This is a genomic window from Polaromonas sp. P4_F9 (assembly GCF_056401235.1).
On sequence record NZ_JBFUJT010000020.1, the window covers coordinates 1 to 56,222 of the forward strand.

Annotated in this window: 53 protein-coding genes (1 of these 53 running past the window's edge); 29 read left to right on the forward strand and 24 right to left on the reverse strand. The window is 63.2% G+C overall.

The features are described 5' to 3' along the window. The 8 genes from AC1DUB_RS17625 to AC1DUB_RS17660 form a co-directional block, all read right to left on the reverse strand. On the reverse strand, nt 1–693 hold a 693-nt coding region (locus tag AC1DUB_RS17625), incomplete at its 3' end, for an ABC transporter ATP-binding protein (protein WP_477730620.1). Next, nucleotides 686–1,741, reverse strand: a complete 1,056-nt coding sequence (locus AC1DUB_RS17630) for a branched-chain amino acid ABC transporter permease (RefSeq protein ID WP_477730621.1) — start codon at nt 1,739–1,741, stop codon at nt 686–688. The genes AC1DUB_RS17630 and AC1DUB_RS17625, both read right to left, overlap by 8 nt. A gap of 148 nt (nt 1,742–1,889) precedes the next feature. Next, on the reverse strand, nt 1,890–2,753 hold the full coding sequence (locus tag AC1DUB_RS17635; protein WP_477730622.1) for a branched-chain amino acid ABC transporter permease: 864 nt from the start codon (nt 2,751–2,753) through the stop codon (nt 1,890–1,892). Nucleotides 2,754–2,772: 19 nt separating this feature from the next. Next, a complete protein-coding gene (locus AC1DUB_RS17640; RefSeq protein WP_477717812.1) occupies nt 2,773–3,942 on the reverse strand; it encodes an ABC transporter substrate-binding protein in 1,170 nt (389 codons plus the stop codon). Nucleotides 3,943–4,035: 93 nt separating this feature from the next. Then, nucleotides 4,036–4,863: an alpha/beta fold hydrolase gene (locus AC1DUB_RS17645; protein ID WP_477717811.1), complete on the reverse strand. Its 828-nt coding sequence runs from the start codon at nt 4,861–4,863 to the stop codon at nt 4,036–4,038. Then, on the reverse strand, nt 4,860–6,440 hold the full coding sequence (locus AC1DUB_RS17650) for a benzoate-CoA ligase family protein (protein ID WP_477730623.1): 1,581 nt from the start codon (nt 6,438–6,440) through the stop codon (nt 4,860–4,862). The genes AC1DUB_RS17645 and AC1DUB_RS17650 overlap by 4 nt, the downstream gene beginning before the upstream one ends. A 36-nt stretch (nt 6,441–6,476) precedes the next feature. Beyond that, nucleotides 6,477–8,033, reverse strand: coding sequence for a 3,4-dehydroadipyl-CoA semialdehyde dehydrogenase (locus AC1DUB_RS17655; protein WP_477730624.1), 1,557 nt, complete (start codon nt 8,031–8,033; stop codon nt 6,477–6,479). A gap of 270 nt (nt 8,034–8,303) precedes the next feature. Further along, complete coding sequence (locus AC1DUB_RS17660) at nt 8,304–8,768, reverse strand: DUF4863 family protein (RefSeq protein ID WP_477730625.1); 465 nt, start codon at nt 8,766–8,768, stop codon at nt 8,304–8,306. A gap of 93 nt (nt 8,769–8,861) precedes the next feature. Between AC1DUB_RS17660 and AC1DUB_RS17665 the strand changes: the two genes are divergently transcribed. The 9 genes from AC1DUB_RS17665 to AC1DUB_RS17705 all read left to right on the forward strand — a co-directional run bounded on the left by AC1DUB_RS17665 (nt 8,862) and on the right by AC1DUB_RS17705 (nt 19,488). Further along, entirely contained in the window at nt 8,862–9,860 is a 999-nt protein-coding gene (locus AC1DUB_RS17665; RefSeq protein ID WP_477730626.1) for a helix-turn-helix transcriptional regulator, read from the forward strand. Between the two features lie 88 nt (nt 9,861–9,948). Next, nucleotides 9,949–11,607: a 2,3-epoxybenzoyl-CoA dihydrolase gene (gene boxC, locus AC1DUB_RS17670; protein WP_477730627.1), complete on the forward strand. Its 1,659-nt coding sequence runs from the start codon at nt 9,949–9,951 to the stop codon at nt 11,605–11,607. 89 nt (nt 11,608–11,696) lie between these two features. Then, nucleotides 11,697–13,124, forward strand: coding sequence for a benzoyl-CoA 2,3-epoxidase subunit BoxB (boxB, locus tag AC1DUB_RS17675; protein WP_011482564.1), 1,428 nt, complete (start codon nt 11,697–11,699; stop codon nt 13,122–13,124). 78 nt (nt 13,125–13,202) lie between these two features. Next, nucleotides 13,203–14,483 carry a benzoyl-CoA 2,3-epoxidase subunit BoxA gene (boxA, locus tag AC1DUB_RS17680; protein WP_477730628.1) on the forward strand — a complete coding sequence of 427 codons (1,281 nt, stop codon included), beginning with the start codon at nt 13,203–13,205 and terminating at the stop codon, nt 14,481–14,483. 151 nt (nt 14,484–14,634) lie between these two features. After that, nucleotides 14,635–15,420, forward strand: coding sequence for an enoyl-CoA hydratase-related protein (locus tag AC1DUB_RS17685; protein ID WP_477730629.1), 786 nt, complete (start codon nt 14,635–14,637; stop codon nt 15,418–15,420). Then, nucleotides 15,417–16,949 carry a 3-hydroxyacyl-CoA dehydrogenase gene (locus AC1DUB_RS17690; protein ID WP_477730630.1) on the forward strand — a complete coding sequence of 511 codons (1,533 nt, stop codon included), beginning with the start codon at nt 15,417–15,419 and terminating at the stop codon, nt 16,947–16,949. Before AC1DUB_RS17685 ends, AC1DUB_RS17690 begins: the two co-directional genes overlap by 4 nt. Further along, on the forward strand, nt 16,946–17,755 hold the full coding sequence (locus AC1DUB_RS17695; RefSeq protein ID WP_477730631.1) for an enoyl-CoA hydratase/isomerase family protein: 810 nt from the start codon (nt 16,946–16,948) through the stop codon (nt 17,753–17,755). The genes AC1DUB_RS17690 and AC1DUB_RS17695 overlap by 4 nt, the downstream gene beginning before the upstream one ends. 192 nt (nt 17,756–17,947) lie before the next feature. Further along, complete coding sequence (locus AC1DUB_RS17700) at nt 17,948–18,685, forward strand: Mut7-C RNAse domain-containing protein (RefSeq protein WP_477730681.1); 738 nt, start codon at nt 17,948–17,950, stop codon at nt 18,683–18,685. Nucleotides 18,686–18,828: 143 nt separating this feature from the next. After that, entirely contained in the window at nt 18,829–19,488 is a 660-nt protein-coding gene (locus AC1DUB_RS17705; protein WP_477730632.1) for a DUF1345 domain-containing protein, read from the forward strand. Between the two features lie 37 nt (nt 19,489–19,525). On the opposite strand, the gene AC1DUB_RS17710 is transcribed toward AC1DUB_RS17705, so the two are convergent. The 4 genes from AC1DUB_RS17710 to AC1DUB_RS17725 form a co-directional block, all read right to left on the reverse strand. Beyond that, nucleotides 19,526–19,690: a hypothetical protein gene (locus tag AC1DUB_RS17710; RefSeq protein ID WP_477730633.1), complete on the reverse strand. Its 165-nt coding sequence runs from the start codon at nt 19,688–19,690 to the stop codon at nt 19,526–19,528. Next, nucleotides 19,687–20,649: a DMT family transporter gene (locus tag AC1DUB_RS17715; protein ID WP_477730634.1), complete on the reverse strand. Its 963-nt coding sequence runs from the start codon at nt 20,647–20,649 to the stop codon at nt 19,687–19,689. Before AC1DUB_RS17715 ends, AC1DUB_RS17710 begins: the two co-directional genes overlap by 4 nt. Continuing rightward, entirely contained in the window at nt 20,646–21,170 is a 525-nt protein-coding gene (locus AC1DUB_RS17720; RefSeq protein WP_477730635.1) for a methylated-DNA--[protein]-cysteine S-methyltransferase, read from the reverse strand. Before AC1DUB_RS17720 ends, AC1DUB_RS17715 begins: the two co-directional genes overlap by 4 nt. A 183-nt stretch (nt 21,171–21,353) precedes the next feature. Then, on the reverse strand, nt 21,354–22,868 hold the full coding sequence (locus AC1DUB_RS17725; protein WP_477730636.1) for a DNA-3-methyladenine glycosylase 2 family protein: 1,515 nt from the start codon (nt 22,866–22,868) through the stop codon (nt 21,354–21,356). 133 nt (nt 22,869–23,001) lie between these two features. Between AC1DUB_RS17725 and AC1DUB_RS17730 the strand changes: the two genes are divergently transcribed. From AC1DUB_RS17730 to AC1DUB_RS17770, 9 genes are all read left to right on the forward strand, one after another. Beyond that, nucleotides 23,002–24,387 carry a phosphomannomutase/phosphoglucomutase gene (locus AC1DUB_RS17730; RefSeq protein WP_477730637.1) on the forward strand — a complete coding sequence of 462 codons (1,386 nt, stop codon included), beginning with the start codon at nt 23,002–23,004 and terminating at the stop codon, nt 24,385–24,387. A 103-nt stretch (nt 24,388–24,490) separates the two neighbouring features. Then, nucleotides 24,491–25,585, forward strand: a complete 1,095-nt coding sequence (gene waaC / locus AC1DUB_RS17735; protein ID WP_477730638.1) for a lipopolysaccharide heptosyltransferase I — start codon at nt 24,491–24,493, stop codon at nt 25,583–25,585. Continuing rightward, nucleotides 25,582–26,907, forward strand: coding sequence for a 3-deoxy-D-manno-octulosonic acid transferase (locus AC1DUB_RS17740; protein ID WP_477730639.1), 1,326 nt, complete (start codon nt 25,582–25,584; stop codon nt 26,905–26,907). The genes waaC and AC1DUB_RS17740 overlap by 4 nt, the downstream gene beginning before the upstream one ends. Before the next feature lie 429 nt (nt 26,908–27,336). Then, a complete protein-coding gene (locus AC1DUB_RS17745; RefSeq protein WP_477730640.1) occupies nt 27,337–27,894 on the forward strand; it encodes a dihydrofolate reductase family protein in 558 nt (185 codons plus the stop codon). 105 nt (nt 27,895–27,999) lie between these two features. Beyond that, complete coding sequence (locus AC1DUB_RS17750; protein ID WP_477730641.1) at nt 28,000–28,443, forward strand: hypothetical protein; 444 nt, start codon at nt 28,000–28,002, stop codon at nt 28,441–28,443. A gap of 87 nt (nt 28,444–28,530) precedes the next feature. Next, nucleotides 28,531–29,007, forward strand: a complete 477-nt coding sequence (locus tag AC1DUB_RS17755) for a VOC family protein (RefSeq protein WP_477730642.1) — start codon at nt 28,531–28,533, stop codon at nt 29,005–29,007. Between the two features lie 151 nt (nt 29,008–29,158). Beyond that, nucleotides 29,159–29,638, forward strand: coding sequence for a hypothetical protein (locus tag AC1DUB_RS17760; RefSeq protein WP_477730643.1), 480 nt, complete (start codon nt 29,159–29,161; stop codon nt 29,636–29,638). A 35-nt stretch (nt 29,639–29,673) separates the two neighbouring features. Further along, the gene (locus tag AC1DUB_RS17765) at nt 29,674–30,579 is read left to right on the forward strand and encodes an alpha/beta fold hydrolase (RefSeq protein WP_477730644.1); all 906 of its coding nucleotides are present in this window, start codon (nt 29,674–29,676) and stop codon (nt 30,577–30,579) included. A 119-nt stretch (nt 30,580–30,698) separates the two neighbouring features. Further along, the gene (locus AC1DUB_RS17770; RefSeq protein WP_477730645.1) at nt 30,699–31,169 is read left to right on the forward strand and encodes an anthrone oxygenase family protein; all 471 of its coding nucleotides are present in this window, start codon (nt 30,699–30,701) and stop codon (nt 31,167–31,169) included. 302 nt (nt 31,170–31,471) lie between these two features. Here the strand turns inward: AC1DUB_RS17770 and AC1DUB_RS17775 are convergent, their stop codons facing one another. Next, the gene (locus tag AC1DUB_RS17775) at nt 31,472–32,578 is read right to left on the reverse strand and encodes a cyanophycinase (RefSeq protein ID WP_477730646.1); all 1,107 of its coding nucleotides are present in this window, start codon (nt 32,576–32,578) and stop codon (nt 31,472–31,474) included. 1,215 nt (nt 32,579–33,793) lie between these two features. On the opposite strand from AC1DUB_RS17775, the gene AC1DUB_RS17780 reads away from it, so the two are divergent. From AC1DUB_RS17780 to AC1DUB_RS17790, 3 genes are all read left to right on the forward strand, one after another. After that, entirely contained in the window at nt 33,794–34,420 is a 627-nt protein-coding gene (locus AC1DUB_RS17780; RefSeq protein ID WP_477730647.1) for a hypothetical protein, read from the forward strand. Between the two features lie 1,116 nt (nt 34,421–35,536). After that, complete coding sequence (locus AC1DUB_RS17785) at nt 35,537–36,124, forward strand: putative pterin-binding protein (protein ID WP_477730648.1); 588 nt, start codon at nt 35,537–35,539, stop codon at nt 36,122–36,124. Nucleotides 36,125–36,228: 104 nt separating this feature from the next. Then, the gene (locus tag AC1DUB_RS17790) at nt 36,229–36,798 is read left to right on the forward strand and encodes a cysteine dioxygenase family protein (RefSeq protein ID WP_477718634.1); all 570 of its coding nucleotides are present in this window, start codon (nt 36,229–36,231) and stop codon (nt 36,796–36,798) included. Nucleotides 36,799–36,925: 127 nt separating this feature from the next. Here AC1DUB_RS17790 and AC1DUB_RS17795 read toward each other — a convergent pair whose 3' ends face one another. Together AC1DUB_RS17795 and AC1DUB_RS17800 are read right to left on the reverse strand one after the other, a co-directional pair. Further along, a complete protein-coding gene (locus AC1DUB_RS17795; RefSeq protein ID WP_477730649.1) occupies nt 36,926–37,741 on the reverse strand; it encodes a DUF2182 domain-containing protein in 816 nt (271 codons plus the stop codon). A gap of 55 nt (nt 37,742–37,796) precedes the next feature. Continuing rightward, nucleotides 37,797–38,399 carry a DUF1326 domain-containing protein gene (locus AC1DUB_RS17800; protein ID WP_477730650.1) on the reverse strand — a complete coding sequence of 201 codons (603 nt, stop codon included), beginning with the start codon at nt 38,397–38,399 and terminating at the stop codon, nt 37,797–37,799. A gap of 332 nt (nt 38,400–38,731) precedes the next feature. On the opposite strand from AC1DUB_RS17800, the gene AC1DUB_RS17805 reads away from it, so the two are divergent. Both AC1DUB_RS17805 and AC1DUB_RS17810 read left to right on the forward strand, forming a co-directional pair. Continuing rightward, on the forward strand, nt 38,732–39,211 hold the full coding sequence (locus tag AC1DUB_RS17805; RefSeq protein ID WP_477730651.1) for a cupin domain-containing protein: 480 nt from the start codon (nt 38,732–38,734) through the stop codon (nt 39,209–39,211). A 231-nt stretch (nt 39,212–39,442) separates the two neighbouring features. Next, nucleotides 39,443–40,537, forward strand: coding sequence for an enolase C-terminal domain-like protein (locus AC1DUB_RS17810; RefSeq protein WP_477730652.1), 1,095 nt, complete (start codon nt 39,443–39,445; stop codon nt 40,535–40,537). A 78-nt stretch (nt 40,538–40,615) separates the two neighbouring features. Here the strand turns inward: AC1DUB_RS17810 and AC1DUB_RS17815 are convergent, their stop codons facing one another. From AC1DUB_RS17815 to AC1DUB_RS17850, 8 genes are all read right to left on the reverse strand, one after another. Beyond that, nucleotides 40,616–41,977, reverse strand: a complete 1,362-nt coding sequence (locus AC1DUB_RS17815; RefSeq protein WP_477730653.1) for a TolC family outer membrane protein — start codon at nt 41,975–41,977, stop codon at nt 40,616–40,618. Nucleotides 41,978–42,067: 90 nt separating this feature from the next. After that, complete coding sequence (locus AC1DUB_RS17820) at nt 42,068–42,430, reverse strand: rhodanese-like domain-containing protein (RefSeq protein WP_477730654.1); 363 nt, start codon at nt 42,428–42,430, stop codon at nt 42,068–42,070. A gap of 74 nt (nt 42,431–42,504) precedes the next feature. Continuing rightward, the gene (locus tag AC1DUB_RS17825) at nt 42,505–43,206 is read right to left on the reverse strand and encodes a protein-L-isoaspartate O-methyltransferase family protein (protein ID WP_477730655.1); all 702 of its coding nucleotides are present in this window, start codon (nt 43,204–43,206) and stop codon (nt 42,505–42,507) included. Between the two features lie 62 nt (nt 43,207–43,268). Next, nucleotides 43,269–46,580, reverse strand: a complete 3,312-nt coding sequence (locus tag AC1DUB_RS17830) for an efflux RND transporter permease subunit (protein ID WP_477730656.1) — start codon at nt 46,578–46,580, stop codon at nt 43,269–43,271. Between the two features lie 12 nt (nt 46,581–46,592). Continuing rightward, nucleotides 46,593–47,843, reverse strand: a complete 1,251-nt coding sequence (locus tag AC1DUB_RS17835) for an efflux RND transporter periplasmic adaptor subunit (RefSeq protein WP_477730657.1) — start codon at nt 47,841–47,843, stop codon at nt 46,593–46,595. After that, on the reverse strand, nt 47,843–48,538 hold the full coding sequence (locus AC1DUB_RS17840; RefSeq protein ID WP_477730658.1) for a TetR/AcrR family transcriptional regulator: 696 nt from the start codon (nt 48,536–48,538) through the stop codon (nt 47,843–47,845). The genes AC1DUB_RS17835 and AC1DUB_RS17840 overlap by 1 nt, the downstream gene beginning before the upstream one ends. A 169-nt stretch (nt 48,539–48,707) precedes the next feature. Beyond that, nucleotides 48,708–49,475: a YdcF family protein gene (locus AC1DUB_RS17845; RefSeq protein ID WP_477730659.1), complete on the reverse strand. Its 768-nt coding sequence runs from the start codon at nt 49,473–49,475 to the stop codon at nt 48,708–48,710. Nucleotides 49,476–49,548: 73 nt separating this feature from the next. After that, nucleotides 49,549–50,757 (reverse strand): acyl-CoA dehydrogenase, encoded by a 1,209-nt coding sequence (locus tag AC1DUB_RS17850; protein ID WP_477730660.1) that lies wholly within the window; start codon nt 50,755–50,757, stop codon nt 49,549–49,551. Between the two features lie 190 nt (nt 50,758–50,947). On the opposite strand from AC1DUB_RS17850, the gene AC1DUB_RS17855 reads away from it, so the two are divergent. The 3 genes from AC1DUB_RS17855 (at nt 50,948) to msrA (ending at nt 52,936) form a co-directional block, all read left to right on the forward strand. Continuing rightward, nucleotides 50,948–51,847 (forward strand): LysR family transcriptional regulator, encoded by a 900-nt coding sequence (locus AC1DUB_RS17855; RefSeq protein WP_477730661.1) that lies wholly within the window; start codon nt 50,948–50,950, stop codon nt 51,845–51,847. Nucleotides 51,848–51,901: 54 nt separating this feature from the next. Continuing rightward, a complete protein-coding gene (locus tag AC1DUB_RS17860) occupies nt 51,902–52,279 on the forward strand; it encodes a GlsB/YeaQ/YmgE family stress response membrane protein (RefSeq protein ID WP_477730662.1) in 378 nt (125 codons plus the stop codon). A gap of 114 nt (nt 52,280–52,393) precedes the next feature. Then, nucleotides 52,394–52,936, forward strand: a complete 543-nt coding sequence (gene msrA / locus AC1DUB_RS17865) for a peptide-methionine (S)-S-oxide reductase MsrA (RefSeq protein ID WP_477730663.1) — start codon at nt 52,394–52,396, stop codon at nt 52,934–52,936. A 213-nt stretch (nt 52,937–53,149) separates the two neighbouring features. On the opposite strand, the gene AC1DUB_RS17870 is transcribed toward msrA, so the two are convergent. Further along, complete coding sequence (locus AC1DUB_RS17870) at nt 53,150–54,154, reverse strand: succinylglutamate desuccinylase/aspartoacylase family protein (RefSeq protein ID WP_477730664.1); 1,005 nt, start codon at nt 54,152–54,154, stop codon at nt 53,150–53,152. Nucleotides 54,155–54,614: 460 nt separating this feature from the next. Between AC1DUB_RS17870 and AC1DUB_RS17875 the strand changes: the two genes are divergently transcribed. The 3 genes in view from AC1DUB_RS17875 to AC1DUB_RS17885 are tightly spaced (each overlapping or abutting the next) and all read left to right on the forward strand, a layout consistent with a single transcriptional unit that may run on beyond the window. Then, entirely contained in the window at nt 54,615–55,160 is a 546-nt protein-coding gene (locus AC1DUB_RS17875; protein WP_477730665.1) for a Fur family transcriptional regulator, read from the forward strand. Next, complete coding sequence (locus tag AC1DUB_RS17880) at nt 55,157–55,813, forward strand: ABC transporter ATP-binding protein (RefSeq protein WP_477730666.1); 657 nt, start codon at nt 55,157–55,159, stop codon at nt 55,811–55,813. The genes AC1DUB_RS17875 and AC1DUB_RS17880 overlap by 4 nt, the downstream gene beginning before the upstream one ends. Further along, nucleotides 55,810–56,222, forward strand: the 5' portion of a protein-coding gene (locus AC1DUB_RS17885) for an ABC transporter permease (RefSeq protein ID WP_477730667.1). 790 nt of this gene lie beyond the right edge of the window; only the first 413 of its 1,203 coding nucleotides appear in the window; its start codon is at nt 55,810–55,812; its stop codon lies beyond the right edge, outside the window. The genes AC1DUB_RS17880 and AC1DUB_RS17885 overlap by 4 nt, the downstream gene beginning before the upstream one ends.

Below are 56,222 nucleotides of genomic sequence, written 5' to 3' on the forward strand. Positions count from 1 at the left end.
CCACTGGCGACTGGCGATCACCTGGCCGTTGACCATCACCGTCAGCTGGTCGGCCAGCGCAAACACCGCATCCATGTCGTGCTCCACCAGCAGCATGCCGTGCTCCTGCTTGAGCGCCAGCAGCAGCGCCACCATGCGCTCGGCCTCCGCCACCCCCATGCCCGCCAGCGGCTCGTCCAGCAGCAGCACCTGCGGCTCGGTCGCCAGCGTCATGGCAATCTCCAGCTGGCGCTGCTCGCCGTGGCTGATGGTGCCGGCGATGCTGTGCCGGCGGCTTTGCAGCCCGGCCAGCTCCAGCGCCCGTTCGGCGCGCCCGTTGACCGAGGCCATCCGCCCGGCGCGCTGCAGCCAGCGCCCGGCATGCGGCTCGCGCGACTGCGCGGCCAGCCGCACGTTCTCCCAGACCGTGAAGGGCAGGAAAATGTTCGTCTTCTGGTAGCTGCGCCCCAGGCCCTTGTTTGAAATCTTCTCCGGGCTCCAGCCCGTCACGTCGTGCCCGCCCAGCATGACCGTGCCCGAGCTCGGCGGCAAATCGCCCGACAGCAGGTTGGTCAGCGTCGACTTGCCCGCCCCATTGGGGCCTATCACCGCATGGATGTGGTTGCGCCAGAGATCGACAGACACGTCGTTCACCGCCGCCAGGCCGCCAAAGCGTTTGGTCAGCTTCCTGGCCGACAGGAGTATTTCAGCCATGGTCGGCTCCCTGGTTCTGGTCCTGATTCTGGGCCTGGTCTTGCTTGCCTTTGGCAAAGCGCTCCACCAGCCCGAGCAGGCCGCGCGGCGCGAACACCACCACGGCGACGATGAACAGCCCCATCCAGAGCTGCCAGTGTTTGCCCAGATTGACGCTGCCCAATACCTCGAGGGTGGGCAGGTCCTTGAACAGGTGCAGCAGGTATTCAAAGGCAAAGGCGCCCACGATGGCACCCGCAAAGTTGCCCATGCCGCCCAGGATCACCATCATGATGGCGTGCGCGCTCATGTGAAAGCCCATCAGCTCCGGGTTGATGTAGCCCGTCTGCGTGCCCCACAGGTAGCCGGCCAGCCCGGCCAGCGCGCCGGCCAGGGTGAAGGCCGCCAGCTTGTAGCCGAAGGTGCCATAGCCCATGGCCCGCATGCGGTGCTCGTTGACGCGGATGCCGGCCAGCGCCCGGCCAAACGGGCTCCACAGCAGGCGCCGCAGGAAGGCATAGACCGCCAGCAAGGTGGCCAGCGTGAAGTAGTACAGCGTGCGCTTGCCGTCCAACTCAAAGGGCGTCCAGCCAAAGAGCTCGGCGCTGGGCTTGAAGTTGATGTAGAGACCGTCGGAGCCGCCCAGCACCTTGTTGTCAAAGAACAGGTARAACACCATCTGGGCAAAGGCCATGGTGACCATGATGAAGTAGATGCCGTGGGTGCGCACCACAAAAAAGCCGATGACCAGCGCCGCCAGGCCCGAGGCCAGCACGGCCACGGGCAGGGTCCACCACAGGCTGACGGCCTCGCCCKGCGGGGTGAGGAAGGCCAGGGCGTAGCCGGCCAGGCCAAAGTAGGCGGCGTGGCCSAGCGAGACCAGGCCGGTCACGCCCTGCAGCAGGTCCAGGCTCATGGCAAAGATCGCCATGATCATCATGCGCGTCACCATCTGGGTGTAAAAGTCGGTGCCGGCAAAGGGRAAGGCSAGSAGGGCSATCAGCCCSAGYACGAGCGCCACCTGCACGCCGCGCGGCAGGGTTTCRAGATTGGATTTGGCTGAACTCATACCGCTTTAGCCGATAACTGAATTGGAAGTGTGGAGGCTTCTCTCCTCCAGGCAGGGGCCGCGGAACCGGCTTTGCCGGGCCGCAGGCGCAGCGCCCCCTCGGGGGGCAGCGCAGTACACGAAGTGACAAGCGTGGGGGCCATGGAATTCATTGTTTGAACARSCCTTCRGGCTTCCAGAGGAGWACGCCGGCCATCAGCATGTAGACCAGCATGCCGGCSACCGAGGGCAGCAAGACCTTGCCAAAGGTGTCGACCAGCCCGACCAGCAGCGCAGAAATGAGCGCGCCGCGCACCGAGCCGATGCCGCCGATGACSACCACCACAAAACACATGATGAGCACCTGCGAGCCCATGTTGGGGTAGACGCTGGCRATCGGYGCGGCGATCATGCCGGCSACYGCCGCCAGGCCGACGCCCAGGGCAAACACCAGGGCGTGGATGCGCTTGATGTTGATGCCCARGGACTCGGCCATCTCGCGGTTGAAGGCGCCGGCGCGTATCTTCATGCCSAGCCGGGTCYKGGAGATCAGCMMRTACAGRCCCAGCGCCAGCGCGATGCAGACGCCGGACATGAAGAGGCGGTAGACCGGGTAGGACAAATTCTCGGTGAGGGGGATCGAGGCGCCGAGCAGGTCGGGAATGGTCACGCCGTGCACGTCGTCGCCCCASAGGATGGAGCGCAGCTCTTCAAAGATGTAGATCAGCCCGAAGGTCAGCAGCACCTGGTCGAGGTGGTCGCGCTKRTAGAAATGGCGAAACAGCAGCCATTCGAGCGCCAGGCCRAAAATGACCGCGAGCACGGCGCCCARGAGGATGGCCAGGCTCAGGCTGCCCAGCTGGGCGCTGAGCGACCAGGCGAGATAAGCGCCCAGCATGTAAAAGCTGCCGTGCGCCAGGTTGACCACGCCCATGATGCCGAAGATCAGGGTCAGGCCGGCGGCCAGCATGAACAGCAGCAGGCCGTACTGCACGCTGTTGAGCAGCTGGATGAGGAAGTTGGCTAACGTCATGTCAATTCGTCATGCCACATCACAGGCGGCAACCGCGCGCAGGATCGGCCAGCGCCTTGGCGGCGACACTGACCATTTTGTTTTCCTTGTTCTCCACTTTGCGTAGGTAGATGTCCTGCACCGGGTTGTGCGCTTTTGACAGGGTGAACGTGCCACGCGGGCTGTCGATCTTTGCCTGCTCCATGCCCTTGATGAGCACCTCACGTTTGCTGAAGTCACCGCCAGCGGCTTTCAGTCCGGCAGCAAGCATTTGCGCCGCGTCGTAACCCTGGACCGCATACACATCGGGCTGCAGCTTGTAGGTCTTGGCGTAGCTGAGACGGAAGGAGCGGTCTTTCGGCGTGTCGAGGCCATCGGCATAGTGCAGTGTGGTGAGCAGGCCTGTAGCCGCGTCGCCCTGCGCATCCAGCGTGCCGTCGGTCAGAAAGCCCGCACCGTACAGAGGGATCTTGCCCTTGAGGCCGGCGGCGGCATAGTCCTTGACAAACTTGACGGCACCCGCACCCGCAAAAAACGTGTAGACGGCATCGGGTTTTGCCGCGGCGATTTCGGCCAGCAAGGCCTGGAATTCCACCGTCGGGAAAGGCACGTTCAGTTCCTTGATGACCTTGCCGCCTTTGGCCTCAAAGCCTTCCTTGAATCCCTTGACCGACTCCTCGCCGGCTGCATACTTCCAGGTGATGGTGACGGCGCTCTTGTGTTTGCGCTCGGCGGCCACCAGTCCCATGGCGTAGGCCGGTTGCCAGTTGGTGAACGAGGTGCGAAAGATGTTTGGCGCGCACAAAGGCCCCGTGATCATGTCGGCTCCGGCGTTGGGAATGATGAGCAGGGTCTTGGTGTCTTTCGCCACCTTGGCCATGCCCATGGCGACGCCGGAGTGCACGGTGCCGACCAGCACATCCACCTTGTCGCGCTGAACCAGCTTGTTGGCGTTTTCGATGCCCTTGGACGGCTCGGACTCGTCGTCGACCTTGAAGAACTCGATCTTCTTGCCGGCGAGCGCGCCACCCTGTTCCTGCACAAACAGCTTGAAGCCGTTTTCGATGGCCACGCCCAGCTGGGCAAAGGTGCCGGTATAGGGCAGCATCAGGCCGACCTTGATGCTGTCATTGCCTTGCGCCTGGGCGGCTGAGGCAGCGAGCAAAGCACAGGAAATGGTCAAGAGGGAAGAAGCCGAAAATTTTTTCACAGGAATGTCTCCGTTGGGCAAAGGGATGGGTCAGGGGCGAGTGAGGCGCGAGTGAGGGGTTACGCTGCAGAATCGGCAGCGGGCGCGTGTTGGTCAGTGGTGTTGGTCAATGAATTCCTTGACGGCGTGGATCAAGGCCGCAGGCTGGTCGCGATGAGGCGAGTGCCCGCATTGCGCGAGTTCGAGCAGCTGCGTTTGCGGGGGTGGGAGGCGGCGGGCAATGCCGTGGATATGTTCCAGCGTGCCGTATTCGTCATCCAGCCCTTGCACGGCAAGAATCGGGCAAGTGATGGACGGCAGCTCGGCCTCGATCGTCCAACTGAGAAAGCTGGGGTCCAGCCAGATGTCGTTCCAGCCCTGGAAGGCTGAATCAACATCCTCGTGGTAGCGCGTCAGTTTCTCTTTGAGGTCGGTGCTCCGATAGGCTTCGCGGGCCGTGCGAATGCTTGCCAGGCCATACTCTTCAACCATCAGGTGTGGCGCGACAACGACCAGGCCCGCCACCGAGTCTGGAAAGCGCGAGGCATACAGCAGAGCGATGGAGCCGCCATCGCTGTGGCCCAATAGCCAGGGTTTCTCCTTGACGTTCAGCGCTTCAAGCAAGGCGGGCAGCACCTCGTGTGCCTGTGCGTGCATGAAGTTGGCGCTCCAGCGCTCAGCGGCTGCGCGCGGCGTTGAGCGTCCATAGCCGGGGCGCGAGTACACCAGGCCGCGAACATTGGCTGCATCACACAGCGCCTGCGGAAAGTCCTTCCACATGGCGACCGATCCCAGCCCTTCGTGCAGGAATACGACCAGAGGGCGATCCTGCTTGCCGGCATTGAGCCATTGATGCTCGATACGCACCCGCCGGCCTGCCCAGTCGATGTCGACGAATGACGTGTCGTTCGTGGTTGTTTGAAGTGGCTGTGGGGCACTCATGCCTTGCGCTCCTGTTCCCGCAAGCGAAAGCGCTGGATTTTCCCGGTTGCCGTCTTCGGCAATTCATTCATGAATTCGATGAAGCGCGGATATTTATAGGGCGCGAGCCGCTCCTTCACGAAGGCCTGCAGCGTGGCCTCGTCGACCTGATGGCCCGGCTTGACAACGACAAAGGCCTTTGTCTTGGTCAAGCCTTTTTCATCTTTCTTGCCGATCACGGCGCACTCGAGTACAGCGGGGTGCTGCACCAGCGTGGCCTCGACCTCGAACGGCGACACGTAAATGCCGCTGACCTTGAGCATGTCGTCGCTGCGGCCCGAGTAGGTGTAGGTGCCGTCGGCGTTGCGGACGTATTTGTCGCCGCTTTTGGTCCACGCACCCTGAAAGGTATCGCGCGATTTTTCGCGGTTGCCCCAGTACATGAGTGCCGAGCTTGGGCCGTGGATGTAGAGGTCGCCGGTTTCGCCATCCGGCACCGGGCGGCCGTCGTCGTCGCGCAGTTCGACTTCATATCCCGGAACGGGCCAGCCCGTGGTGCCATAGCGCACCTGTCCCGGGCGGTTGGACAGGAAGATATGCAGCATTTCGGTTGAACCCAGGCCGTCGATGATCTCGACCCCGAAGTGGGCCGTGAACCGCTCGCCCAGTTCGCTGGGCAAGGCTTCGCCGGCCGAGGAGACCAGGCGCAGCGCAATGTCTTCTTTAGCCGGCAGGGCAGGCGAGGCCAGCATGCCGGCAAAACCGGTGGGCGCACCGAAGAATACGGTTGGACGCAGGCCGCCCACCTCGCCGCGCCAGCGTTTGAACGTGGCCTCCGGCGTCGGCCGCTCGGCCATCAGGATTGTGGTGGCGCCCACGCTCAAGGGAAAACTCAGTGCATTGCCCAGGCCATAGGCAAAGAAAAGTTTGGCCGCCGAGAAGCAGACATCCTGCTCGGTGAGGCCCAGCACCGGCGTGCCATAGAGCTCGGCGGTCCAATAGGGGTTGCCGTGGCTGTGCAGCGTGCCTTTGGGCCTGCCGGTGGAGCCGGAGGAATAAAGCCAGAAGCCGGGATCGTCCGGGCTGGTGCCCGCCGGCTCGGCCAGTGGCGCGTGTTGTGCCATCAGGGTGTCGAGTGCCACGGCGCCTTCGGGCAAGGCCGCGTCAGGACGCGAGACGATCACGGTCCTGACCTCATGGCCACCCTGGGTCATGGCCGCCTGCAGCGTGGGCAGCAAGGCCCCGGACACGATGGCAGCCTGTGCCCGGCTGTGTTGCAGCATGTAGGCATAGTCGTCGGCCGTGAGCAGGGTGTTGACGGCCACCGGCACGATGCCGGCGTACATGGCGCCCAGAAAGCTCACCGGCCAGTCGTTGCAGTCGTGCATCAGCAGCAGCACGCGCTCTTCGCGGCGCACGCCCGAGGCCAGCAGCGCCGCAGCGAGACGGCGAATGTGCTCGGCCAGATCGCCATAGCTCAGGCTGCCCAGGTCGTCAATGTAGGCTGGTTTGGTCAGGCGGGCCAGGTTGCGCCCGATCAGGTGCTGGGCAAAGTTAAAGCGCGCGCCGGGCGGCGCGACGGGGAGGGTGGGGGTCAAGTCTGTCTCCTTGATTTGCAGGGCAGTCAGCGGTGCTTAGAGGGTTTTGAGCACGGCGGTGCTGGCTTGCACCGCGCTGCGGCGGTGGTAGAAGTTCAGCGCACGCACGCCACCGAGTTCCTCTCCGCCGCCCGCGCGCCCGGGCCCACCATGCAGCGACTGCGGCATCACATTGCCATGGCCGGTGTGCAGCTGCGCCACATCGGGCGAGATCACATGCACGCGGCCGTGGCTGTCGGCCAGCTCCAGCGCAGTGGCGGCGAGCGCGGCCGGGTCGCTGCCGTAGAGCGAGGCCACCAGTGAGCCCTGGCCCCGGCGCACCAGGGCCAGCGCGTGGGCCATGTCGCTGGAGGTAGCGCGGTAGGGCATCAGGGTGGCCACCGGGCCAAACACTTCGGTGTCGTGGATGCGGTCGGCTCCGTCGGCATCACGAGCGCCCAGCAGCGTGGGTCCGACGCAGCAGGCCACGGCGGGGTCGGCATCCACCAGTGCGTGCGTGCTGCCGTCATGCAACAGCTCCGCCTGCGTTTGCAGGTGGGCCAGGCCCTCGCGGACGCTGGCCAGCTGCGCGCGGTTGACCAGTGCGCCCATGCGAACCGTTTCATTGCGCGGGTTTCCCACAATGGTTTTGGACAGGCGCGCGGCGATCGCCTCGGCCACCGGGCCATACAAGTCCTCGGGGACGAAGACGCGGCGAATCGCGGTGCATTTCTGGCCTGATTTGACCGTCATCTCGCGCACGACTTCCTTGACCAGCAAATCGAAGGCGGCGCTGCCGGCGGCTTCACCGGGCAGCAGCAGGGCCGAGTTGAGGCTGTCCGCTTCGATGTTGACGCGCACCGAGCGCTGCGTCACGGCGGGATGCGAGCGGATCACGGCCGCTGTTTCAGCCGATCCGGTGAACGACACGACGTCAAAGGGCTGCAGCGCGTCCATCAGGCCTGCGGAGCTGCCGCACACCACCGACAGTGCGCCGGGCGGGAAGACGCCGGCTTCGACCACGTCCTGCACCATGCGCTGGGTGAGCCAGGCCGTGGTGGTGGCGGGCTTGACGATCACCGGCACGCCGGACAGCAGTGCCGGCGCCGCCTTTTCCCACAGGCCCCAGCTCGGAAAGTTGAAGGCGTTGATGAACAGGGCGATGCCCCGCGTGGGGGTCAGCACATGTTGCGACTGGAACAGGTCTTCCTTGCCCAGCCGTGTCATTTCGCCGTCGAGCAAAAAGCGGCGGTCGCCCAGTGAGTCGCCGAGTTTGGCGTAGCTGCCGAGCGTGAAGATGCCACCGTCGATGTCCACCGCCGAGTCGTTCTTGACGGTGCCGCTGTTGGCCGTGGCGATGTCATAGTAGGCATCGCGGTTCGCCTGCAGCACCTTGACGGCAGCGGCCAGCATCGCGGCGCGCTCGCGGTAGGTCAGGCGCTGCAGCGCTGCGCGGCCTTGCTCGCGCGCAAACGCAAAGCCTGCCGCGAGATCAAGCCCGGTGGCGTCCACGCGGACCAGCTCGGTGCCGAGGGTGGGGTCGAACAGGGGCGTGCCGGCGCCGCTACCGGCCTGCCAGCGGCCCCCGAGGAAGTTGGAAATCAGTTCAGTCATGCAATTCTTTCGTGAGGAGTAATCGTGACGCCGCCGGGCCGCTCCCAAGGCGGCACAGCCCCTTCGGGGGGCAGCGCAGCACACGAAGTGGCAAGCGTGGGGGCCGTGACGCCACCGGGCCGCTCCCAAGGCGGCACAGCCCCCTCGGGGGGCAGCGCAGCACACGAAGTGGCAAGCGTGGGGGCCGTGACGCCGCCGGGCCGCTCCCAAGGCGGCACAGCCCCCTCGGGGGGCAGCGCAGCACACGAAGTGGCAAGCGTGGGGGCCATATCACCGGGTGAATTCAATGCGGCCTTCGGGCAGCAGGTAAAGCACGAGTGCGCGGCCGCTGGATACGGTGGGCCGGTGTGCGCTGCCCGGTGGGTAGACCAGCCAGCCAGCCGGATGGCCATCAAACTGCGCATCGCCTTCGATGGGCATGATCAGGTCGATCTCGCCATTCGGGTGGCTGTGGTGTGGCCCGGCAATGTCTTTCATGTCGACCACGTCGACCGAGAAACCGTGCAGGTCCGCGGAGGGTTTGAAGATGCGGCCGTAGCGGATGCCGCCGCCTTCGCGGTCACACAGCCAGCCCTCGGCGACCCCGGTTTCGCAGGCCTGTTTCAGGCGGTCATAGGTGATACTACCGGGGCCGTGCTCGGCATTCAGCCACGCTTGCAGGCTGGCATCGAGTGGGCGCCCCACCAGTTGAATCGTGAGTTCTGCAATATGTTCGTGAAAGTGTGTGGGTGACACGTGTATCTCCAGGGTTGCGTGGTTGCGCTGCGCTTGCGTTCAGGTGTAATATGAATTATTGTGCAGGACGAACAATAAATCCTCGAAAATCCCATGTCAAGCAATATATTGCATCAATCAGGGTTAACACTTAGCGATGTGACCACTGACTTTGAACCAGCAAAGGCCGAGGCCGGGCTGGTGGATGGCGCGACGGCGGCGGGTAAAAACCCGTTTCTGGTGGCGCTGGGGCAGCGGGTGGCGGCCTTGCGCGCGCGCCGCGGGCTCACGCGCAAGGCGGTGGCCATCGCTGCCGATGTGTCCGAGCGCCACCTGGCCAACCTGGAATATGGTCTGGGTAACGCCTCGATACTGGTCCTGCTGCAGGTGGCCGGTGCGCTTCAGTGTTCCTTGGCCGAAATCATTGGCGACCGCACCACCACATCTCCGGAGTGGTTGATGATCCGCGAGCTTCTCGAGCAGCGTGATGACGCGACGCTCAGGCGCGTGCGAATCGTGATCGGGGAAATGCTGGGAACCGGTGGCGGCAATGTCATACGCAGTCCGCGTATTGCATTGATTGGGCTGCGCGGGGCCGGCAAGTCCTCGCTGGGGCAGCTGTTGGCCGACGACCTGGGGTTCCCGTTTGTTGAACTGAGCCGGGAAATTGAAAAATTCGCGGGCTGCAGCGTGTCGGAGATTCAGGCGCTCTACGGCATGAACGCCTACCGCCGCTACGAGCGGCGCGCCCTGGAGGAAACCATCCAGATCTATCCGGAGGCGGTGATCGCCACGCCGGGCGGGCTGGTGTCTGATCCGGCGACGTTTAACCTGTTATTGAGCCATTGCACGACGGTCTGGCTGCAGGCCACGCCCGAGGACCACATGCGGCGGGTGATGGAGCAGGGGGACCTGCGCCCCATGGCCAACAGCAAGGAGGCGATGGAAGACCTGAAAGACATCCTTGCCGGTCGCGCACCTTTTTATTCCAAGGCGGAGTTCACCGTGAACACCAGCGCGCAGCCCCTGTTGCCGACTTCTGCTGCGCTGCGCGAACTGGTCCGCAATGCCCTGGAACTCCCGTTGGATGAAAAAATCAAAAAACATGCATAAAAGTGCTTGACGTCTTTCTGTTATAGGCATTATTATTCGTGTATGAATTCTGGTTCGTGCACTATTTTGCTTATTTTGAGGAGATGATGTGAACATTGACACTCGCGTTGACTATCAAACCAACCCCGGTCGCTATAAACACTGGGCACTGAAGTTTGAAGGGCCCGTCGCCACGCTGACGGCTGACTTTGACGAAAACGCAGGCCTGCGACCTGGCTACAAGCTCAAGCTCAACAGCTACGACCTTGGCGTTGATATTGAGCTCAATGATGCGATCAACCGCATTCGCTTCGAGCATCCGGAAGTCCGCACGGTGGTGGTGACCAGTGCCAAGGAGAAGGTCTTCTGCTCGGGCGCCAACATCTTCATGCTGGGTGTCAGCAGCCATTCCTGGAAGGTGAATTTCTGCAAATTCACCAATGAGACCCGCAACGGCCTGGAGGACTCCTCCAAATACAGCGGCCTGAAGTTCCTTGCCGCCGTCAATGGCGCATGTGCCGGTGGTGGTTATGAACTGGCGCTGGCCTGCGATGAAATCATCCTGGTGGATGACCGCTCCAGCGCGGTGAGCCTGCCCGAGGTGCCCTTGCTGGGCGTGCTGCCCGGCACCGGTGGCCTGACACGCGTCACCGACAAGAAGCATGTGCGCCACGACCTGGCCGATCTGTTCTGCACCAGCGTCGAAGGCGTGCGCGGCCAGAAGGCCAAGGACTGGCGGCTGGTGGACGACATCGCCAAGCCGCAGGTCTTTGCCCAGAAAGTACGGGAGCGGGCGCTTGAATTGGCCGCCACGAGCGACCGGCCGGCCGATGGCAAGGGTGTCACGCTGCCGCCGGTGGCGTGCGTGATCGAGGCAGACGCACTGCGCTATCCGAATGTGACTGTCGAGATCGACCGCACCAAACGCACCGCCACCTGGACCGTCAAGGGCCCCACTGGCGCCCAGCCCACCGACCTGGCCGGCATCGAAGCCGCGGGTGCTGCCTGGTATCCGTTGCAGATGGCGCGCGAACTGGAAGACGCCATCCTGCAAATGCGCACCAACGAGCTGGACATTGGCACCTGGCTCATCAAGACCCAGGGCGATGCGGCTGCTGTGCTGGCGATGGATGCCACCTTGCTGGCCCAGCAAAACCACTGGCTGGTGCGTGAAACGATTGGTTTGCTGCGCCGCACGTTCAGCCGCCTCGATGTGTCGTCGCGCAGCCTGTTTGCGCTGATCGAGCCAGGTTCCTGCTTTGCCGGTACCTTCCTTGAGCTGGCCCTGGCCTGCGACCGCAGCTACCACCTGGCGCTGCCGGACGACGAGTCTGGCGCGCCGAAGATCACCGTGGGCGAGACCAACTTCAGCCTGTACCCGATGGTGACGGAGCAGAGCCGCCTGGGCCGCCGTTTCTACAACGAGGAGCCCGCGCTGGACGCGGTACGCGCCAGCATGGGCCAGCCGCTCGATGCCGACGCTGCGTTCGCCCTCGGCCTGGTCACCTCAAACCCTGACGACATCGACTGGGCCGACGAAGTACGTATTGCCGTCGAAGAGCGCGTGGCGATGTCTCCCGATGCCCTCACCGGCATGGAGGCCAACCTGCGCTTCAACGGCCCTGAAAACATGTTCACCCGTGTCTTCGGGCGGCTCACCGCCTGGCAGAACTGGATCTTCCAGCGCCCCAACGCCGTCGGCGAAAAGGGTGCCCTGAAGGTCTATGGCAAGGGCGACAAGGCCCAGTTCGACTGGAACCGCGTCTAGGCACCAGCTCTCGTTGTGCGGTGCGAGTCCGGGTGGCGCACCGCAACCGAATCCATCCCCCGAATCAGCCTTGTTTTTTGGAGACCACGATGTCCAGCATTAACTACAGCGAAAAGATTCCCAACAACGTCAACCTGAGCGAAGACCGCACGCTGCAGCGTGCGCTCGAACAGTGGCAGCCCAATTTCATCAACTGGTGGGACGACATCGGGCCCGAGGGTTCGACCAACTCGGACGTCTACCTGCGGACTGCCGTGAGCGTGGATCCGCAAGGCTGGGCCCAGTTTGGCCATGTGAAGATGCGCGACTACCGCTGGGGCATCTTCCTCAACCCGGGCGAAACCGACCGTACCATCCACTTTGGCGATCACAAGGGTGAAAAAGCCTGGCAGGACATTCCTGGTGAATACCGTGCCAACCTGCGCCGCATCATCGTCACGCAGGGCGACACCGAGCCAGCGTCTGTCGAGCAGCAGCGCCACCTCGGCCTGACCGCCCCCAGCATGTATGACCTGCGCAACCTCTACCAGATCAACGTCGAGGAAGGCCGCCACCTGTGGGCCATGGTCTATTTGCTGCACAAGCATTTTGGCCGCGATGGCCGCGATGAAGCCGAGGGCCTGCTGGAGCGCCGCAGCGGGGACGCGAACAATCCTCGCATCCTGGGCGCCTTCAACGAAGCCACGCCGGACTGGCTGAGTTTCTTCATGTTCACCTATTTCACCGACCGCGACGGCAAGTTCCAGCTGTGCGCGCTGGCGGAAAGCGCTTTTGACCCGCTGGCCCGCACGACCAAGTTCATGCTGACCGAAGAAGCGCACCACATGTTCGTGGGCGAAAGCGGCATTTCCCGCGTCATCCAGCGCACCTCGCAGAAGATGAACGAACTCAAGACCGACGACGTGGCCAAGCTGCGCGCCGCCGGCGTGATCGACCTGCCGACCATCCAGCGCTACATCAACTTCCATTACAGCGTCACGATTGACCTGTTCGGTGCCGATGAGTCCAGCAATGCCGCCACTTTCTACAGCACCGGCCTGAAAGGCCGCTACGAAGAAGGCAAGCGCGTGGATGACCATGCGCTCAAGGGCCAGACCTACAAGGTGCTCGAAGCACGCAATGGCGAACTGGTTGAAAAAGAAGTGCCGATGCTCAACGCGCTCAATGAAGTGCTGCGCGACGACTACATCAAGGACTCGGTGGCCGGTGTCGAGCGCTGGAACAAGGTGCTTGAAAAAGCGGGGATTTCCGTCAAACTCAGGGTGCCGCACAAGGCTTTTCACCGCAACATCGGCGCGCTGGCAGGCGTCAAGGTGTCGCCGGATGGCCGCGTGGTGTCCGAAGCCGAATGGAATGCCTCGGTGGGCCAATGGTTGCCCAGCAACGAAGACCGCGCTTACGTCGCCAGCCTGATGGGCCGCGTGGTCGAACCAGGCAAGTTTGCCAACTGGATTGCACCGCCCGTCATGGGCATCAACCGCCAGCCGGTGGACTTCGATTACGTCCGTTTTAACTGATCTCCCCAGCAAGGAAGATCATGCAGGGGGCACTTGGCGCCTCCTGCATGCCAATCAAGCCGATGACCGGGAACCGCCATGGATATGACCGAAATACACGTTATCAAGCAGCACCTGATTGATCCCGAAATCTGCATCCGCTGCAACACCTGCGAAGCCATCTGCCCGGTTCAGGCCATCACGCACGATTCGCGCAACTACGTGGTCGATGCCGAAAAATGCAATCTCTGCATGGCTTGCATATCCCCGTGCCCGACCGGCTCGATTGACAACTGGCGCACCATGCCGCGCATCAAGGCCTACAGCCCCACCGAGCAATTGGGCTGGGACGAGTTGCCCCCGGAACTCACCCCGGAAGAACTTGCGGCCGAGGGCGTGGCCCCCGGTGCGATGCCCGAGATCGAACCGGTGACGCCTTCGCTGCCGGCTGCGGCCAGTGGCGAGACGGCCTTCAACAGTGCGCAGTACGGCGCCACATTGCCGCCCTGGTCGGCTGCGCACGGCTACACCAACCTGTACGGCGCCAAGGCGGCCGAAAAATTCATCACGGCCACGGTGGTTGGCAATGTGCGCGTCACCGAAGTGGGCAAGGAATACGACACCCACCACATCGTGCTCGACTTCGGCAGCATGCCCTTCCCGGTGCTGGAAGGCCAGTCGATTGGCATTTTGCCGCCGGGCAGCGACGAAATAGGCAAACCGCACTATGCCAGGCAGTATTCGATTGCGAGCCCGCGCAACGGCGAGCGGCCCGGTTACAACAATGTGTCACTCACCATCAAGCGCGTGCTGCAAGACCACCAGGGCAACGCGGTGCGCGGTGTCGGGTCGAACTACATGTGCGACCTGCAGATCGGCGACAAGGTGCAGGTGATCGGCCCGTTCGGCACCAGCTTCCTGATGCCGAACCACCCGCGGTCGAACATCGTGATGATTTGCACCGGCACGGGCAGCGCACCCATGCGCGCCATGACCGAATGGCGTCGCCGGCTGCGTCAATCGGGCAAGTTTGAAGGGGGCAAGCTGATGCTGTTCTTTGGCGCACGCACCAAGGAAGAGTTGCCGTATTTTGGCCCGCTGCAGACCCTGCCCAAGGATTTTATCGACATCAACTTCGCTTTTTCGCGCACGCTGGAGCAACCCAAGCGCTACGTACAGGATGCGATGCGCGAGCGGGCCGCCGACCTGGGCGCCTTGCTCAAAGACCCGAACACTTACTTCTATGTGTGCGGACTCAAGAGCATGGAAGAGGGGGTGGTGCTGGCCTTGCGCGATGTGGCGCAGCAGGCCGGCCTCTCGTGGGAAACGGTGGGTACGGCCCTGAAACAGGAAGGCCGGCTCCATCTTGAAACCTACTGAGCGATAGGCAATAAGCGATAGCCATAAGCCATAAGCCATAAGCCATAAGCCATAAGCGATAAGCGATAAGCGATAAGCGACAGGCTTTCCTTCCACTTCTTTCTGCCGGCCGGCAGGCTCAGCGCCTGCCCGGAGCCGGCCCCCTCATGCCATGAAAAATCTGACCCTCTCGTCCCGCGCCCCCGGCGTGGCCCAAGTCACCATGTCCCGCCCGGCGGTGTTCAACGCCTTCGACGAGGCGATGATCACTGAACTGGAAACGGCCTTCACCCAGCTTGCCGCCGACCCGGCCGTGCGCGTGATCGTGCTGGCGGGCGAGGGCCGGCATTTCAGCGCCGGTGCCGATCTGCAATGGATGCAGCGCGCCAGCACCGCCTCCCGCGAATGGAACCTGGACGATGCGCGCCGCTTTGCCGGCATGCTGGCGTGCATTGAGTCTTGTCCCAAGCCCACCGTGGCGCGGGTGCAGGGCGCGGCGCTGGGCGGCGGTGTGGGCCTGGTCTGTGCCTGCGACCTGGCGATTGCGGCCGACAACGCCAGCTTCGCGGTCAGCGAGGCCAGGTTCGGCATCCTGCCCGCGGTGATCGGCCCCTATGTGGTCAACGCGGTGGGCAAGCGCCAGGCCAGGCGTCTGGCGCTGACGACCACGCGCATCGCTGCCGCCGAGGCGCTGGCCATCGGGCTGGTGCAGCAGGTGGTTGGGCTGGACGCGCTCGACGCGGCGCTGGATGCCGCCGTCGCCGAGCTGCTGACCGGCGGGCCAGGCGCACAGCGTGAAATCAAGCAGCTGTTTGCCCAGCTTGAAGTCGGGCCGATCACCCATGAAGTGCGCGAGTTGACCGCACAAACCATCAGCCGCGTGCGTGGCATGGACGAGGCCCGCGAAGGCTTTGCGGCCTTTCTGGGCAAGCGGCCACCGAACTGGATGGCGCAATGACCATGGGCTCGATGACAACGAACAGGCTCAACGAGGCGCCTCTGCTGGTGGTCGGCGCCGGTGTCATGGGGGTCGGTATTGCGCAGGTGGCGGCACAGGCCGGCCATGCCGTGATGCTCTACGACACCCGCGAAGGCGCGGCTGCCGAAGCGAAGATCCGACTCGCCAGCAGCCTCGAGGCGCTGGTGGCGAAGGGCAAGCTGACGGCGCAAGGCGTGTCGCAGACGCTGTCGCGCATTGAGGCTGTCGCCTCGCTGGCGGCGGCCGCTCCGGCACGGCTGGTGATCGAAGCCATCGTCGAAAAACTCGACGTCAAACGGCAGTTGTTCCAACAGCTTGAAGCGGTCGTGGCCGCCGATTGCGTGCTGGCCACCAACACCTCGTCAATCTCGGTGACGGCCATTGCCAATGGCCTGCAACATCCGGCACGCCTGGTCGGCATGCACTTCTTCAACCCGGTGCCGCAGATGCGGCTGGTCGAGGTGGTCTCGGGCCTGCAGACCGATCCGGCGGTGGCTGCGCTCATTTTTGACCTGGCCGGCGTCTGGGGCAAGGTGCCGGTGCATGCGCGCTCGACACCGGGCTTCATCGTCAACCGCATTGCCCGGCCCTTTTACGCCGAAACGCTGGCACTGCTGCAGGAGCAGGCTGCCACGCCTGCGGTGCTCGACGCCTGTCTGCGTGCCGTCGGGTTTCGCATGGGCCCCTGTGCATTGATGGACCTGATTGGCCACGACACCAATTTTGCGGTGACCAGTTCGGTCTACGAGGCCAATTTCTACGACAAGCGTTTTGCACCGTCTCTGGTACAGCGTGAGCTCGTCGACGGTGGTTTGCTGGGGCGCAAGTCGGGCCGTGGTTTTTACGACTACACCGCGGGTGCCGTACAACCCGCGAACACCGATTTCGTACCGGTGCCGCTACCAATCGCACCAGTCACGCAATCGTTGTGCGTGCAGGGATCTGGACCGGTGGCCGAGCGACTGGTTGCGGCGCTGGCGCAGGCCGGCCGCGCTTTTGTGCGCGATGAAAGCAGCGACTGGATCGGGCTGGCGGTAGATAGTGCCCAACTGCGGCTGACCGACGGCAGGCCGGCCTCGCAGCTGGGCACGGACGTGGCCGTGTTTGACCTGCCCGTGTCCAGTGACACCGGCATCGCACTGGCGTGGGCGCCTTCCTCGCGCGCCTCCGCGGGGTGGTGCGCCGCCGCCGCCACCTGGCTGCAGGCGCTGGGCTTCAGCCCGCAGCGCATTGCCGATGCGCCGGGCCTGGTGGTGGCCCGCACCCTCGCGATGCTGGTCAATGAAGCCGCCGATGCGGTGCTGCACGGGGTGTGCACACCGGAGGGCGCCGACGCCGCGATGAAGCTGGGGGTTAATTACCCGGCCGGGCCTTTTGAGTGGCTGGCGCAATGGGAAGCCCGCAACGTCATCGCCTGCCTGGACGCGCTGGACGCGCATTACCGTGGCGAGCGTTACCGCGTCAGCCCCTGGCTGCGCCAGCGGGCTTGGCAGGAGGGTGCGCAATGAGCCGCAGAATCGACATCGCGCCGAATCTGCATGCGGAGATCGGCGACAACGGCGTGGCCGAGCTGGTGTTGGGTCCCGAGGGCGGCATGCCCACCACCGACGCCCAGGTGCATGCCGCGCTTGGCACCGTCTGGGCGCAGCTGGCGGCCGAGCCCGGCGTGCGCTGCATCCTCGTGCGCAGTGTCGGCAAGGGCTTTTGCGCGGGCGGCACGCTCGACCTCGTGCAGGACATGCTGGGCAGCGAAACCGCACGCCTGCGCGTGATGCGGGAGGGCCGCGCCATCGTGCAGGGCATGATCGACTGCGACTTGCCTATCGTGACAGCCATCAATGGTGCAGCGGTAGGCGCGGGTGCCGCGGTGGCCTTGCTGGCCGATGTGTCCATCGCGGGCCACAAAGCCAAAATCATCGACGGCCACACCAAGCTTGGCGTGGCCGCCGGCGATCATGCCGCGCTCATCTGGCCGCTGCTGTGCGGCATGGCCCGCGCCAAGTACCACTTGCTGATGTGTTCCACCATCGACGGCATCGAGGCCGAACGCATCGGCCTGGTCAGCCTGGCGGTGCCCGACGACCAGCTGCTGGACAAGGCGCGGGAGGTGGCCCGCACGCTGGCCGCCGGCAGCCCCACGGCATTGGCTTTCACCAAGCGCAGCCTGAACCACTGGCTGCGCGCGGCCTGGCCCGCCTTCGAGCATTCCCTGGCGCTGGAGATGCTGGGCTTTGCCGGCGCCGACGCGCGTGAGGGCTTCGCGGCGCTGAACGCAAAACGTGCACCGCGCTTTGCCCCGGGTGATCCGGCATGAAATTCGGCGGGTTCCAGGCAGGGCAGATTCGTCACGCCGCGTCTTGGATTCCCGCCGCGGTATGACTGGCGAGCCGCCGCGGTCCGGACTAAACTGACGGATCGGCCGGCCTGTCGGCGCTCACATTCGCCGCTCGCCACTGGCCGTGCACATCCGCGGCCCTTGATGTTCTGATGTCCAGATGTCCTGATGATGGTCATGGCGAGCTTTCGCTTCTACGAGGAGCTCAATGAATTTCTCGCACCGCAGCGGCGCGGGCGCGAGTTTGACTGCCCCTGCGCGCGGGCGGCAACCACCAAGCACATGATCGAAGCGCTGGGTGTGCCGCACACCGAGGTCGAGTTGGTGCTGGTCAACGGCGAGTCGGTCGGCTTCGACCGCCAGCTGCGCGAGGGCGATCGTGTGGCCGTGTACCCGAAGTTCGAGGCGCTCGATGTCACGCCGCTGCTGCGCGTGCGTGGGCAGGCTTTGCGCGTGACGCGCTTCGTCGCCGATGCGCACTTGGGCGGATTGGCTCACTTGCTGCGCATGGCCGGCTTCGATACCCTGTACGACAACCACTTTCGCGATGAAGAGATCGAACGCATCGCCGCTGAACAGGGGCGGATCGTCCTGACGCGGGATCGCGACCTGCTCAAGCGCCGCACCATCACCCATGGCTGCTACGTGCACGCACTGCGAACGGAGCTGCAGTTGCGCGAAATCTTCGAGCGGCTCGACCTGGCGCGCAGTGCACGGCCGTTCACGCTGTGCCTGCATTGCAATGCACCCCTGCATGCGATCGAGAAGATGCGGGTCGTGACCATGCTGCCGCCGCAAGTGCGCGAGCACTACGAGCGCTTCAGCGCCTGCGATGTGTGCCATCGCGTGTTCTGGGAGGGTTCGCACTGGCGGCGCATGCGGTCGATGCTGGACGGCTTGTTGCTATGAAATGGCCGCAAACCCCTTTTACATGGCCAGTCGAGACGTGCCCAGCATGCTGTCGTGTCGCCTGAGCCTGTCATTGCAGGCATGAACGCTCAGACCCGACCTTAGGTCCCACCTCAGGTCCCACCTTAGGCACAATTGACAGCATGCGCAAACACATTTCCGAAACCACCGGCCCGCAGCGCCTGGGTTATGGCTTGCTGGTTGGCTTGATGACCGCGGCGCTGCCTGTTCCTACGGGGTGGCAGTTTCGCGGGCTGTTGGGCTGGTGTGTGGGTGTTGCCGTCTATTTGCTGCTCGCCTGGTGGCTGTGTGTGCGCTTTGACGCCCAGAGCACGCGTGAGCGCGCCCAGGCGCAGGACGAGCCGAATGTGGTGCTGTTCCTGTTGATGCTGCTGGCCACCCTGGCCTGCGTGGCGGCCATCATCGCCATGATGCAGCAGAGCCGGGGTCTGTCCGGCCTGCAGCGCTCACTGCATATTGCGCTGTCCATGGGGGCGCTGGCGGCCTCCTGGCTTTTCATTCAGACCATGTTCGCGTTTCACTACGCACACCGTTACTACCAGGCGGAACAGCGCCAGCAGCCGGACCGTGCTGGCCTGAAGTTCCCCGGTGGCCTGGACCCGGACTATTTCGACTTTCTCTACTACGCGCACGTCGTCGGCATGACCTCGCAGGTGTCCGATGTGCAGGTGACGTCGCGCGACATGCGCCGCCTCACGCTGCTGCAAAGTGTGCTGTCGTTTGGCTTCAACATGCTGATTCTCGCGCTCAGCATCAATGTGGTGGCCAGCGCCCTGCAGTAGACGCCGTCAACGAAAGGCCTGCGAAGAACGCGTGTCTTTATTCCTCGTGCAGCCGCTTTTTCAGGGCCATCTTTTCATCGCGCCGAATGGCGGCCTGCGACTTGCGGTGGGCACCCGCCTTGCGCCGCGCAGCCGGCGCCACCAGCGGGTTTCTCGGCCTGGCAGTCTTCAGCTTCAGCTTGGTTTTTCGCGCGGAGCTCATGGCTTGGGTTGTTGCGCTCGCTGCAGCTTCAACAGCCCGGTCGACAGTGCCGTGCCGCACACAATCACGGCGGCGCACACCACCATCCAGGTTGTCACCGCTTCACCGAGGAAGAGCACGCCGTAGAGCACGGCAAAGACTGGCACCACAAATGTCACCGACAGCGCACGCTGCGGCCCGGCGTTCTCGATCAGCCGGAAAAACAGGATGTAGGCCAGCCCGGTGCACAGCACGCCGACGGCCAGCAGTGCCAGCCAGGCCGAGGTGCCCGGCATGCGCGCGGGCCACAGCCAGAGCGCCGGCAGGGCCAGGCCCAGCGTGGCGCCGATCTGGCTGCCTGCGGCCGTGACCAGCGGCGGCAGGCCGGACAGGTAGCGCTTGGTGTAGCTGGCCGAGATGCCATAGCACACGCAGGCCAGCAGGCAGGCCAGCACGGCCCAGCCGGGCGCCACGCCCGAGGCGTCGGGCTTGAAGGTGGCTTTGTCCCAGGCCAGCATGGCCACACCGGCAAAGCCGACGACCAGACCCAGCACGCGCGAGACATTGGGTTTGTCCTTGAGCCAGAGCCAGGCGACCAGCGCGCCGAACATCGGCACGGTGGCGTTCAGGATGGCCGAGAGCCCGGTGGTGATGGACAGCAGGGCAAACGAGAAACACGCAAACGGAATGCCGGAGTTGAGCATGCCGATGAAGAAAGTCCGTTTCCAGGTTCTCTTCAGTTCCGGCAGCAGGCCGCGCAGCCACACAATGGGCAGCAGGAAGAGGGCTGCAATCGCCACGCGCACGGCGGCGGTCGGCAGCGGGCCAAACTCCACCGTGCTGATGCGCATGAAGAGAAAGGACGAACCCCAGATGGCCGCGAGCAGCACAAAGTCGGTCAGCCAGCTTTTGGGTGCAGCCAGGGCTGCAGGCGCAGGTGGTGCCGCGGGTGGTGCCAGCCCGGTGGTCGATGAGGTCAAATCAGGGTCTCCTTCATGAGCGCACCCTCAAGCTTGAGCAGTGCAGTTTTTTTATCGAGGCCGCCCGCATAGCCGGTGAGCGAGCCGTCGGCGCCCAGCACGCGGTGGCAGGGCACGATGACGCTGACCGGGTTGCGCCCGATCGCCGCGCCCACGGCGCGCACGGCCGCCGGTTTGCCGATGCGGCTGCTGAGCTCGCCATAGCTGGTGGTGCCGCCCTGCGGTATGGCCAGCAGGGCCTGCCACACCGTTTGCTGAAAGGGCGTGCCATAGTCCAGGTCCAGGGGCAGATCAAACTCCGTGCGCGTTCCGGCGAAGTACTCGGTGAGCTGTGCAATAGCCTGTTTCAGCACCGGGTGGTCCGCGTCTTCGGGCCATACATACGGCTCCACGAGCTGTGACGGCAGGTGGCGTTGGCCGGCAAACCAGGTGCCGGCCAGGCCCTTGTCCGTTGCGGCGATGATCATTTTGCCCAGTGGGCTTTGGAACGTGGTCTGAACGATGGAGCGGTCAAATTTCATCTTGTTCACCTTTGAATGGTTTCGAGTTTCGAGGTTTCACCTGTCATGCAGGCGTATTCAGAAAAGGTCAGAAAAAGGCCGGCTCGATCATTCGCCGGTCATGGTCGCCCGAAGGCGCTTTCCCGTCCAATGAAATCGAGAGGGCGTATTCATTCCCTAAGCGCATGAATCTCCTCAGCCCCGTCAACCGGGCCGCTCCAGCGTGCCGCTCCACGCGCGGATCACGGCATAGCTGCGCCAGGGCTTCCACGCATTCGAGGCCAGCTCGGCTTCCCGGGCCGGATTTTTCAGTCCCTGCACGCCCATTGCCTTGTGCAGCGCCACATCGCCCGCCGGAAACGCATCGGGCCAGCGCAGGGCGCGCATGGCGATGTACTGCGCGGTCCAGTCGCCAATGCCGGGCAGGGCCTTCAGCGCCTCCAGCGTGGCATGCACATCGGCGCCGCTGTGCAGCTGCAGGCGTTTGTCGGCCACTGCTTGCGCAATGCCCACAATCGCGGCCTGGCGCTGCCTGACTATGCCAAGCTGCCCCAGCGCATCGCCGCTGGCGGCGGCCAGCACGGCAGGCGCCGGGAACAGCCGGGTCAGCTGCGGCCAGGGCGTCACTATTGCTTCGCCAAACCGGTCGACCATGCGCTGCGCCAGCGTGCGCGCCGCGGCCACGGTGATCTGCTGGCCCAGCACCGCGCGCACGGCCAGCTCATAGCCATCGAGCGCACCGGGCACGCGCAGGCCATCGCCTTGGGGGAAGCCGGCATGCAGCACGCTGTTGATGGCAGCCGGGTCGGCGTCGAGGTCAAACATGGCGCGCACCCGGCGAATCACCAGCGGCAGCACCTCGCGCAGCGAGTCGCTGACGTTGAGCACCAGCCGGGAGCGGGCCTCATCAAAGGCCGCCAGCAGCCAGCCGGCATGTACCTTGCCGCCGGACTCCACACGAAATGTCCTGCCTATCGAGGGGTGTTGCGCATCGGCAGCCACGAATTCAATGGCATGGATGGTCCGTTGGCTGAAAAAGGCGAGCATGGCCGCCACGTCGTAAGGGGGCCGGTAGCCCAGCCGGATGGTGATGCCCGGCGCGGTGCCGTTGATGTGGCCGACATCGCTCACCCCCTGGCGCCGCAGCTGCGTGGGGTTGAGCTTGTAGTGCTCGACAAAAGCGGCATTGAAGCGCCGCACGCTGGCGTATCCGCTGATCAGTGCAACCTGCGTGATGGGCAGGCTGGTATCGGCCAGCAACTGCTTGGCGGTGTGCAGCCGGCGCGTCTGCAGGTACTGCATGGGCGAGACGCCAAACTGCGCCTCGAAAATCCGCCGCACATGGCGGTCGCTCACGCCCAGCCGCGCGGCCAGTTTTTCGACCGAGGGGGCCTCGTCAGACAACTCGGGTTCGTCCAGCAGGCGGGCCGCCTGGTGGGCCAGGATGTAGGAGGCGTCCTGGATGGACCACACCACCGAGTGTGGCGCCAGCTCGGGCCGGCAGCGCAGGCAGGGGCGAAAGCCGGCGCTCTCGGCCTGTGCCGCATGGCTGAAAAACCGGCAGTTTTCGCGCTTGGGTGTCTTGACGCTGCAGACAGGCCGGCAGTAGATGCCGGTGGATGTAACACCGGTAAAAAAACTGCCGTCAAAGCGTGCGTCCCGCGCCTTCAGGGCGAGGTAGCAGTCGTTGTCTGCGAGGGGGGGCTGAGCGCTGGTCATGGGTGCATGTTACGCCGGGCGTGGCTTTTGACTAGCCGTTTTCGGACATATCCCTGAAGCCCGCCGGGACCCGTCCCGAAGGAGGGCACCCCCCTACAATCGACTCACTTCAACTTTCAGTGAACCCCCGCCCATGCAAGTCAGCGCATCCATTTTCAAGGCCTATGACATTCGCGGCGTCGTGCCGTCCACCATCAACGATGAGATGGCCGAGGCCCTTGGAAAAGCCTTTGGCACGGTGGCGCTGGCGGAAGGGGAGAAAACCGTGGCCGTGGGCCGCGACGGCCGGCTCAGCGGGCCATCCCTCAGCGCGGCGCTCATGCGCGGCCTGGCGGCATCCGGCGTCAATGTAATCGATGTCGGCATGGTCACCACGCCCATGCTGTACTTCGCGGCCAACACCCTGGCCACCTCGGGCATCCAGGTCACCGGCAGCCACAACCCCAAGGACTACAACGGCTTCAAGATGGTCCTGGCCGGCCGGGCGATTTATGGCGAGGACATCCAGGCCCTGCGCCGCCTGATCGAGTCGGAAGGCTGGGCGCAGCCTGCGCAGGGCGGCGCCATCAGCCGCGTGGATGTTGAAAAGGATTACCGCGACCGCATTGTTTCCGACATCAAGCTGGAGCGGCCGCTGAAGATCGTCATCGATTCAGGCAATGGCGTTGCCGGTGCTTCGGCCCCCGCCATTTTTCGCGCCCTGGGGTGCGAGGTGACCGAGCTGTTCAGCGAAGTCGACGGCAACTTTCCCAACCACCACCCCGACCCGAGCAAACCCGAGAACCTGCAGGACTTGATCAAGGCGCTGCAAAGCGGCAATGCCGAACTGGGCCTGGCCTTTGACGGCGACGGCGACCGGCTGGGCATCGTAACCAAGGACGGCCAGAACATTTACCCCGACCGGCAGATGATGCTGTTTGCGCGCGACGTGCTGTCGCGCGTGCCGGGCGGCACGATTCTGTTCGACGTGAAGTGCTCGCAGCGCCTGGCGCCCGAGATCGAGGCGGCCGGCGGCGTGCCGCTGATGTACAAAACCGGCCACTCGCTGATCAAGGCCAAGATGAAGGAAGTCAACTCACCGCTGGGCGGCGAGATGAGCGGCCACATCTTCTTCAAGGAGCGCTGGTTCGGTTTTGACGACGGCACCTACGCCGGTGCACGCCTGCTCGAAATACTCAGTCGCGTGCCGGATGCGGGCATCCTCCTCAACGGCTTGCCCACCAGTTTCAGCACGCCCGAACTCAATGTCGCCTGCAAGGAGGGCGAGCCCCACACCGTCGTGGAAGCGCTGACCAAAGCTGCCCACTTTGCGGCACCCGCCAAAATTTCCACCATCGACGGCGTGCGCGTCGACTGGCCCGACGGTTTTGGCCTGATTCGCGCTTCCAACACCACGCCCGTGCTGGTGCTCCGCTTTGAGGGTCACACCCAGCAGGCACTGGAGCGCATCGAGGCCGACATGCTCGCGCTGCTGCGCAGCGTCAAGCCCGACGCCAGCTTCGCTGCCGCGGCGCATTAGAGATGGTGCCCCCACGCTCGTCACTTCGTGTACTTCGCTGCCCCCTCAAGGGGCTGGCCTTGCTTGGGGCGGCCCGGCGCGGCGGCCTGCCGGCTGGCGCGCTGTGAAAATCCTGCTCGTCAAGCTGTCGTCGCTGGGTGACGTGGTGCACACCCTGCCCGTGGTGCAGGACATCCGTGCTGCCTTGCCCGACGCACAGATTGACTGGGTGGTCGAAAAATCATTTGCCCCCTTGCTGGCGCGTTGCGCGGGTCTGCGCCGCGTCATCCCCTGCGAGATCAGGCGCTGGCGCAAGTCGCCCCTGGCGGCGGTGACGCGTGCAGAATGGCGCGCCTTCAAGGCGCAGCTGCGGCAGGAAAGTTACGACGCCGTCATCGACCTGCAGGGCCTGACCAAGTCCGCGCTGGTGGCGCGGCTGGCCCGGCTGGCCACCGCAGGTGAGGGCGGCAAACGCTATGCGCTGGCCAACCAGACCGATGGCTCGGGCTATGAGGCGCCGACGCGCTGGGTGGCCGACGTGGCGATCCACATCGCGCCGCAAACCGCTGCCGTGCAGCGCTCGCGCGAACTGGCCGCGCAGGCGCTGGGCTACGACCTGCGGCCCGAACCCGACTTTGGATTAACACGGGCTCCGGTCCAGGAAAAAACCGGGAAGAGCGCTCCTGAAGAGATAGCAAGCCCGGCGGGCCTGGAACGGGTGGCCTTTGTGCATGGCACCTCGCGCGCCGACAAGGAGTGGCCGCTAGACCACTGGATAGAACTCGGCCAGCGCCTGGTCGCGGCGGGCTGCCAGCTGGCCTTGCCGCACGGCAATGCAAAGGAGCTGGCAACGAGCCGGGCCATTGCAGAAGCGCTGAATGAACCGGGAAACCCCGTGGTGGCCACCGTGTGGCCCCTGCTGTCGCTCGATGCCCTGACGGACGAGCTGGCGCGCTGCGCCGGCGTGATCGGTGTGGACAGCGGCGTGAGCCATATTGCCGTGGCGCTCGATTTGCCGCATGTGCAGATCTACAACTTCGATACCGCGTGGCGCACCGGGCCACCGGCGTCAATGCCCGAGGACGGCGGCGCGCCCGGGCGGCGGCAGGTCAGCCTGTTTGCGCAACCCACCCCCAGCGTTGAAGCCGTCTGGCAAGCCTGGCTGGCTTGTCGTGAGGCCCCTGCGGCGGCGCATACGACCATTGTGGCCACCCCATGAGCCAGCTGTTGCTGCGGCTTTATTCGGCGGCCCTGGTGCTGGCGCAACCCATGCTGCGCCGCAAGCTGGCGCGGCGCGGCCAGCGCGAGCCCGGCTATCTGGCGGCGGTTGAAGAGCGCTTTGGCCACTACACCCAGCCGGCCGAGACTTCTTCCGAACTGGTGTGGGTGCATGCCGTCTCACTCGGGGAAACGCGTACCGCGGCCATGCTGCTCAAGGCTTTGCGCGCGCAATACCCGGGCCTGCGCATTTTGCTCACGCACGGCACGGCTACGGGCCGCGCCGAGGGTGCGGCGCTGCTGCAGCCCGGCGATGTGCAGGTCTGGCAACCCTGGGACAGCCCGGCTGCCGTGGCGCGCTTTTTCAACCACTTCAGGCCACGGCTGGGCCTGCTGATGGAAACCGAGATATGGCCCAACACCGTGGCCGCTGCCCGCGCGCGCGCCATGCCGCTGGTGCTCGTCAATGGCCGCCTGTCAGACAAATCATTGCAGCAGGCGCTGCGCATCGCGCCGCTGTCCTTGCCGGCCTATGGCGCGCTGGCCGCGGTGTACGCGCAGACCGAAGACGACGCGCGGCGCTTTCGCCAGCTTGGCGCACCGGTAGCCGGCGTGTTTGGCAACCTCAAGTTTGATGCCACGCCCAGCGCCGGCCAGCAGACGCAAGGCCGGGCATGGCGGCAGGCGCTGGCGCAGCCGGTGCTGATGTTCGCCAGCTCGCGCGAAGGCGAGGAAGCGGATTTCCTCAAACAGATAAAGGCTGTGACTCAGGAAAAAGTTGGGCTGCCAGCCATGGGTTCGGCAGCCAATGAACCCGCCAGGTCTTTCCATGCACTGATCGTTCCCCGCCACCCGCAGCGCTTTGACGAAGTGGCAGCCTTGGTGGAGCAGCACGGCCTGCGCGTGTCGCGCCGCTCGCAGTGGACGGGCGGACCCGCCGACAGCGACGAAGCCCGGCAGGCCGATGTCTGGCTCGGCGATTCCCTCGGCGAGATGGCGCTGTACTACGGCCTCAGCGATGTGGCCCTGCTCGGCGGCAGCTTTGCGCCCCTGGGTGGCCAGAACCTGATCGAAGCCGCAGCTTGCGGCTGCCCGGTGGTGATGGGCCCACACACCTTCAACTTTTCTGAAGCCGCCGAGCTGGCCGAGGCCGAAGGCGCAGCCCTGCGCGTAGCCGGCATGCCCGAGGCCGTGCAGGCTGCGGTGGCGTTGGTGAGCGACCCGCCTGCGCTGGCAGAGGCGGTGGATTCCGGCTTGGCGTTTGCAGCCCGCAACCGGGGTGCAGCCGCCAGGACACTGGATGCGTTGCGCGCCTATTTGTGAGTTGCGTCCCGCTGGGGCCGGTTGTGGGGGCAGGGCAGCGTGAGCCCAGTTGAACATTCCAATATGCAGGCTTTCACGGATTTGGTATTGCCCTTTGAGTCTCCGCCGCATCGGATTTCCCCAATGAATTCAAGGTGTTACAGAATACGACGCTGTCTTGTTCATTAGCAGGCGAAGTTGTTCATGAGCAGCTTTGGCGACTTTGCCGTGATTTTCGTAACGGTACATTCGACATCAGATACGAAAAGTCAGTTATAAATCAAGTACTTATAGTGGATAGGCAATCGTGGTGCATAGCAAAGTTGTTCATGTGACCTGCTTGCTGTCCATAACACGTTAGGCGACACAGGGTGAGCACCTCGCGATTGGGCTCGTGCCCTTGGAGCCAGACGGCGGGCGGCTCGTCGCGCATCTCGAACGGAGGACATCATGGGACTCTTGACCTTCAGTATCAACGTCACCCTGGACGGCTGCGTCGACCACCAGGAAGGAATCGCCGACGACGAGACACACGCCTTCTTCACCCGCCTCATGGACGAGGGCGGGGCGATGCTGTGGGGCCGCGTCACCTACGAGATGATGGAGAGCTACTGGCCAGCGGTCGCCCGCGGCGACGCGGAGGCACCGCCGGCGATGCGCGAGTGGGCGGTCAAGCTGGAGGCCAAGCCGAAGTACGTGGTGTCCTCGACGCGAAAGGACTTCCCGTGGACCAACAGCCACCACATCGCCGGCGACCTGCGCACGGGCGTACAGAAGCTCAAGGACGCGACCCCGGACGGCGTGCTCCTCGGTAGCGGCAAGCTCGCGACCGAGCTGGACCGGCTGGATCTGATCGACGAGTACAAGTTGCTCATCCACCCCAGGATCGCCGGCCACGGCCCGACCCTGTACGAGAGCGGGCTGCCTAGCACGCGACGGCTCGAGTTGATCTCGGCGAAGCCGCTCCGCAGCGGCGCGGTCGCCATGCACTACCGGCGCGCGCGCTGACTCGGAGATGGGTCATGTCGCCTAACAACGCGCTGCACTCGGACGGGCCTCGCGTTGCTCGGCCCGCCGGTGAGCGCGGGCGTTAGCCACCGTATGGCACGTCCTATGTCGCCGGAACGAGAGAAAGAGTATGCGGAGTTGCTCGCGTTCCTGGATTTCCACTCTAAACATCTCCTCAAAAATCCTCCCGCTGGCGGATTTGATCTAGTCGCCGAGGCCAAGCGGATTGCGGATCAGTATGGCAAGTCGAAAGGTCTGGAAGGGCTGCGCCAAGCTGTGAACGATGTGATCGAAGAACTCAGCGATCTCACGCCGGACTCAATCAAGTTGGTGGACGAAGCTCTTCGCGCATCCGGTCTTCGTACCTTGTCTGAGTTGCGCAGAGAATACGGTGCCACGTACAGGAAGATATTACGGCGAGGCAGTATCAAGACAGAAACGGAGTACTACTTGGTAAACGGGTTCGTCGTAGACCTTGCCTCGGATGTTCCATCTTCAGAGCGCAAGCTCCTCCAAGAAATGGTGGCCGCCTATGAGAGCCGTGGCTAACAGGTCGTATATGGACACCCCCACAAGCGGGCTTCGCCCACTTGTGGACGTCCCTCATGTAAAACGTCTAGACGCCAAGGAGACATCATGACAGTTAAGCGTATGGACAACGTCGGCATCGTGGTGGAAGACATTGATGCCGCCATTGAGTTCTTCACCGAACTTGGTCTCGATCTCGAGGGGCGTGCCCCAGTTGAAGGAGACTGGGCAGATGGCGTCACCGGATTGCACGGCATGCGCGTCGAGATTGCCATGATGCGTACGCCGGACGGCCACAGCCGGCTCGAGTTGTCCCGCTTCCTCGCGCCGTCCGTTGTCGCCGACCACCGCGTCGCCCCAGTGAACGCTCTTGGTTACCTACGCGTCATGTTCACCGTGGAGGACATCGACGATACGCTCGTCCGGCTCGGCAAACGCGGCGCGAAGCTCGTCGGCGAAGTGGTCCAGTATGAAAACATGTATCGGCTCTGCTATATCCGTGGTCCCGAAGGAATTCTCATCGGGCTCGCCCAACAGCTCGGGGAGCAGACTTCCCGAGAGAATCCCATAGGACGTAACCGTTGAGAACTAAAGAAGTGGCGTCTAACCCGGCAGTCGAGCGGACCTGCGCGAAAAGCCGCGCAGGCCGCTCACTTCGTCAGAAGGCAAGAGCAGCGACGTCACGGAAGAACAACGTCGTTAGTGGTTCAGGCATTTACGTTAAAGGAGGCGAAGCATGCATAGCACCAGGTCTGTTCTGTTGAGTCTAATAATTGCCGCGGTTCTTGCCGGTTGCGCGTCTTCTGGGCCGATGGTCACCCGTCAGGACGCTGCCGCCGAAGCCAATCGAGGCCTGGTTGGGGCCTGGATCGTGACAGCCAGCCGTGCACGCGGCGTAGGGAAGAACCTTCTTACCTTTTCGTCGGATGGCACATTCTTTCGGAGCGGGGACACCCACCCCGTATACAGTGGCGGTCATGGTGCCTGGAAGCGTGTCGGCGACAAGGAATTTGATGCCACCTATATCGCTTTTAATTTCGATCAAGACGGAAAGTGGATCGGAAGCAACAAGGTCCGGATACATATTATCCAAGGCCCTGGAGACAACGAGTTCACGGCCGCAACAAAATCTAGCAGACGCGACTTACAGGACAACGAGATTAGCGCGGCCGAAGGCCGTCTTACGGGAAAACGTATCGAGGTGGACCCGTTCTGACATTGCGCTTTAAAGTCCCGGTGAGGAGACCAACCGTGATCCGCTCGTTCTGGCATTTGGCATTAGCGCTGCTTCTCGCCGCGTGTGCGGCGACAACGCCGCGCACCTGGGACCTTCCGGCTGGGGTCAAGTCCCTTTCCGTCAACGGATACGAGATGGCCTTTGTCGAGCGTGGTTCTGGCGAGCCGGTCATCTTCGTGCACGGCACGGTGAGCGACTACCGCTACTTCCGCGGCCAGATGGAGCCGTTCGCCGAGCGCTACCGCACAATCGCGCTTAGCCTGCGCCACTCATACCCCGAGCGGTGGGACGGTAAGGCCCCCACGCTGACGATGCGCCAGCATGTTGCCGATCTCGCAGGCTTCATCCGCGCGCTCAACGCCGGCAGAGTGCATCTGGTGGGCCATTCGCGAGGCGGCCAGGTCGCGTTGGAAATGGCGAGCCAGCATCCCGAACTGCTGAAGTCGCTCGTGCTCGCCGATCCGGCACCGATGGCGAGCTTCCTCTCCGCAGCGCCGCCCGCGCTCGCAGCCCTTGAGCGGCGGCGCACGTTTGTCTCGGCTGCGATCGAGCACCTGCAAAGCGGCAGCATCGATGCCGGCCTCGAAAGCTTCGTGGACGGTGTCACCGTGCCGGGCGGTTGGAAGAACCTGCCCGAGCCCAACAAGCAGGGCGTCCGTGACAACGCCTGGACCATCAAAAGCCTGCTTGCCGATGCCAACGAAGCACTCAGCTGTGAACACGTCAAGCGCATCACAGTGCCGGTCTTGCTCGTCTCCGGCGAACGAAGCCCCGACGAGTACCGCCATATGCAGGACGCGATTCAACCGTGCCTGCCGCGCAACGAACGCGCGATCATCCCGAAGGCGGGCCATGTGATGAACGTTGCGAACCCGACGGCCTTCAACGCCTTGCTGCTCGGCTTCTTCTCGAAGAACTAATCTGCGGGATGACGCCCAACCCTTCCATCGAGCGGACGTCCGAAAGCTGGCTTCGCCCACTTTCGTCCGCCGCTCATGTCAAACGCCGAGCGTCATAGAGCGCGCCCCAGGAGGCTTCTATGCTCACCGCAGTCATGATCCTTGTTTGCGTCGGCGCTGGCATTGTTGGCGGTGTTTTCTTTGCCTTCTCCACCTTCGTCATGAAGGCTCTCGCTCAGCTTCCGGCCAGTCAGGGTGTCGCAGCCATGCAGCGCATCAATGTCGTTGTCATCAATCCTCTCTTTTTGGGCGTTTTTCTGGGCACAGCTTTCTTGGCTGCCGCTTGCGTTGTCATGTCAGTTCTAGGCTGGAATACGCCACGCTCCTTTCTGCTGCTCGCATCAGGTCTTCTGTATCTGGTGGGTTCGTTTCTTGTCACCATGGCGCTCAACGTGCCACGCAATGAACGTCTGGCTGGCCTAGACCCTGCGTCTTCGCAAGCCGCCGAGTATTGGGTTGTCTATCAGCGCGAGTGGTCGCTCTGGAACCATGTTCGGTCAGCGGCCTCGGTCGCATCGGCGGCCTGCAGTGCCGGCGCACTGGCAATCTAAGTCGTTCGCGAGCGAGCCACCAATGACGCCCAACCCTTCATATATGGACTTACATGGACGCCCCCGGTTTGCCAAGCTTTCAGTTCATGACGGCTCAAAGGTAAAGATTGCACCCGTACATCCGGACTTTGTGTGCGGCAGAGCCGCTGTCCCTGATGGAATTCGCGGGTTGGCTCCTCAATCGGCACTGGCGCACTTTGTGTGCTCCGGATATATCGGGTTTTTCTCAGCCGTCTTTTATGCCTTGGGTGCTGCAAAATTTAAGGCACCGCAGCACCGTTTCACTTGAACAACCGGCAGGCTCAGTAAGGACTATTGCCCGGCCCATACAGCACGCCACGTTGGACATACAGCAAGTACGTACTACCTCCGTCGCGAAGCCAGTTGACCATGTTGAATTGATCCCCAGCAGCCTGAGTGAGCTTGTCAACAAGTACCGACGAGACTTCGAGCGGGGTTTTAGGCTTGACAGTCAAGGTCGTGCCTGGGTCTTGTGGCAGTTTCAAGAAGTACGCTGCTCCAGTTCCGCCGCTGTTGGCACGCACCGTGGCGATGTCACCATCAATCACGACGGCAGTTCCCTCGTCGACACCGATGGCCCGTGCGGCACTCCAGGGCATACCATCTTGAACCATCCTCGCCAGAAAGGTCACCAGACGTCCCATGCGGTCGCGGCTCACCAGATGGGCATCCACGATCGTATTCTGGAGTTTGGGAGTGCTCTCCAGGAACGTACGGTCAAGGGTGAGCCTGCGGTTATACGGGTTGCTGAGTGCATCTGACGAAGTGATCGTGCCGTACTGTGCCGAAAAATCTACAGCGCCCAACACGGCGAGGCCCGCGCTCGTTCCGCCGATAGGCACGTTTTTCGGAAGCAGCACAGTCTTTATGATCGTCTCGACGGAGGTCTCGTTCCACTGACCGATGTAGCTCCACTGATCGCCTCCGGCGATGAACAACACGTCTGCCCCGAGGATGACGCTCGTGACCTTTGGATCGTTGGCACCATTTGGAGTTTTGATGACCAGGGTCTCGACCGAGTCGACGCCTTCCATGGCGGACAAGTATGGGTTGTAGCCATCTGCACCTGAAGCGCGGATGATGACGACATCAATCTTGTTGGAGGCGCTCCCTCCAGCCTTGGCAATCATGTCCTTGAAGGCCTGATCAACGTCGAGCCCTCCACCCATCAACACAGTCATCTGCGATGTGGGCTGGCGGGGTGACATATCGGCTGAATTACCCGTGAGGTAATAGTCGAAGTCCTTGGTGCTGAGGGTAGGCTTGGCGCCAGTTCCGCTGCCATCGCCCGCCGCCTGCACGGGCGAAATAAGAACAAACGAAACGGCGGCAAGCGCCAGCAGGTCGCGAGCCAATCCAAGCCAGGCGCGGCGTGTAGGATTTTTCATCTTTTTATTCCTATCCGTTAAGTTGATGGCGCCCAGACTATTGGTATTGGGACACCTTGAACAACGAAATTCGCGGACTTGTCTTGATGAAGGTCTGCGCAGTGGAACGACAGTATCGTCCGATAGCACAGCAACCTCGGCATCAAAACACCCAGAGGGTCAATTCCGAACTGGCATACAGACGCGAACGTTACATGGCGAATGTCGTGGTTGTCAACACTCGCGCGAACAGGGGGGTTCTTGGGTTTGCATAGGCGAAATCGCTTGTGTTGACGCGGTGGCTGGGCTGTCGTCGGTTTCGAAGAAAAATTGTTAAGCTGACTCGCTGTAGCATTTGAGTGTCAGTAAGGGGGGGGCGGCGTCAACGGCTGGGTCGGACACATTGCTGCCAGCCAACTGCTGCCGGCCACTGACTCCTTCCAGGCTGAAGTATTCGTTCTCCCTCAATTGGGGGATGGGCTGGCCGGCGAATAGCCTCTAGACTTGGTCGGTCTCGACTACCGGGGTTCGCTGAATTTTTAAACCTGTACGCATGAGCAGTGGCAACGTCGCAAAGTCAATAGATATGCGGCTCGCTTGGGACGGGGAAGTCCCTTTCATTCGTTGGGTACCTAGAGTTTTGCATCGGGCTTCCTTACGTCATATACCGCCAATCGGAGGGCATGCATCAATGAACGCGAGAGACCTGCTGGCAACCGCTTTGCTGTTTAGCCTGCTTGGCTGTGCAACGACGCCAGTCCCCACTAGCGCAGCCCGAGACGTTCCGAGAACGAGAGTTCTCAATGCCGCTCTTCTTGAACGGAAGGAGGGCCTTGGCCAAGTGGTTGTGAAGAGAGATGAAGGCCTTTCTGCTTCCGCATGCAACTCTCGCGTTTTCGTGAACGGAACCCCAGTCGCTGAGATCGCCCCAGGCGAAAAGGTAACCTTCTATTTGCCGGAGGGCGAGCAAATGCTCGCTGCTATGGCGACGAGAATCTGCATTGGCGGGCTTGTTGAGGCAAAGGCATCTGTGAGTCGCTCTCGTGCTGCCATCTTTCGCATTAGCTACGGAAGCAGCGGCGAGTTCTCAATCCAACCGACCGCGTTTTAGATGCGAGCATTGTGTGAGATGGCGCAACCCGGCGGGCAATCGAACCGCCCAAGAGCTGCGCTGTTGGCTTCCTTACGCGCTTCGCGCTCCGGCGGCCGGTTACGTCTACGTTAGATCTCTTCACCGTGGCTGCGACCAAACTACACGACTACCAGAAGGCCGCGCTGGCTCCATTGGAGCAAGCGCTGCGAAGGGCCGTGGCCGATGCGGAGCCGGAAGCGGCCATCGAAGCAGCCACTCGCATCCAGGAGCTATTCCCCAATGACAGAAGACACCATCGTCTTCTTCGCGCAAAGCTTTGGGCGTATGAAGCCTGCGTGGACGCGAATCGGTTGGCCTACGCAGAAGCTGGCCTTATTGGAACTCGCCGTCTAGCAGGACAGACAACGAGACTCCATCTCGAGGCCAGTGGATTGCTCGTCGTGACAATGCTGCGGCAGAAGAAAATTGCCGAATCGAAGAAGCTAATTCGAGAGGTGATCGGCAATATTAATAACATAACGTCCGACCGGACGCGGCATCAATTTCAGAAGCGCTTCATCCAGCGCGTGGAGGAGGAGTGCATCCTCGCCGAGCTGATTGATAGTGGTGACGGTCCTCTCGATGTAGCCGAGATCGAAGCGAAGGCCGTACTTCTGCTCGAGCGGAACACAGACGAAGAAATACTGAAGCTCATTGGAAATAGTGTCCCGGCAGCTGGCATCAGGCTGCTCGGTGACGTTCGCAACTACTCCTTACAGCTTCGCGCTTGAACTCGGCTCCAAACTTTCTTCGGGTGTTTCCCATCTCTCACTCTCCTCGCTCTTTCAGCGTTTAAGAAAGTGTCCGTTATTTCGGGGGAAACCCAGTCGTTCCTACATTTGTCGAGCGCACGTCTACCGCTCTGGCGCAGTAGACTTCAGTCGCCTTCGTCAGATACCAATCCGGCGCTTTACGAGAGCCTGCTTACGTACACGAAGACTCGCCTTGCAATACCGAAAGATGCTGTATGTCCTTTGCACCGCCGCCTCTTTGAGTCTCTCACTCAGCAGGACAGCATCGTCTCCTTCAACTACGACTTGGTGGCAGACAACGCGCTTCTCGCGATCGAGCCGCGAGAACATGATCGTCCAGGCCAAGACACGCGGATGGGGAAGATTTCGGGGCTTTTAGGGAGGTTAAATCTCTGGGGCGACCCGCCGCCTTCCCTTATGCCTAGAGAGCAGACGTGGGGTTTCTATCTGAAACTCCACGGCTCACTCGATTGGTTGCATTGTGAAACACCAGCGTGCGCAAACAATATAAACATCTTCGCGCGCGGCGTCTCGGAACTAGCCGATGGCCAAGATGAAGGAATGCCCTGCCGTTACTGCGGCGCCGCCCTCAAGACATTCATTGTCCCTCCCGTTGCAACAAAGCGCCTCGAAGACAGGGGGAGAATGGCATTTCTCTGGAATATTGCACTTCGGCAGCTGAGCAGTGCGAGCCGCGTCGCAGTTATTGGCATCTCATTCGCGCCGAGCGATTTCGAGTTACGGTGGCTAGTACGACAAGCCATTGAGCTACGTACCGATCCGCATTACGAGCTACATGTTGTAAATCCCACCCCTTCTCACCGGCAGGGAATCATTAACGTCTTTCCCGGAGCCGACCGACTCGTCTATGAGTACGGTTCCGTATCCGACTTCATCGAGCAGCGTCCGTGCAATGCGCCCTAACTAATCATTGCACCGGACATGCCCGAAGAACCGCGCCGACCGGCGAATTCAAGTGTCGCATCAGTCGAGATCATGAGTGACGAATCATCAAGCGCCAATTGCTTCAATTGATTCAAGATAGTATTAGCCGATTTCCACTCGCCCGTAACCGTCAAATTCGGAGATTCCTGCATGAACAAACGCAATTTCCTCGCTGTGGCCGCTGCGGCCGGCATACTGCCGGCAACCTCGGCGCCTGCCCTGGCCAAAACAGCAGCAAGTGGCCCTGCACTGCTCACGGTGGCTGGTGCCATCAAAAAAGGCAACCGCGGCCCGCTGGATCCGGCGCTGGACCAGATGATGGCCAAGCATGGCGTCAAGTTCTCCGAGGCGTTTACGCTGGATACCGCGGCGCTTCAGCGTCTGCCGAGCGTCACCATCAAGCCCACGCTGGAGTACGACAACAAGGCGCACACCTTGGCGGGCCCCTTGTTGACCACGGTACTGAATGCGGCGGGAGTCAAGACTGATGCTGCGCTGCGCCTTGGCTTGCGGGCGGTCGACGGCTACAACGTGAATATCACGCTGGCTGACGCGAAAACGTACCGGATGATGGTGGCCACCCACATGGATGGCAAGCCCTTGGCGCTGGGTGGGTTGGGGCCGCAGTGGGCGGTTTATGATGCCGACACGCTTGCTGCGTTCAAAGACAAGCCCGTCAAGGAACGGTTTGCCCTGTGCCCTTGGGGACTTTATTTCATTGACGTGAGCCCTGCGTAGAACGCTTCCTGGAACGCTTCGTCAGGCATCACGCAAACACCCTCACACCCTCACACCCTCACACCCTCACACCCTCACACCCTCGTGGCAAGGACTAAAAAAACATGGCCTCGTCTGCTCTCGAATCCTTCGTCTCACAAGCCATGGCGCACGCGCGCGATCTCCCTGAGCCTGCCGACTGCGTGCTGGCGCTCGCCCCGCTGATGCTCGAACTCATCGAACGGGCAACGACGTTTCTTGAACCGCAGCACTATCGAAGCGACCCGAACCACTACGCTCGCAATCTCGTCTACAACGCACCGGATGCAAGCCTCTCGCTCTACACCCTGGTTTGGTCGCCGGGGCAATGGACGCCGGTACACGACCACGGCAGCTGGGGTGTGGTTGGCGTATTGGAGGGCGTGCTGGAGGAGCGTGACTACGTGCGCCTGTCACCCGACAGCGGGGCCGATGAAGGCATTCATCTTGTGCGTGGTGGCGTCATCCTCTTGGGGCGCGGTGCGGTCACGAGCTTTGTGCCAAACCCCGACCACATCCACGTCACGGGCGTTCCACCGGAGAGGCCCCGCGCCGTGAGCCTGCATCTTTACGGCCGAACGATGAACAGCTTCAATACCTATGACATTGCCTCAGGCACACGCCGGCGTGTAAGCGTAGCGCACAACGAAAGTTGAACCGGGACCACGGGCCAGAACACCAAATCCAGGGGCTGCCTGACCCGGCCTGGGGGTTTTATTTCATCGACGTGAGCCCTGCGTAGAACGCGCTACAACACGCGGGCCGCCTGCTGTTTCTTTGAGTTCAGGCGTGGGTTGCCACCAGCACGGCGGCCCACGACAGCAGCGCAACACCAAGCGGCGTGCTGAGGCGTCGGCCCCAGGAAACGTTTTTTTCGATCGCCATCACGGCGGCAAGAACGAGCATCCAGCCGAGGCTGCCGGTGCCGACCGCGAACATCAGCAGCATCAGTGCCCAGCAGCAGCCCACACAGAACAGGCCGTGGTGCGCACCCAGCGCGAACGCCTGCCGCGCCTGCGCATGCCCACGCCAGTGCTCGATCACGAAGCTCAAGGGCGTGCGGCACTTTTCAAGGCACCGGTACTTCAGCTTGCTGAACTGAAAGGCGCCGGCCAGCGCAATCGTCGCTGCGCCAATCAGCCAGCCGTGCCAGGCCAGCGTGGGCACGCTGGCGAGCAGGGTCAGCACCGCGCTGTGCAGCGCATGCGCCAACAGCCCGAATGCGCCCCACACCGCCATGTAGCCCAGGCCGAGCAGCAGCAGCAGGCGCCCATGGTCCGGGCGTTCGGCCGTCAGCCGGTCGAAGGTGTTGAACAGGGGCAGGGTGGTGGGCAGCATCATGGCTGTCGTCATGAGTATCCACGCGGCGGCGTACAGCACCATGGGCACGACCACATCGCCAGCGGGCACGATGCGGCACAGAAACGCCGCCGGGCCGGAGGCTGTCCAGTCAGCGTGCTCGAGATAACGCCCATACGGGCTGCGCGCCCACGCCCACAGCGCCATCCACGCGAGCGCAATCAGCGCGGCCAGCACGGGCAGGAAGACGCGATGGTGGCGCGAGAGGATTGGCGGCGCCGGGCCTGCCACCGGATTCATTGGGAAACCTCCGCGCTACGCGCTGTTGTATTGGCCCTGGGAGCGGCCCAATGGCTCATGCGTCGAAGACGAAGGTGCTCTGCAGGGCGTTGTGGTTCTTGATGTCGAGGTTAATGCCGAGCGCGGCGTTCTTGGATCGGTAGGTCGGGGCCTTGCCGACAAACACCGGCGCCCCCGGGACCGTCGAGAACACGGTGTCGGACAGCGTGGTCAGCCCACCCATCGCACCACGGTACGGCTCGAGTTCAGCGAAGTAGTTCTTGCCGATCTCGAGTATGCCCTTGCCCTCTTCGACGGTGAAGCGAATCGGCGCCCGTTCCACCGATACGACCTCGCCGATAAGCTTGGCGAGATCGGCGACCGGGCCGCCGGCCTGGCCGGTGTAGACCTTGAGCAGTGCCTCTTCCTGCGCCTTGGAGGCCTTGTCGTCGACAAAGATCGCGGCCCTCCAGTTGCCTTCCAGGATATTGCCGGGCACATGGGCCACGGCTGCAATGGTGTTGCCGCCTACATCGACGCCGTCGACCGTTCCCTTGTCAATGCGCCACGCGACGATGGTGTCGCAGGTGCCGTTGTCCGGATCCTCACCGATCCAGCAGGGGCACAGGACGTTGCAGTTGCAAACCTCGAGCAGACGACCTTCCAGGTGATAGCTCATACGAACCTCCATGGGAGCCACATGAACAGGGACTTGTCGTCTTGGCTCGCGGCGGCAAGAGAAAATGATTCTCCGCCGCGGGATGTGCCAAGTCAAGGACGGTGATGGGTGATAAATAGTGATGAAAGGCGATGATGGCCAGCGCAGGGGGGTGAGGGCAGTCCGAGGGGCAGTGGGAGGCCTGCTCTGACGTTCAGGCGCTGACGTTCAGATATTCACCAACGAAACGCCATGCAGGGTTATCCTCCAATTAGAGGATGGACTGGCTGGCTCATCGCTCCCAGACTCGGCTCCTCACGACTGCCGGTTTCAACCAAAAGGAGAACTGACCTATGCGTACCCGAACCCTCATCGGCCGCTCATTGCAGCTGGCTCTGTTGTTTGTTTTGGGCCTTGTCGGCTCATTCGCGCTCGCCCAGGCGCCTGCCCAGGAGCAGGCGCTGACGCGGACGGCCCGTGATGCACAGCTGAAGTGGGGGCCCTGCCCGCCGTTCTTGCCCAAAGGATGCGCGATCGCCGTGCTTCATGGCGATCCTGCGAAAGAGAACGTGGATGTCTTCTTCAAGGTGCCCGCCAAGTCGACTATTCCGCTCCATTGGCACACGTCGGCGGAGCGCATGGTTCTTATTGCAGGTGAGCTTCATGTCACCTATGACGGCCAGAAAACAGCCGTTCTCAAGCCCGGAACTTACGCCTACGGCCCACCCAAGGCACCGCACAAGGGCTTCTGCGCCAGCACCAGTGCCTGCGTCCTCTTCATTGCCTTTGAATCGCCGCTGGACGCAGTGCCCGTCGAGAACAAAGAGAAGTAACGCACCGCTGCCCAATAAATCGTTCGAGCGGACGCGCTAAACGCGCGGATATTGAGGATCGCAAGCTGGGGTTGCGAGGTGGTGTGCTGGCCGCCTGCAGAGGCCGGCATCGGCCCGATATGAGCCGGATGGCCTTATGCGCCTTGCCCGTCTGTTGATCCAGTTGCACACCGTCCGAGATGAGCGCATCCTTCAACACCAGTTGCTACTGCCACGCAGTAAGGAGGTCGTATGAAGCCTGCAAGACTCACCGTAAAGGATGTGCGCGCCCGACCCGTGCTCGTGCCCTTGAAAAGGCCAATCGTCTCGCGGGTCGGCTTGTTCCACGATTGGCCACTGATCCTCATCGATCTGGAAACGAATGAAGGAATCGTTGGCCGCAGTTATCTCGAACCTTATCTGAAGCATTCTGCGCGTTACATCGTGCCGATGATTGACGATCTTTTCCAGGCCATCAAAGGGCACGGCGTTGCACCTTTTGATGAATATCGCAAGGGAATCAACTCGCTCCACCTCGTTGGACGGGAAGGCCTCTCGATGATCGCGGTTTCGGGTCTCGATATGGCCGCCTGGGACGCGCTCTCACAGGCGGCGGGCATGCCGCTCGCCGAGTATCTGGGCGGATCCATAGGGCCCGTGCCTGCATATAACAGCAACGGTTTGTGGCTCACCCCGCTCGAATCCATTGGAGCCGAAGCTGACGAACTCGTACGAGAGGGTAACTTTTCAGCGCTCAAGCTTCGTCTCGGTCGGGACAAGTTGGAGGACGACATTGCCTGCATTCACGCTGTTCGGGACGCGGTAGGCAGCGACGTCAAACTCATGTGCGACTTCAACCAGGGCCTGTCTTTCGGCGATGCGCTCCTGCGCTGTCACGCATTGGACGATCATGGTCTGTATTGGTTTGAAGAACCTATCACCTATGACAACATCCCGGGCTACGCGCAACTGGCTCGCGAGCTGAAGACACCGCTACAACTCGGCGAGAACTTCTACGGGCCGCGTCATATGTACCAAGCACTTCTCGCCGGTGCAGGCGACCTTGTGATGCCAGACATGATGCGAATCGGAGGCGTCAGCGGCTGGCTGCGTGCAGCAGCCATTGCGGGCGCCGCAGGTGTCCCCATGTCGACCCACCTGTATCCCGAAGTCGCGGCACACCTCATGCGAGTTACTGAAACGGCGCATTGGTTGGAGTGGCAAGACTGGGCAGATCCCGTGCTGACGGAGCCGTTCAAGATCGAGAATGGGTTTCTCTGCATACCGGACCGGCCTGGGCAGGGCATCACGTGGGACGAGAAGGCCGTTGCCAGGTACTCGTATTGAACGAGCCCCTGCTGCGTACCGCGCCTTAACTCCTACTTATATGACCGCAAAGGGCACCAGTCGGTCTTGCCCCACTTGTTATTTGAGCAGCAGCCCGTCAATCTGCCGCAAGTCCTCTGGCGTCAAGGTGCCGTTGGCTTGCCGCAGGCGCAGGCCGCCCAGCAGCACGTTGTAGCGCGCCTGGGCCAGGTCGCGCTTGGTCTGGAACAGCTGGCTTTGCGCGTTGAGCACGTCGATATTGATGCGCACGCCGACCTGGTAGCCCAGTTTGTTGGCATCCAGCGCGCTCTGGCTGGACAGCTCGGCCGCCTCCAGGGCCTTGACCTGCCCCTGGCCCGACAGCACGCCAAAGTAGGCGGTGCGCGTGCTCTGGGACACGGTGCGTTTTGCCCCCTCGAGGTCGCTGCGCGCCTTGTCCTTCAGCGCGAGGGTTTCCTTCACGCGGTTTTGCGTGGCAAAGCCGGCAAACAGCGGGACATTGAGCAGCAGGCCGACATTGCTGGAATTGGTACGCGTGGACAGGATGCTCGTAGTAGTGCCTGACGGACTGCGGGTGACGTTGTAGCTGGCGGTGGCGTCGAGTGTGGGCTTGTGACCGGCTTCCGCTTTTTTGACTTCGAGCTCGGCAATGTCCAGCCCGCTTTGCGCCTGGCGGATGCTGGGGTGTACCGCTTCGGACTGCTGCACCCAGGCATTGACGTCGGCCGGCACCACCGGCGGCAAATTCACCGGGGCCAGCAGGCCCTTGGGCTGCGATTCGGTTTTGCCGACCAGCTGGTCCAGCGCGATTTTCTTGACGCGCAGGTCGTTCTCGGCGGCGATTTCCTGGGCAATCACCAGGTCGTAGCGTGCCTGCGCTTCCCGGGTGTCGGTGATGGTGGCGGTGCCCACCTCAAAGTTGCGTTTGGCCGAGGCCAGCTGCTCGGCCACCGCGGCCTTTTGCGCCGTCACAAAGGCCAGCGTGTCCTGCGCGGCCAGCACATCAAAGTAAGCCTGGCTGGTGCGCACGATCAGGTCCTGTTCGGCTGTCTCCAGCTGTGCCTTGGCCAGATCCACCTGCCGGGCGCCCTGCTCGTAAGTGGCCCAGTTGAAGGGACGGTACAGCGGCTGCGTGGCGGTCAGCGTGGCGTTTTGCGTGTTGAAGCTACGGTCGACCACCGGGTTGGTGTTTTCGAAGCCAGTGCGTGACACGCCCGCCGCAAGGCCCGCCGTCGGCAGGATGCCGGCCTTGGCCTGTTCGGCCCTGGCAAGGTTGGCGTCGTATTGCAACCGGGCCGACTGGTAGGTCGCGTCAAACGCACGGGCTGATTCGTACAGTTCTACAAGACTCTGGGCCTGCGCCTGCTGGGCAACAGCCATCAACGCCAGGGCGATCGCCATTGACAGGGGCGCTATCACAGGAGGCAACGCAAGCGCCTGAAGTTTCTTGGGCGTGGTCATAAGGGTCCTGAAGAAGTGATGAATCGGCAAATAAAAGGCGAGAAGGCGGGCAATCGGCTCAGCGGGTGATCAGCCGGGCGGCAGCAGTCATCAGTAAATCGGCACGGAAGGGTCGACCTGCTGTGACCAGGCGTCAATGCCGCCCTGCAGGTTGACGACCTCGGTGAAGCCGCTTTGCGCCAGGTAGTTGGCCACCTGCAGGCTGCGCATGCCGTGGTGGCACAGGCAGGCGATCGGCTGGTCGGTGCCGCCGGCTTCCTGCAATTCGGCCAGGCGCGCCGGAACCTCGCGCATCGGGATGCGCACCAGCCGGAAGCCGTCCTCCTTGACCGATGCGGTCTGCAACTCCCAGGGCTCGCGCACGTCGAGCACCACGGGCGGGGAGCCGGGCGCGGCAGCCTGTGCGCTGTCACGCCAGGCGGCGAAGTCGGAAGGATTCAGTTGGGAAATCATTGCGGCGCCCTTGGTTCCTGATATTGCTGGTGTTGCAAGTGTTGCTGTTTGGCAGGTGGTGGCAAGAAAGCTTGTCAGAAGTTGAATTTCGAAGGCTCGGCGAAGTTCAGCAGCCGCGGCGCCACCGTGTCCCAGGCGTGGGTGGTGCGCCAGGCTTCTTCGGCGACACGCGTGACCAGGGTGGCGCGCATCACGGGCTCAAAACCCACGATGGCGCTCAGTCGTCCGCCGACCTTGAGCAGCGACAACAGCGAAGCGGGCACCTCGGCGACGGAGCCGCTGAGCACAATCACGTCAAACGGCCCGCGCAGCGGATCGGTGCTGGACACGGCCTGCGCAAGATTGGCGGCGCCGTCGCCGGTGCGGACTTCGGCGTTGTAGATGCCGGCTTTTTGCAGGTTGTCCCGTGCCATCTGGGCCAGCGTGGGGTCGATTTCCAGCGTGATCACTTGCTGCGCGCGGTGCGCCAGCAGCGCCGCCATGTAACCGGAACCGGCGCCGATCTCGAGCACTTTTTCGTGCTTTTGCACGGCCACGTCCTGCAGGATGCGGGCTTCGACCTTGGGCGCCAGCATGCACTGGCCGGGGTTTTTCTGCTGCGCCGCTTCGGCGGTCAGCGGGATTTCCATGTCCACAAACGCCAGCGCCCGGTAGGCGGCCGGTACAAAATCCTCGCGCTTGACCACGGCGAGCAGTGAAAGGACCTGGCTGTCCAGCACTTCCCAGGGGCGGATTTGCTGCTCAATCATGTTGAATCGGGCTTGTTCGTAGTTCATGGGGGACCTGTGGGTTGGCGGGGTAAGAAGGGAAGGGGAGTGCACGAGATAAACCCTTGATTTTAGCCGGGGCTGGAGACGGAAGCCGGGCCGGCGGAAGCCGCTTCAGCCGGGGCGGCCGCGTGCGTTTTTCGGCGGAATTTGCGCTTGAACCACTGGCCCAGGTCGTCCAGGTAGCAGTAGGTCACGGGCACCACCACCAGGGTGAGCAGGGAGGAGGTGATCACGCCGCCGATCACCGCCTGGCCCATGGGGGCGCGTTGCTCCGAGCCTTCGGTCAGGGCAAAGGCCAGCGGCACCATGCCGAAAATCATGGCCAGCGTGGTCATCAGGATGGGGCGCAGCCGCACCCGGGCCGCCTCCAGCAGGGCCTCGCTGCGGTCCAGGCCGGGCATCTGGCGGCCGTCTGCGTCGGTCCAGGGCCGGCGCATGCGAATGGCGAAGTCGACCAGCAGGATGGCGTTTTTGGTGACCAGGCCCATCAGCATCACCACGCCAATGACGGAGAACATCGACAGTGTGGAGCCAAACAGCAGCAGGGCTAGCACCACGCCGATCAGGGTGAGGGGCAGCGAGGTCATCAGGGCCAGCGGCTGCAGGAAGCTCTTGAACTGGCTGGCCAGGATCATGTAAATAAACACAATGGCCATCACCAGCGCCGAGACGGCATAGCCAAACGACTCGGCCATGTTCTTGGTGGAGCCGCTGAACTGGTAGCGGTAGCCCGGCGGAAGATCGATGCCGTCCAGCACGGCCTTGATGTCGTTGGACACCTCGCCGGCCGAGCGGTTGTAGACGTTGGCGTTGATGGCCACTTCGCGGGTCAGGTCGCGCCGGTTGATCTGGTTGGGGCCGGTCGATGCCTTCACGCTGGCCACCTGGCTGAGCCGCACCACGCGCGTGGAGCCGTCTGCATTGCTGCCTATGGCGCTGCTCATGAAAGGCAGGCGCTCCAGGTCTTGCGGCGCGTTGCGCGCATCGGGTGCCAGGCGCACGTTCACGTCATAGGTCTGGTCGTCGGGTGCGCGCCAGTTGCCGACGGTCTGGCCGGCCACCAGGGTGCGCAGCGAGGCGGCAATCTGCGACACCGACAGCCCCAGGTCGGAGGCGGCATCGCGCCGCACATCCACCTCGATCACCGGCTTGTCGGCCTTGACACTGGAGTCCAGGTCGACCAGGCCGGGAATGCCGCGGATTTTGTCGGTGACGAGGCGGCTCAGGCGTTCCAGCTCCTTGAGGTCGGGGCCCTGCAGCGAAAACTCGACCTGCTTGTTGCCGCCCACGGCGTCGAGCAGGCCAACGTGGGTCACGGTGATGCCGGGCACCTGCTTGAGACGCTCGCGCAGCACGCCCGACATCTGGTCGGCATTGCGGCTGCGTGCCTTCCGGTCGACCAGCCGCACATACACGCTGGCGTACATCTTGCCCTGTGCGCTGCCGGTGTTGAGGGTGGCCAGCGTGTAGTTCACCTCGGGAAATTCGCGGATGATGGCTTCCACCTGCCGGGCCTTCGCTTCGGTGGCTTCCAGCGATGAGCCCACCGGGGTGTAGAAGTTGAGTGAGGTCTCTGAAAAGTCGGCCTTGGGCACAAACTCCGTGCCCAGCAGCGGCACCATGACCAGGCTGACGATGAAAATCACCACGGCCAGCGCCAGCGTGGCCAGCTTGTGCAGCAGCGACCAGCGCAGGATGGCCTGGTAGCTGTTGCCCAGCGAGTCGGTGGCAAGGTCGAACCAGCCGGTCACGCGGCCAATGGTCTTGTCATACCAGGTGACCGGCGCGCGGTGCCGGCCATGCGCCTCGATCGACGGGTCATGCCAGATGCTGGAGAGCATCGGGTCCAGCGTGAAGCTCACGAACATCGAGATCAGCACGGCCGCGACGATGGTCACGCCGAACTCGTGGAAAAACTTGCCGATGATGCCGCCCATGAAGCCGATGGGCAGGAACACCGCGACGATGGAAAACGTGGTGGCCAGCACCGCCAGGCCAATTTCCTGCGTGCCATCCATCGAGGCCTGGTAGGGCGCCTTGCCCATCTGCACGTGCCGCACAATGTTTTCGCGCACCACGATGGCGTCGTCGATCAGCAGGCCCACGCACAGCGACAGCGCCATCAGCGTGATCATGTTGATGGTGAAGCCGAACATGTTCATGAAGAGGAAGGTGCCGATGATGGAAATCGGCAGGGTCAGCCCGGTGATCACCGTGGAGCGCCAGGAGTTGAGAAACAGGAACACGATCAGCACCGTGAGCAGGGCGCCTTCGGTCAGCGTGCGGCGCACGTTTTCCACCGCGACGCGAATCGGCCGCGAGCCGTCGGTGATCAGCTCCAGCCGGGCGCCCGGCGGCAGCAGCGGCTGCATGTCCCGGATGGCCTTGTTCAGCCCGTCGACCACGGCAATCGTGTTTTCATCCTGGGCTTTTTGCACCGTCAGCAGCAGGGTGCGCTCACCGTTGTAGAGTGCCAGGCTGTCGAGTTCCTGCGCGCCGTCGGCAATGCGCGCGACCTGCTCGACAGTGACAGGTGCACCGCCGCCCGCGGCCATGCTTTTTCGTGCCACGATGATCTTGCCGAAGTCCTCGGGCCGTTTCATGCGGGCGTCGATCTTGACCACGCGCTCCTGCGCCAGAGAGCGGATGGCGCCGACCGGCAAATCCTGGTTTTCGCTGCGCACCGCGTTGACCACCTGGTCGGCGGTGATGCCCAGCGATTCCATGGCCTGCGGATTCAGGTAGATGTTGATTTCGCGTTTGGTGCCGCCTACCAGCGTGACCGAGCCCGCGCCGCGCACGTTTTCCAGGCGCTTTTTCAGCACCTGATCGGCCCAGTTGGTCAGGTCCACCGCATTCATGCTGGCCCCTGCTCCTGTCGCTCCTGTCGCTTCGGGTGCCTTCGGCGCTGCGCTGCCGCGTTCGCTGGCTGTTTTTGGTGCGGTGGGGAGTACAGCTACCGACCAGATCGCGCGGCTGGCCGGGTCAAAGCGCAGCACGCGCGGCTCCTTCACCTCATCGCGGAAGCTGGGCCGGATCGCCGCTATTTTTTCGCGCACATCTTCGGCCGCCTTGCGCCCATCCACATACAGCTGGAACTCGATGATGACGATGGCCTGGCCTTCGAAGCTGCGCGAGGTCAGGGCATTGATGCCGGCGATCGAGTTGACGCCTTCTTCAATTTTCTTGGTGACTTCGCTCTCCACAATTTCGGGCGAAGCGCCGGGGTAGTCCGCCGTGACGACAACCACCGGGAAGTCGATGTTGGGGAACTGGTCCACCTGCATGCGCTGGTACGAGAAAAGCCCCAGCACGACGATGGCCAGCATGACCATGGTGGCAAACACGGGATTCTTGAGGCTGACCTGCGTGAACCACATGGCTTGTGCCGCTCAGGGGGCCAGTTTGGCGGGGGCTGGCGCAATGGCCGGTGCATTGCCGGCGGGATTCCCCGCGGCGCCGTCCGGTGTGCCCGGCATCTGCGTGAACCGGACGCGGGTTCCTTCACGCAAGGCCGGAATTTCGCCCCGGATCACCAGCGTGTTTTCCGCCAGTCCCGTGATGGCCACGACATCTTCATGGCCGGACGTTCCGCGCGCGCCAGGCTCCACCGCCCGGTGCACCACCCGGCCGTTTTCAATCGCCTGCACATAGGGGGCCGGCTTGTCGGTGCGCACCGCGCTGACCGGGACCGCCAGCAGCGATGCCCGCACCGTGCCCAGTGTGCCTTGCGCGAACAGGCCCTGGCGCAAGGGCAGGGCACGGCCTTCGCCGGTGCCGGCTGATTTGTCGATGTTGTCAATGTTGTCGATCGCCAGGTAGGCCATCACGCTGCGGCTACCCGGCTGCGCACTGGGGTTGATGCGCACGACGCGGGCGCTGATGGGCCGCCTGCTGCCTTCGATTTGCAACTCGGCGCGCTGGCCCACCCGCACGTTCAGGGAGTCGGTGGCGCTCAGGGTGGCCTCGAGTTCGAGCCTGCTCAGGTCGACCACTTCCACAATCTTCGCATCGATGCCCACCCGCTCGCCCGGCTGCGCCAGGCGTTGCGACACCTGGCCCGAGATGGGCGACCGCAGTACCGTGTCATCCACCGATTTGGCCGCAACCTCGGTGGCTGCCAGCGCCGCCCGATAGGTGGCTTTGGCGGCATTGAGGTTGGCCAGTGAGGCGTCCAGCGCGGTTCTGGAAATAAAGCCCTGGTCTACCAGCGCCTTGTTGTTGTCGTACTGGCGCTGCACCACCTCGACTTGCGCCCGGGCCGATTCGGCCTGCTCCCGCGCCTGCCGCACGCGCGACTGGTATTCGCTGGCATCAATGCGTGCAATCACCTGGCCGGCCTTGACGAAGTCGCCTTCGCGCACTGTCAGGCCCTGCAGTTCTCCGGCCACGCGGGCCTTGATCACGGCGGAGTTGACGGCCTTGAGCGCGCCCGAGACCGCCAGGCCCTGCAGCACCTCACGCGGCGCCGCCTTGACTACGTCGGTCGCCGCGAGTTCCACCTGGCTCTGGTCTTTGGCTGCGCTGACGGCGGCCAGCGCCTGCTGCTGGGCCTTGCGGGCCGACAGGGCACGCAGCACGCCGCCCACGACAAGCAAGACGATGACGAGGGCCACGGCCCATTTGACCCAGCGTTTCGTCATCAGGCTGGTTCCAGGCCCCGACCCGACTCACCCGGGCGAGCGCTCATGCCGTACAGAATGGTGATGACCTGCATGGCAACGTATTTTTTGGGGTCCATGTCAACGTCGTCCCGAATGCACACGCCCATGGAGTGCTTTGACAGCATCAGGAAAACCATCGGTGCGATCACGGCGTAGACGCTGTAGTCGAGGTCCATGTCGCGGAACTCGCCGCGCTGTATGCCTCGTTGCAAAATGCGGCGAATCAGGTTCTGCCCGGGCTGGACCACTTCCTGCTGGTAAAAGGCCGCGATCTCCGGGAAGTTCTTTGCTTCGCTCATCATCAGCTTGGTGATGCCCGAGGCTTTGGTGGCGCCGACGCGGTTCCACCACGTATTCATGCAATAGGTCAGCATTTCTGCGCTGGTGCCTTCGAAGTTCTCGAGTTCCTCGTTCCATTCCTTGAAGCGGCCCGAAATGTTTTCGCGTACCACCGCCTTGAGGAGTTCTTCCTTGCTTTGAAAGTACAGAAAGAGGGTGCCCTTGGAGACGCCGGCACGCGCCGCGACTTCTTCAGCGCGGGTGGCGGCAAAGCCTTTTTCGACGAAAAGATCCAGCGCGGCGTCCAGCAATTCGCCGGGCCGCGCTTCCTTGCGGCGTTCGCGCTTGGCGGCGACCGACGGAGTGGGTGGGCGGACGAGTTTGGAAAGTGGCATGATTACTGACTGACTGGTTAGTAATATAGCCACTTGCTTTCTGAGCGTCAACCGGTCAACAGGGTCAATCGGGTCTACCAGGTCAATCAGAGGTCGATCGGGTCAACCCGAAGCCATCCTCGCGCCCGGACGGGGCGGATCGGTAGACGCCTCGGATGTCAGCTCCGCTTCAAAGGCGTGCCAGCGCGAGCGCCAGCCACTCGCGCAGCACCTGGCGCGAGGCCATCAGCCCCTGCGCAGAAGGCATCCATTCCAGGAGATCGCGCTCCAGCGGGACCACGTAGCCCATGGGCGCTGGTGTGACCTGCAGGCCGGCTGCCTCAAAAGCGGCGACGGAGCGCGGCATGTGCCAGGCGTGAGTGACCAGGGCGATGCGCTGCACGCCATCGCGCCGGAGCAGGGGCGCCATCAGGCGGGCATTGCCTGCCGTATCGCGTGCCTCGGCTTCGTTCCAGCGCAGTGTGACGCGGTAGTCCTGCAAGGCCGCGCGCCTTGCCACCTCGGCTTCAGAGTCCCGCTGTGCATCGCTGGCCGCCCAGCCCATGCCTCCGCTAAACCCGAGGGGCAAGCCGGACTGGCGTGCCAGCCAGACGCCATAGCGCAGGCGTGCCGCCGTGTGTGCATTGGGTTGGGCCTCGCCGTATTCAGGCGCCTGCGGCAGCGCCCCGCCGCCCAGTACGACCACAGCCTGCACCTTGCCGGTTTTCAGGGCGGCCACGGGGAGCGGGGCGAATTGCGGCAGTATGGTGCGCGCCAGCCAGACCGACGTGCCATGGCAACTTAGCAGCCCCAGCAGAATCACCGACACCAGCGCCAGCGAGAGGCCGCCGCGCCGTCCCCGGAAGGCCAGCAGCAAACCGAGCAAGGCGAGCAGCAAGGGCGCCACGGGTGGCAAAGCCAGGCTGGCCAGCAGCGGTCTGAGGGTGCCGAATTCCATCAATTGCTATAAAAAAAGAAACTGATGGTACCCCGCGCGCCGGGGCGGCCGTTCCTGAACGCTCAGTAAAAGCTCAGTAAAAAGCCTGCAGGCCGGTTTGCGCGCGCCCCAGGATCAGCGCATGCACATCGTGCGTGCCTTCGTAGGTGTTGACGGTTTCCAGGTTGATCATGTGGCGGATCACGTGGTATTCGTCATGGATGCCGTTGCCGCCGTGCATGTCGCGCGCCATGCGGGCGATGTCGAGTGACTTGCCGCAGGAGTTGCGCTTGATCAGCGAAATCATTTCAGGCATGGCCTTGTCCTCGTCCATCAGGCGGCCCACGCGCAGGCAGGCTTGCAGGCCCAGCGTGATCTCGGTCTGCATGTCGGCGAGCTTCTTTTGAATGAGCTGGTTTTGCGCCAGCGGGCGGCCGAACTGCTGGCGGTCCATGGTGTACTGACGGGCGCGGAACCAGCAGTCTTCGGCCGCACCTAAAGCGCCCCAGGCAATACCGTAGCGCGCCTTGTTCAGGCAGCCAAACGGGCCCTTGAGGCCGGACACATTGGGCAGCAGGTTGGCGTCGGGCACAAACACGTCGTCCATGACAATTTCACCGGTGATGGAGGCGCGCAAGCTCATCTTGCCCTCGATCTTGGGAGCGGAAAGGCCCTTCATGCCTTTTTCCAGCAGGAAGCCGCGAATTGCTTCCTGGCCGCCGACCTTGCCGTCCTCGTCTTCCAGCTTGGCCCAGACCACAAACACGTCCGCAATCGGGCTGTTGGTGATCCACATCTTGGAGCCCTTGAGGATGAAGCCGTCTACCCCGTCACGCGTCGCGGGCTTGGCGCGCGTCAGCATGCTGGCCGGGTCGGAGCCGTGGTTGGGCTCGGTCAGGCCGAAGCAGCCGACCCATTCGCCGGTGGCCAGCTTGGGCAAATACTTCTGGCGCTGCGCCTCGCTGCCATAGGCATGGATCGGGTGCATGACGAGCGAGCTTTGCACGCTGATGGCGCTGCGGTAACCGCTGTCCACGCGCTCCACTTCGCGCGCCACCAGGCCGTAACTGACGTAATTGAGGCCGGCGCAGCCGTAGCCTTCAATGGTCGAACCCAGGAAACCCATGGCGCCCGCTTCATTCATGATCTCGCGGTCGAACTTTTCGTGGCGCGCGGCCATCAGCACGCGGGGCTGCAGTTTTTCCTGGCAGAACTCGTGCGCGGCGTGCACGATGGCGCGCTCGTCGTCGCTGAGCTGCTCCATCAGGAACAGGGGGTCTTCCCAGTTGAATTTGGTTTTCATGGTGAGTCTCCTTCTGGATGCATTTGAGATGCGTTGAGGTGCGCTGAAGTGCGTTGGGGCTTTTGCAAAGTGTAGGACTTGGGGCGCCGGCATTGCGCCGCCTTTCGGCCCGCCGTAAGTCCAATTGTTTGACAAGCATGAATAGTTGTCTAATATCAAATATCAATCCAACGATACATTTTTCATATTCATGGAATTCCGCCACCTCCGCTATTTTCTGGTCCTGGCCGAAGAACTGCACTTCGGCCGGGCCGCGCGGCGCCTGTCGATTTCGCAGCCGCCGCTGTCGCTGAACATCCAGCAGCTGGAGGCCTCTGTCGGCGCGAAGCTGTTCACCCGCAACAGCAAGGCGGTGCAACTGACGGCCGCAGGGCTGGCCTTTGTGCCGGCGGCGCGTGCGCTGATTGACCAGGCCGCGCAGGCGGCCAGCCACGCGCGCGACGTGGGGCAGGGCATGGCCGGCAGCCTGGCCATCGGGTTTTCCGGCACCATGCTTTACAGCGGCTTGCCGAAAATCCTCGAGCGCTTTCAGGCCGAACATCCGCTGCTGCGGCTGACGCTGAAGGAGCTCAGCTCCAGCGAGCAGCTCATTGAACTGGCGCACGACCGGCTGGACCTCGGCTTTGTGCACACCACGCGCGTGCCACCCGAGCTGTCGCAGATCCTCGTGTCCAGCCAGGCATTTGTATGTTGCCTGCCGACGGGCCATGCGCTGGCGCGCAAGCGCTCCCTATCACTCAAGCAGTTGCACGGCGAGGCGTTTGCCGTGGTGTCGCGTGCGGTGTCGCCCGACTACCATGAGCGCATCCTGGCGATCTGCACCGAAGCCGGCTTTTACCCGGAATTCCGCTACGAACTGCGGCACTGGCTGAGCGTGGTGTCGCTGGTGTCGCAGGGCATGGGCGTGGCGCTGGTGCCGGCGGCGCTGCGGCAGTCGGCAATGGCCGGCGCCGCCTTTGTTCCGCTGGATGCCGCCACCACGCCTTACGACACGCACTGCCTCTGGAAGACCGCGCGCGACCACCAGTCGTTGGCGGCCTTCGTGAAAGCGGTGCGCGCCATCGCGCCGCCTGTGTCTGAAAAGCCCTGAAACGGCTTTCCATACCGGCAGGCGGCCGCCAAAAAGCAAAGAGCAAAAAGGCCCTTGCAAAAGTATGTCCCGCGTACGGGACCTAAAGCTGTCACCATAGGGCAGTTCATAGACTTCAAGGAGAACGGCATCAACCCGTATATCTGGTGTGTGGTGGGTGTGCTCCTTGGCGGGCTGGCCTGCCTGCTCGCGAACACCCGCGAAAAAATCATCATCCTCGAGAACCTGGGTGTCGGCGTGTTCGGCGCCTACATTGGCGGTGACTTCGTGGCCTCGCTGCTCAGCCATGGCGCTACCAACGACAAGACTTTCAGCATGGGCTCGCTTGGCCTGGCTGTCGCGGGCGCGGTTGTCTCTCTGGTCCTGCTGCGGCTGATGCGCCGCGCTGTCGGCCCCATGCACCAGACCAAAGGCCCGCGCCGCCGGGATTGAGCCGCTGCCCGGCAAGGGCAAGGGGGCCGCGCACGGCATTCGCGTGGCCTGCGGCGTAAGATCATCGCTCTCTTTACGACTAACGATGACCAACGGTTTCAAGCGGAGATTTCCATGCCCTCATCCCCCCAAACCATCACGCTAGGCGGCGGCTGCTTCTGGTGCACCGAGGCGGTGTACGTCAAGGTGCGAGGCGTCACCGACGTCGAATCGGGTTACAGCAACGGCCAGGCCGAGCGCCCCAGTTACGAGGACGTGTGCACCGGGCGCACCGGATGCAACGAGGTCGTCAAGCTGACCTATGACCCCGAGGAAATCTCGCTGCGTGAAATCCTCGAGATCTTCTTCGTGATCCACGACCCGACCAGCCTGAACCGGCAGGGCAACGATGCGGGTACCCAGTACCGCAGCGGCATCTATTACTCGACGCCCGAGCAAAAGCAGGTGGCCGACGACTTCATTCGCCAGGCCAGCCAGGACAAGCTGTTTGGCAAACCCATCGTGACGGAAGTGCTGCCGCTGGCCAATTACTGGCCGGCCGAGGCTTACCACCAGGACTATTTCGAGAACAACCCCAACCAGGGCTATTGCGCCTTTGTGGTGGGCCCGAGGGTGGAGAAATTCCGCAAGACCTTTGCCTCGCGCGTGAAGGACTGAGGGTCAAGCGCATGTGGCTCCTTCCCCCGCTGGGGGAAGGCGGGGATGGGGGCTCCCCTGCGCATGGGCACCCCGCACCGGTCAATCAAGCCGGAGGCCCCCATCCCAACCTTCCCCCAGCGGGGGAAGGAGTAAGAAGTAAGAAGGGGCGCGAATCAGGCGCCAGCTCACGGCCGCATGGGCCGGGCGCCAAAAAACAAAAACCTGCAATCCCTAAACCCGGCGCTGTGCGAGATAAAACCACTCCTGGCCCGCGTCGCCGTGCGGATTGGGGAACACCACAAACCCGTCTGCCGGCGCCTTCACCTCCGAGCCGTCGTGGCGCACGCCAATCACCTCGCCGGCCTGCACCGCATCAAAACTGCGCCACTCGCGGCTGAACTGGTCGTCGGCATGTTCGCGGTCGATGACGTCGACCAGACGCAGGATTTCCGGGTTCACGGGCACCGGCGCGAGTGGCAGGGAAGCAATTCCGAGCAAGGCCAGCGTTTGCAAAATGGCATGCCGGGCGACCTGAACCGCCTGCGGGTCGTCGTGCTGGCCGCATTCCAGCGTCACCCCATAGCCGCCGCGTGAACGCATGTATTCGGTGGTGCCCACACCGTAGTTGGGGTCGATCACCAGCGTCTGGGTGCGGGCATTGCCGACCGCGACCGGAGCCGCGCCGCGCCGCTGTACGCCGCGCGCATAGGTTTCCAGCCAGCCCTCCACCATGCGAGGCGCGCCGGTGTGCAGGGCCAACTGCATTTCTTCTTCGGCCCTGCGGAACGGCTCGAGCGTGCCGTTATTGTTTTGCGGCCCAACCATCACAAAAGAAGCGCCCCCGGTGTGAAACGAGTGCAGGTCCAGCAGCACGTCATGCGATTCGAGCAGCGGACACAGCACATTGGCAATCCGGTCCTCGAAATCCTGCGGAATGGCGCTCGGCGCCATGTTGCGGTTGAGGTTGCGCTCGCCAGTGCGCTGCCTGAGCTGGTAGGCCAGCGGATTGGTGACCGGCACAAAGGTCACGCTGCCGCGCTCGATGGCGAATTGGCCGTTGTCGATTTCTTCCAGCAATTGCGAGATGGCCCGCGCGCCGCAGACTTCGTTGCCGTGCACCGCGCCGGTCACCAGCAGGCGCGGGCCGGGCGCCAGGCCGTGGTAAGTGTGGGCGCGCAGATGAGTGGGGCGTTGTTCGCGCGCCTGCAATGTGCCGCTCTTGATCGTGTCATTCATGGGTTTGTTTATACAGCGGTTCGCATAAGGCGTGGATCTCCATCACTGGCCAGTCCCTCATGCATTCAGGGGATAGGCGCTGCTCAGGTCCATCGACATACCCACACCGTTCGCCAGTTTCGATGACTACTGGCAACTCTTCCTGGGCGGCCAGGGTCCCGCTCCGGCCTATGCCATGTCGCTGACCGAGACGGCCCGCACGGAACTCCGGGAGTGCCTGCGAGAGCGCCTGCCCGCACAGCCGGATGGGGCCATTCCCTTAACTGCGCGCGCCTGGGCCGTTCGCTTATTCGTTCCCGCCAAGTGACGCCAGCAAGTGACGCCCGCAGCGACCAGCGGGCAGGCGTGCCGCTATGACTGAAAAAAATGGGCGAATGGCCGAAAGGCTTGCAAACCCGGTAATAATGCAACTCGATTGCGTTATTGTGCAAAAAAAGAACCGAAAAAAACCTACGGAACCATGGCCTCCGCGCTTCCCACCCTTGTCCGCACTGCGGACCCCATCGATGCACTGCTGTCAGCCCATGGCCTGCGCCGTACCAGCGGGGCACGCCTGGTGCTGGGCTGGTTGCTGGCGCATCCCGATACGAGCTACACCCATGGCCAGCTGCAAGCGGCGCTGTCGGTGGCGAGGGACGGGGAGGGTGAGCAGGTTCAGGGTGGCGCACTGGACCGCGTGACGCTCTATCGCCTGATTGACCGCCTGACGCAGGTGGGCCTGTTGCTGTGCCGGGTGGACGTGAACCGGGTGCGCCGCTACCAGGCCATGCCCGCCAGCGTGCATGCCATCCCGCATTTTGAATGCCAGAGCTGCCACCGCGACAGCCCGCTCGCGGGTGCGCTCGAAGCCAATGCCAGGGACCTGGAACGCGCCGCGCAAACCGCACTGGAGGCGCTCCAGGCTTTGGGCTACCAGGGCACGAGCATGGACTTTGCCGTGCGGGGCGTGTGTGCCGACTGTGTGGCCGCTACTGCTACCGCTGATTCGCAGGGCATGACCGCGTGATCAGCACCCGCCAACTCGCCTACCGCTACTCCGTCGGCCCGGAACTACGGTTTGACGATGTGGACGTGGCGCAGGGTGGCGTGCTGCTGCTCCGCGGCGCGTCGGGTTCGGGCAAGTCGACCTGGCTGGCGCTGGCGGCGGGTTTGCTGAGCCCCAGCGAGGGCAGCATGACCGTGGCGGGGCAGTCCATCCAGGCGCTGGGGAAGGCTGCCGGTGATGCGTGGCGCGCGCAGACCATCGGTTTCCTGCCGCAACGTCTTCACTTGAGCGCAGCACTGACGGTCCACGGCAACCTGGCCCTGGCGCAATGGGCGGCCGGCCAGCCGCTTCAGGAGGGCCGCATCGCCGAAGCGCTGGCAGCGCTGGATGTGCAGGCGCTGGCCGGCCGCAGGCCGGCGCAGCTTTCGGGCGGGCAGGCCCAGCGGGTGGCGCTGGCCCGGGCGGTGCTGCTCAAACCGTCGGTGATCCTGGCCGACGAACCCACCGCGAGCCTGGACGATGAGGCTGCTGCGGCGTCGTTGGCCTTGCTGCAAAGCACGGCGCAGCAGCAGGGCGCCACGCTGGTGATTGCCACGCACGATGGCCGGGTCGGCACTTTTTTCAAGGATGAAAAAGGCCTTCAGTCTCTGAAAACGGGGGCTGGCAGGCCATGAAAACAATAGCATTTGCCTGGCGTTACCTGTGGTCGAGGCCGCTGGCCGCCACACTGAACCTGCTGCTCTTGAGCCTGGGGCTGGCCTCTGTCACTTTCCTGCTGCTGGTCAGCCACCAGATCAGCCGGGCCTTTGAGCGCGACCTCGCCGGCATTGATGTGGTGGTGGGCGCCAAGGGCAGCCCGATGCAGCTGATCTTGTCGGGCGTGTTTCACCTGGATGTGCCGACGGGCAATGTGCCGCTGGCCGCTGTCAAGGCGCTGGAGAGCCATCCGCAGGTGGCCAAAATCATCCCCATCAGCCTGGGGGACAGTTTTCGCGGCTTCCGTATTGTGGGCACCACGCCGGCCTATATCTCGCATTACGACGCCCGGCTGGCGCAGGGCGCGCTGTGGGCCCAGCCCATGCA

Coding starts and splice junctions, on each gene's coding strand:
- AC1DUB_RS17825 (WP_477730655.1), bottom strand. CDS start 43,206: ATGAACTACGAACAAGCCCGATTCAACATGATTGAGCAGCAAATCCGC.
- AC1DUB_RS17655 (WP_477730624.1), bottom strand. CDS start 8,033: ATGACTGAACTGATTTCCAACTTCCTCGGGGGCCGCTGGCAGGCCGGT.
- AC1DUB_RS17710 (WP_477730633.1), bottom strand. CDS start 19,690: ATGAGCTCCGCGCGAAAAACCAAGCTGAAGCTGAAGACTGCCAGGCCG.
- AC1DUB_RS17690 (WP_477730630.1), top strand. CDS start 15,417: ATGACCATGGGCTCGATGACAACGAACAGGCTCAACGAGGCGCCTCTG.
- AC1DUB_RS17795 (WP_477730649.1), bottom strand. CDS start 37,741: ATGAATCCGGTGGCAGGCCCGGCGCCGCCAATCCTCTCGCGCCACCAT.
- AC1DUB_RS17725 (WP_477730636.1), bottom strand. CDS start 22,868: ATGACCAGCGCTCAGCCCCCCCTCGCAGACAACGACTGCTACCTCGCC.
- AC1DUB_RS17740 (WP_477730639.1), top strand. CDS start 25,582: ATGAGCCAGCTGTTGCTGCGGCTTTATTCGGCGGCCCTGGTGCTGGCG.
- AC1DUB_RS17870 (WP_477730664.1), bottom strand. CDS start 54,154: ATGAATGACACGATCAAGAGCGGCACATTGCAGGCGCGCGAACAACGC.
- AC1DUB_RS17840 (WP_477730658.1), bottom strand. CDS start 48,538: ATGCCACTTTCCAAACTCGTCCGCCCACCCACTCCGTCGGTCGCCGCC.
- AC1DUB_RS17830 (WP_477730656.1), bottom strand. CDS start 46,580: ATGTGGTTCACGCAGGTCAGCCTCAAGAATCCCGTGTTTGCCACCATG.
- AC1DUB_RS17775 (WP_477730646.1), bottom strand. CDS start 32,578: ATGAAAAATCCTACACGCCGCGCCTGGCTTGGATTGGCTCGCGACCTG.
- AC1DUB_RS17745 (WP_477730640.1), top strand. CDS start 27,337: ATGGGACTCTTGACCTTCAGTATCAACGTCACCCTGGACGGCTGCGTC.
- AC1DUB_RS17810 (WP_477730652.1), top strand. CDS start 39,443: ATGAAGCCTGCAAGACTCACCGTAAAGGATGTGCGCGCCCGACCCGTG.
- AC1DUB_RS17755 (WP_477730642.1), top strand. CDS start 28,531: ATGACAGTTAAGCGTATGGACAACGTCGGCATCGTGGTGGAAGACATT.
- AC1DUB_RS17785 (WP_477730648.1), top strand. CDS start 35,537: ATGAACAAACGCAATTTCCTCGCTGTGGCCGCTGCGGCCGGCATACTG.
- AC1DUB_RS17750 (WP_477730641.1), top strand. CDS start 28,000: ATGTCGCCGGAACGAGAGAAAGAGTATGCGGAGTTGCTCGCGTTCCTG.
- AC1DUB_RS17800 (WP_477730650.1), bottom strand. CDS start 38,399: ATGAGCTATCACCTGGAAGGTCGTCTGCTCGAGGTTTGCAACTGCAAC.
- AC1DUB_RS17850 (WP_477730660.1), bottom strand. CDS start 50,757: ATGAAAACCAAATTCAACTGGGAAGACCCCCTGTTCCTGATGGAGCAG.
- AC1DUB_RS17760 (WP_477730643.1), top strand. CDS start 29,159: ATGCATAGCACCAGGTCTGTTCTGTTGAGTCTAATAATTGCCGCGGTT.
- AC1DUB_RS17730 (WP_477730637.1), top strand. CDS start 23,002: ATGCAAGTCAGCGCATCCATTTTCAAGGCCTATGACATTCGCGGCGTC.
- AC1DUB_RS17790 (WP_477718634.1), top strand. CDS start 36,229: ATGGCCTCGTCTGCTCTCGAATCCTTCGTCTCACAAGCCATGGCGCAC.
- AC1DUB_RS17720 (WP_477730635.1), bottom strand. CDS start 21,170: ATGAAATTTGACCGCTCCATCGTTCAGACCACGTTCCAAAGCCCACTG.
- AC1DUB_RS17685 (WP_477730629.1), top strand. CDS start 14,635: ATGAAAAATCTGACCCTCTCGTCCCGCGCCCCCGGCGTGGCCCAAGTC.
- AC1DUB_RS17855 (WP_477730661.1), top strand. CDS start 50,948: ATGGAATTCCGCCACCTCCGCTATTTTCTGGTCCTGGCCGAAGAACTG.
- boxA (WP_477730628.1), top strand. CDS start 13,203: ATGGATATGACCGAAATACACGTTATCAAGCAGCACCTGATTGATCCC.
- AC1DUB_RS17665 (WP_477730626.1), top strand. CDS start 8,862: ATGTCAAGCAATATATTGCATCAATCAGGGTTAACACTTAGCGATGTG.
- msrA (WP_477730663.1), top strand. CDS start 52,394: ATGCCCTCATCCCCCCAAACCATCACGCTAGGCGGCGGCTGCTTCTGG.
- AC1DUB_RS17835 (WP_477730657.1), bottom strand. CDS start 47,843: ATGACGAAACGCTGGGTCAAATGGGCCGTGGCCCTCGTCATCGTCTTG.
- AC1DUB_RS17700 (WP_477730681.1), top strand. CDS start 17,948: ATGGTCATGGCGAGCTTTCGCTTCTACGAGGAGCTCAATGAATTTCTC.
- AC1DUB_RS17875 (WP_477730665.1), top strand. CDS start 54,615: ATGGCCTCCGCGCTTCCCACCCTTGTCCGCACTGCGGACCCCATCGAT.
- AC1DUB_RS17845 (WP_477730659.1), bottom strand. CDS start 49,475: ATGGAATTCGGCACCCTCAGACCGCTGCTGGCCAGCCTGGCTTTGCCA.
- boxB (WP_011482564.1), top strand. CDS start 11,697: ATGTCCAGCATTAACTACAGCGAAAAGATTCCCAACAACGTCAACCTG.
- AC1DUB_RS17770 (WP_477730645.1), top strand. CDS start 30,699: ATGCTCACCGCAGTCATGATCCTTGTTTGCGTCGGCGCTGGCATTGTT.
- AC1DUB_RS17705 (WP_477730632.1), top strand. CDS start 18,829: ATGCGCAAACACATTTCCGAAACCACCGGCCCGCAGCGCCTGGGTTAT.
- AC1DUB_RS17805 (WP_477730651.1), top strand. CDS start 38,732: ATGCGTACCCGAACCCTCATCGGCCGCTCATTGCAGCTGGCTCTGTTG.
- AC1DUB_RS17820 (WP_477730654.1), bottom strand. CDS start 42,430: ATGATTTCCCAACTGAATCCTTCCGACTTCGCCGCCTGGCGTGACAGC.
- AC1DUB_RS17815 (WP_477730653.1), bottom strand. CDS start 41,977: ATGACCACGCCCAAGAAACTTCAGGCGCTTGCGTTGCCTCCTGTGATA.
- AC1DUB_RS17645 (WP_477717811.1), bottom strand. CDS start 4,863: ATGAGTGCCCCACAGCCACTTCAAACAACCACGAACGACACGTCATTC.
- AC1DUB_RS17695 (WP_477730631.1), top strand. CDS start 16,946: ATGAGCCGCAGAATCGACATCGCGCCGAATCTGCATGCGGAGATCGGC.